Genomic DNA, 55733 nt, shown 5'->3' on the forward strand with positions numbered 1-55733 from the left:
AGTTCCGCCGTAGCGCTGGCTGTGGTTGCCCCGACCACGGGCAGTTATCACATTGCTTTCTCCGAAGGGGCACACCATCCGTTGACGGCCGGCGCCGCTGGCTTAGCTTTGCAGGCTGCAGAGCCACCTTCGGAACACGATTCTGAACAAGTTCTGCACGCCCGGGAACAGGGTTATGCCGAGACTTTTGGTCAGGTGGAACCGAATATGTTTGGTTTGGCCGTTCCATTGCCAGCCCGAGGGCTGACCCCGGCGTCCTGCTTGACCGCGATCACCGTCCGCGAGGAAACCGCCCAGGCCGCCCTCGAACCCTTGCAGCGCATCGCTCGCGCATTGACGGAGGAGCTCGCAGGCTGAAGAACTACCGGAAGCCACACATTTTCTGCCGCCTTTCGTTCCGCTCTACGAAACACCCCTTTGACCTAGATCACATATAGTGGTGTCATAGATATCAAGAAAAGTGCAAATATCGTTCATCAATGTGCGATAAGTACACAAAGCGAGGATTCCATGGCACAGGTAACTACCAGCGAAGTCATTATTGTCGGCGCGGGACCAACTGGTCTGATGCTGGCCAACATTCTGGGTAAGTATGGTCGTTCGGTGACCGTGCTCGAGGCCCGCGAGACACTCATCGATTACCCGCGCGGGGTTGGCCTCGACGACGAATCGCTGCGCACCATCCAAACCGTAGGCTTGGTCGATGAAGTTCGCCCGCACACCACTCCACAACACATCATGCGACTGGTCAACGGTCGCGGCAAGACCATCTTGGTGAACAACCCGCAAACCGATGAGTTCGGCTGGGAACGCAAGCACGGGTTCATTCAACCCGAGGTGGATAAGGTCCTCTATGACGGTCTAGAGCGCTTCGATCACGTCAACGTGTTGTTCGGCCACGAGGTCACCACGGTCGAAGAGGACTCGGACAAGGTCAGCCTCACCGTCACTTTGACCGATGCCGAAGGACAGCAGGTTGAAAAGAATTTTGAGGCCCAGTACTTGGTGGGTTGTGAGGGTGGTAAGTCCCCAACCCGTAAGCGCTTGAACGTTAGCTTCGAAGGCGAATCCCCAGCTACCCGTTGGCTGGTCGTCGACGTCAACAACGACCCACTGGGCACCCCAAACGTCTTCTTGGGCGCAGACCCCAAACGCCCCTATGTCTCCATCGGCTTGCCGCACGCGGTGCGTCGCTGGGAGTTTATGCTGCACGACGATGAAAGCGAAGAAATGGCTACGGATCCAGACTTCGTGGATCAGATGCTGCGCGAGCATGTGCCAAACCCCCGAGACCTGGATTTCATCCGCCGCCGCGTTTTCACCCACCACGCCCGCGTAGCCGGGTCTTTCCGCAAGGGCCGGCAGATCATTGCCGGCGATGCCGCCCACTTGATGCCGGTATGGATGGGTCAGGGCTGGAACTCCGGAATGCGTGATGCCACCAACCTCGGCTGGAAGCTCGCGTCGATCCTCTCCGGCCAGGTATCTGACGACGTTCTGGACACCTACACCTCCGAACGCAAGGATCATTCCAAGGCCATGGTTGATCTTTCGTTGACTATGGGTAAGGTCATCAAGATCACTAACCCCGCTGGTGCGGTGGCCCGTGACGCGATCTCCAGCGCGCTGAACCTCTTCCCCTCGGTGAAGAGCTACTTCTCCGATATGCGTTTCAAGCCAATGCCACGCTACACCCAGGGCGTGTTAGCCGACCCCACCACGCAGGCCTCGGGGAAAGCTGCAGCCAAATTGACCCGCAAGCTAATTCCGGTGACTACCGCCAATACCCGCGTTTCCCCGGTTGGGGTCCAATTCCCCCAGCCAGATGTCACCACCTCCGCCGGGGTGAAAAAGTTCGATGATGCCGTGGGCAACTGGTGGACCGTGATCGTTTGGGGCAATGACCCGAAGGATGTCTTGCCAGTAGCGTCGCTGAAGAAGCTGGAAGCGCTGGGCGCCAAACTGGTAGCAGTGGTTCCACAGACGCAGCGCGAATGGGCTGAACGGGATGCCGATTCAGATGTCTTGGTCCTTGGCGATCACACCGGACGGTTGAAGAAGTGGTTCGATGATCGACCTACCCCGATGATCTTCCTGCGCCCAGACCGTTTTGTGGCCGGCGCCTGCCTGAATCAGGATGGCCCACAAACGCTGGAGGCGATCCTTGAGGCGCTGCATTTCCGTGGCCCGGTGAGCAACCCCGGCACCGTGAGTGTTCCGGATGACGCCAGCTCCTTACTGCCCTAATCGATCCTAGCTCTCACTCCCCGTGGTAGACGCGAATTCGTGTTCACCACGGGGAGTCTGCCATCCCGGACTATTCCGCGCACTGCTGGTTGTAGGGTATTGTGCCAGCCAGTGAGCCCTTAGACGTAGGAGCGTGAACGGTCGATCATGAGTGAGAACAATACCCCCAAGCTGCTGTCCGGTGGGAACCCACAAATCCCCAAGGGTGAAGGCCCAGGCCCGGTGCGCGACTATATTGCTGCGATGCCCGAGTGGAAACAAGCCATCGGTCAACGGCTCGATGAGCTCATCGAACAAGCCATCCCGCAGGTCAAGAAGGCCGTGAAATGGAATCAGCCCATTTACGGCACCGACGGACAAACGTGGCTGCTATCCTTCCGGTGCTTCACCCATTACGTACAGATCGCTTTTTACCGGGGCACCTCACTGGAACCAGTACCAGCGAAATCCTCTAAGCATGAAGAGGTCCGCTACCTGGACATCCACCAACAGGATGAACTCGACGAGGCTCAACTGCTGAGCTGGTTTGAACAGTCCGCCAAACTGCCCGGCATGAAACTCTAAGCTCCCGCCTTCGCCTTAGATTGCTCGGGCCGCTTGGTGCGGGTGCCAGGAGCTGGGACCTAACCTTAATTTCAGCCCGGCACTCGCTCAACGGTTGTCTAATGTTCATGTAACACGAGGTCGCGTAAGCACTTTAGACAACTGCCCGTTACCCCGCGGTGCTAGCGTTAAAGTCGACAGTGGTTGACTTTAAATCATGTGCATTAGCGCTCTCAGCGCTGCCGCACCAGACAGCAGGGAGCACTTCTCTATGGGCGCTATGGGCCTCCAGTTACACCGTCCACCGGTCAGATTCGATATTTCGACCAAGGCTTTCGCGAGCTTTAGCACCGAGGAAATCGACCACCTCCTGGCTTGCACTTACGCCTCCACCAAGAACTTCAAACGCGGCGAAGTTCTTATCACCCAGGGAGAAGATTCAAGCACTCTGGCAATAGTGCTCAAAGGTACGGTGTTATTGAGCGACCAAGAATCCGGATCAGACTCCCCCGTCGCCTTCCTCAACCCCGGAGATCACTTTGGCGAGGATCTAGGCTGGAGCGAGAACCCCACCGCACGTTTCACCGCGATCGCCGCTTCCCCCGGAACCGTGGCCGTTCTGGATCTGCGAACTCTGCAAAATCTCGATGGCCACCAGTGCAAACTGCGCACCCGCTTAGCGGCCAAACTACTGGAATTCAGTGCAGAGAGTGTTGCCCGTGCCAGCGCATTTGAGCAGATGCGGCAGCAAGAAACCCTCCGCGAGCGGCTCGCCGAATTCTTCATCAACCAGCGCGCCGAGCAAGGCACCGAGAAACTGCTCATCACCTTGAACCGCGAGCAGTTTGCCGCTCATCTGGGCACCGAAAAGACCACTCTGGGCAAGGAACTCAAAGCCATGCAGAACGAAGGGCTCATCGAGTTCTACCGCAGCAGTTTCCGAATTCTCAAGGATCTCACCGAGGGCTAAGCACACTAGTCGGTGTCGGGCAATCCGGCATTCCACTGCTCTAGTGAAATCCGCCGAATGCTCAAAATGTCGCCCAAAGTGCCCCATTGGCTGCCACCGAGTCGAGCCAAGGGGTTCAATAGTTGTGCGTCGGGCCTTTGCTGATCGTTGTGGACGTTTTCACTCACTGCTGCCTGAACCACCCGCCCAAGAACCAGGAACGAGTCGCCGACCTCCACAACTCGCTCGAGTTCGCACTCCAGTGCGGCCGGTGAATCGGCGACCCGTGGCGGCGCGACCCGCATGCTGGGCTCCGCGGCGATCCCAAGTTCGGTGAATTCACTCCGCCCGGCCTCGAATTCCGTGGCCGAGGCATTGATCGTCTCGAAGTGGTGACGGGTGGCGAAACAGATGGTGAACTGCCCGTTCTGCTCGATATTCCGTAGCGTATCTTTGCGACCCACCGAGGTGAATTGGACGATCGGCGGATTAGCGCTGGCAACGGTAAAGAATGAATGCGGTGCTAGATTCGTTTGTCCCTGATCATTGATGGTCGAGACCCAGGCGATCGGGCGCGGGATCACCAAGTTGGTCAGTAGCCGGTACAAGTCCGTCGACGATACCTGATCTGGAGTCGTTTCTCTGCGCATAGCTCCAAGCACACCAGATTTACACCACGAATGCCATTGCTGACTCCGGCTGAACCGAGTCGTCAAGCGGTGCGGGGCGCTCAGGCAGCGTGTGGTGGCCCCGGGTCTATTTCGATCCGCCGGTGCGCCCGCTCGGCGATACTCGGCGACAGAACTGCCGCCACTACCACCAGGATTAACGGCAGAATAAGCGCTCCGCGCAAACCGTGGACTTCGGCGATGAAGCCCAGCAAGGGTGGTCCCACGAGAAACGCGACATAGCCCATCGTGGCGACCACCGATACCCGCCCAGCGGCATTCGCCCCGGAATCACCGGCCGCGGAAATTGCCAAGGGGAATGCCAGCGAAGTGCCCAGTCCCCACAATATGGCGGCCGAACCGGCCAGGATGGCGTTCTCGGCGAAGATCACTGTTCCCATCCCCAGCGCGCCCAGCACGGCACAGCTGGCGAAGACTCTAGCCCGCCCAAACCGGAGCACGAACCACCCACCGGCAAAACGTCCAATGGTCATCGCCAGCGCGAATCCGGTAAAGATTAGCGAACCGGAAGTCGCGTCAAAGCCATGCCCGTCCACCATCACCAATGGCAGCCAGTCCGTGGCAGCACCTTCCGATAGCGCCATCGCCAGCACTAAGACTCCGATGAGCAGCAGGGACGGATCAAACCACAAAGACTTAGCACGTTCCACGCCCTGTTGTTTCGAGACATTGTCCTGCCGTCCCGTTGCGGCGGGCAGAGCGCGAATCGCGAAACTGACGCAAGCGATGGCAACCAGACAAATCAGGGCCAAATGCCACGGAACCCCGATGCCCAGAGCGGTAAACGCAATGCCGCTGGAGGCGCCCACCACCGTGCCAAGACTAAAGAAGCCGTGTAGTTGCGAAAGGAAGGGTCTGCCGGTCGAACGTTCAACGTCGGCCCCCTCCACGTTCATGGCAACTTCGGCACTTCCCATGCCAGCCCCAAAGCAGAAGAGACCGGCCGATACCACCACGCCCTGTCCGAGTAGCGCACCGATCGCCACGGTCGGTAATCCGAGAATCAGCAGGCTAGCCCCCGCAGCAATTACCGAGCGCGCCCCGAAACGTGCAACCAGTCGTCCCGAGGCCAGGATTCCGAGCATGGAACCCACCGATAACCCGAAGAGCACCATTCCCATTTGCGCGGGAGATGCTTCGATGAGATCGCGGATATCCGGGGTCCGAGTCACCCACGAAGAGAGCCCCATCCCGGGGAGGAAAAACAATAAACATAGAGCCCGGCGTCGCTGCTGCATTTTCAGGCTCATTTACGCTCCATGTCAGGGATCAGACTCATCAGTACGTATTAAATCTATCCTGCGAAGCATCGCCCGTTGTCCGGGTATGCTCACCGCGTCACAACGACCAGGAACATTGTGAGCCAAGCTTAGACAGCAATAGTAACTAACGGTGTCGGATACGACGCAGAAGCACTAGCAGAACGCTCAAGATCATTGCCCCAGCCAGCGTGATAATGCTGGCTGTAATCCATTGTGGTTCCAATGCATGGGCGCTAAAGACTTCCCAGAGTCGGGTACCGGTCAGCGTCGCATCGACGGTCGCGAGTTGTGCGGATAAAAGATTCAGGAAAACCGGGGCAAGCCACTGGATGACCAAGGCGGCGATCCAGAATGCCAGCGCGACGATCCGTTCAAATCCAAGCACCCCAAGCACGATACCGAGTAGCAAAGGTCCAAGATGCTGGATGGGCAGCTGCCACGGTACCTCATCCCAGAGCTGGTCAAGCCAGAACCCGGGGACGAAACTGAGCAGGGCTAGGCTCAGAGCCACCCAGCACATCTGTAGCCGGGCAATAATCCAGAAGAGGAGCAACAGGCACACCAGACCCAGTCCAAACACCAGCAGATGACGCGGCAGGGTGTCACGGCCCGCAGCGAAGGAGTTCAGCACGGTTAAGGAATGGTATCCCGCCCCGAGCCATCCGCAAGCGCTGCCGATCAGAACCAGCAATAGGAACCGCAGGTTTCTCCCACTGAGCGCGCGAACAAAGAACCCGCCCAGCAGTGCACACATACCTTGGGCAACCCACAGATCGGATGATTGGTATGCCGCGTGCGGTAACAGACTCGGTGTGGGCGAAAGCTCCCCCGCAGCGCCAAGCTGGATCAGGTTGTCACCACTTAGCCACGGTAGAAGTGCGAACAGCGTAAGCGCCAGTCCCAAGGACCATTGCACCCACCACACACCGAATAACGATCGGAACCAAGTGGTCTGCAGGTATGGTTGGGCGCTCACCCTGCCATTCTTGCAAACTATCGAGCCAAGCTAGCCCATCCCCTCGGCCTAAGTCGACTCCGGGTTTTAAAAGAATGCAGGTGGTTCGTAACCCCATCCTCTAAGGGTGAGGTTACGAACCACCTGCATCGTTCTTGACCTGCGCTCGCCTCGTGGGCTTGCGCTGCACCATCCCAACGGTAAGCGTGGCCATTGGGTGGCGGGTACATAAGTCGACTCATGAAGGTAGTCCGAACGACTTGATCTAATGCAAGTAAACCCAGATCTTTCAGTATGCGCAACAGCCACAAACTTGACTGGTCAATCTGATCAATCGAGAACAAACCACAATGCGATTCTTGATCATTCTGAAGATTCAATGAACAAGATGTGATCCACGGCACGAAGTTTGGGTCAGCTCGGTCATCAGCCCACCGCAGCAAAGCCGAATCCCACCCTTGAGTGCCACGCCATGGTCACTACCGGCGAAGCACATACCCCATTCCAGTCAGGGAACTACTTGGTCTCGCGGGCGATATCCTCGCGAGCTTCGGCATAACGGCGTTGAATGTAGTTCTCCAATTCAACGCGTTCGACACGCCACATTCCCCGGCCACCGATCTGGATCGCTGGCAACTCCCCACTTTTGACCAAAGCACGCACTTGGGGCAACTTTACGTTTAATTCCTCGGCAACATCTTCAAGTCGCAGAAACCTCATACCGCAAGCTTAGTCACGCTAGAGTCTATTTGCTGATGTTTGAAGCCAATACGTGGATAACTTTATTGGTGAAATTACTGTGCCCCGTGGCGATAAATTCTCACTCTCTAGTGAAACCCTACCGGTCATACCGTGCAATAAGCTTGGGAGTTGTTGGTCATTTTGACTAGTATTTCACGAAGGCATTCCTTTAGCCTGACCACTTTGACGCCACCGCGCAGGAGAGACACCGATGACTCCCGAGACGTACCAGCTCGACGAAACTGACCGTCGCATCCTGCTAGCCCTAGACAGTGATCCGCGGGTCCCCATTATGATGCTGGCTCAACAGCTCGGTCTGGCTCGCGGAACGGTGCAAACTCGTCTGGAACGATTGGCACATTCCGGGGCACTGCGCCCTAATACCGCGCGAATTCGACCGGCTGCCTTAGGTCGCGGGGTTTCGGCGTATGTCAGCGCCGAGCTCGATCAAGCACGCCTGGATGAGGCCATCGAGGCGCTGCGCAAGATTCCCGAGGTCCTCGAATGTGTGGCACCCGCTGGGGACACCGACCTGTTGATTCGTGTGGCGGCCAAAGATCCGGATGATCTTTACCGCGTCAGTGAAGTCATTCGTTTGTGCCCCGGGATTAACCGGACATCCACGTCTATGATTCTGCGTGATGTGATCCCCTATCGCACCACGTCACTGCTTAAGCACGACACGGCAGCCGAATAGCCCAGCGGCTTTTCATCCGGTGCAGACCGGATCTACCGGGGTCTGCCGTTAGTTGTATCGTACGACCATCGGGACATCGATACGCAAGTCATTAATCCGCCGTCGCAAATGCTCCACTTGGCCTTGGATATTCTCTTCCGTCGGGTGCAGTTGAATCATAAAGTGCATTCCGACGATCAGGGTCAGGAGCTCACCGGCCACGACTTCCGGCCGCGCAGTGCTAGCTATTTCGCCGTTTTGGATTGCTATGCGCAAGTGGTGCTCGGTAAGTCGCCGCCATGGAAGAAGATCCTCACGGAAAGCTGCTCGGAGGGTCTCGTTCCCAATCGCACGGTCCGAGAAAGTAAACAGGACACGTGCCACTGCGATGTTCTCCGGTTTATTGGGCATGGCCGTTTCGAAGATTTCACTAACAGCGTCCAGCCCCTGTAGCCCATTAACCGCTTTTTCGAGTCGTTCAATGAGCTGCTCCGACACGTACTTACTGGTAGCCATCAGGATCTGATCTTTACCTTCGAAATAGCGCTTTAAGGCACCGTTCGCGTACCCGGCAGCGGCAGCTATCTCCCGCATGGTCGCAGCTTCAAAGCCACCGGAAACGATGAGTTTCTCGGTCGCCAAGACGATTTCTAAACGTCGTTGGTCATGATCGATAATCTTAGGCACGCAGACCTCCAGGACAGTGCAGCTACACGGTGCTCGGACACCTGATGAGCACAAGAAAGGAACGTTTGGCTGGTTCTAACGGGGCCATGTTCGACCACCCTAGCCTAGTCAGTGTTCCGCGACTTGGCCAGTGACAATCACGTGATCTTGGCGGTTTTTCAACAAGTGTCGATTCTTCAAGACACATAACAGACTGATCGAGCACAAGAGGAACAACAGCCCGATGAAATATACCGGCTGGAACTGATAGCGCCAGAGTGAGAGAACATTTGGGATCAAAAACCCGATGTAGCAGACCGAGTAGAAGCGTCCGGTGAGTTTTCCAATCTCGGCTGGCCCGGCCAAGGTAAGTACCTGTCCTAATCCACCGAGCAAAAGAATTCCGTTGGCACATCCCGCCAATCCCGAGGCGAGCAATCCCAAGGTGGCAGACCCGGTGAGCGCAACCGGGATCATAACCAGATAGGCACTTAGCGCCACTCCCAGGCCGATCAGGAGGAGTTTGGCGCTGCGTGGACGGTCCCAGCGACGAGCAATGGGTTGAATTAATGCACCGAGCCCCATAGTCAAAGCCACCGTGACGGTAGAGAACAGCAGGCCTGAGCCCTCACCACGTCCGGTGAGCGCGGTGACCACCGCGAACCCGCTGGTAGCCAGCCCAAACACCCACGGTGCCATAGGGAGCACCACACGACGGAAGATCTGAAGATTCTCGGGGGTAGTGGCCCCAGTCTGGCTACTGGTCAACACCCGCCGGGGTGCTTCCGGCTGGAAGAAGATCAGTACCAGCCAGGCCAAGGAAGTAATTGCATGCACGAGATAAGCCAGTTCGGGACTGCTGGTGATCCCGACCAGCGCTCCAGAAATAACCGGGCCGAGCGCGAAACCCACTGATGTGCATACCCCGGCACGCACTGCACCACCGGGACCCGCAAAGATTTCTTTGATCCAACTGGTAGCCGCCACCATAGCAAGCCCCATCCCGATACCGGTCAATACCCGTCCGGCATGTAGCCATAAATGTGCTTCGGCACCGAGGATCAGCATCCCGGATCCACAGATCGAGGCGATCAGGGCGAGGAGGGTAAAGAGCTTACGGCCGAGCTTATCGGCCCAAGAGCCTCCGAAAACCAGCATGGGCAACAGCCCAATGATGTAACTGGTCAGCACAAGAAATGCCGAAAACTCACTAAGTTCACGATTTTGCTGGTACCACCCAATGAGTGAAACGTACTGGTTGGCACACCAACCGGTCAAGACCAGACATATACCAGGAAACCACCATGAGCCTCGGGCTCGGGTCGATGTTGTCTGTGTGGGCGAGGAAATTTTTACTTCTCCAATTCGTAGCTCAGCGCGCGGACTCGTTCAGCGATTTCATCGCGGATCCGTCGCATTCGTTCTAGCCCGGTATGCCCCTCATCGCTCGGCTCACTGATGAGCCACCGTTCGGTGCGCACTGATTCCCCAAAAACGGGGTGGGCTTCACTTCCAAGGATGACCACCCGATCAACCTGTTCGACTATTGCCGGGTCGATTTCTTTGGGATGAGCTTGAGTCATATCGACGCCCGCTTCGGTGATCACTTCCAAGGATTCGGGATTGACCGCTTCTCCTGGTTTGGTTCCCGCTGAATAGCCGATAATTTTCCCTTCGGTCAGATGCGTCATCAGCGCAGCGGCCATCTGGGATTTACCGGAATTTCGAGAACAAATAAAAAGAACTGAGCTACCCATAGGAACATTGAATCACCCTTGGCCCGAGATCGGCAGCGGGTGAAGTGCAGATTGCGTTCCTAGCTACCTGAACCGTCAGCTGATCGTTGAATAGTGATAGGTAACTGGCAGGATGGATCCCATGAAAGAAAACAAGCCTCGTGCCCTTCTCGGCTTCACGGCACGCCAGTGGGCCGCCGTAGCTTTGCTCATTGCCGCGGGAATCTTTATTCTGCAGAATCTTTATCGAGTCCGCGTGCAGATCTTCTTCTTCCACACAGCTGCACCGCTCTGGTCGGTGATCTTGGGAACCTTGATTATCGGCTATCTAGTCGGCAGGTTCTCAGTTCGCCGTTAGCTAGCAGCCAACATCTGAAGGAAGGGGTGGTGGTCATTCGTCGAGAATCGCCCATTCACCCACGGCGTCCATATTCGAATCGAAAATATCTTCTTGCGCTCCGGGCTCCATGGGATAGAGCTGCAGGTTTTTGGCCCAGTGCTGCAAGATCTGTTGCAATTCCTCAAGCGGTTGTGACGCCATGGCCTCGGAGTCAAAATTTACTTCGAAAACGAAACGCATAGGGTTCTCCTCAATGTCCGATTGCAGGACATCCTATGCGGATTACGCGGGAAATACGAGGGTGTGATTCAGGTTTGAGCCGCGTGAGGCAACCTTGAGTTTGGGGAATGAAAAAGGGGCAGAGCATAGATGCTCTGCCCAGCTCACGCCGCCGTATAGGCGCTCGCCTGACCTTACATTGGGTACTGGCTGTAGGCGGTGCTCATGTTTTCTAACAATTCGTTGCCACCGATCCGGTAGGTAATGAGTAGAAGCGCACCAAAGACGACACCGGTGATAGCGCTGAATCCCAAAGAGATTTTCGCCAAAGAGCGAACCTCGGATCGCTTCACTGGTGCGTCATCGTTGAGGTACGATCGCACCCCGCGACTCATCGACGCAGCTGGGCTTAATACTGCAACTTCCAGCTCGTTGGAGGCGGTGTCAGTTGCACCATCTTTCAACAGGGCCACAGTCTGACGGTTCCGGCGATCCTGACGAAGCTTGACGATGTTAGCACCGTGACGGGCTAAAAGAATGTCTTCACCGAGCGGAATCGAACTCATCGTGCTGCTCCTTCATGAAAGTCGGGTGGAATAATTCAAACCTAACAGCCCTTTTCTCCCCCTATTACAAATACCGGAGATAAGTTCACAACCTCACAGCCACATGTGACAGAAACTGCATCATTCCGCGGTCAAGTCAATGATTCAGGACACATGAGATACCCAAGACCCCGCACCTAGAACCAAAAAATCTCGTGAACTTTAAGTGTAAATAAATGCGGATTAGATGAGACTTTGTCATATTTTTTAATTCAGATCGTACGTTCCAATTCACTGTCGATAGATCTTTTTCCGGGGGTTGCTCTTCACTAAACAGCTCACTGTGGATGACTGAGCCCTTGTCTAGCTTGCCAGCAAACGGTAGCGTCCAAGCTAGGGCTACAGTTACTTTCCGGCGCGATCTTGAGATTGCGCCGTTATGGAATATCAGCTGTTGATCTCTTGTTATGCCAGATGGTGTAAACAAACAACAAGGAGGACAGACATGGCCGAAACACGACGCGTTGTGATTGTTGGCGGACATGGAAAGGTCGCTTTGCTTACTGCTCCGCGGCTAGTGCGAGAAGGCTTCGAGGTCCATTCGTTGATTCGCAATCCGGAGCATGCCAAGGAAATTACCGCCGTGGGCGCCACTCCGGTCGAGTTGGACATCGAGCAGGCGGACACCGACGCTTTAGCCGGAGTATTCAGCGGCGCTAGCGCGGTAGTATTCTCGGCCGGCGCAGGCGGCGGTAACCCTGCCCGGACCAACGCCGTAGATTACGAGGCGGCCGTACGAACCATGGAGGCCGCTAAACAAGCCGGCGTGCGCCGCTATGTGATGGTTTCCTACAGCCGCGCTTCAGTAGATGTAAATTCCTTAGACCCCGCGGACTCGTTTTATGCCTATGCCAAGGCGAAGCATGATGCAAACGAACATCTGCGTTCCACAAGCTTGGACTACACCATTTTGGGTCCGGGCATGCTGACATTGGATCCCGCGACCTACAAGCTCACTCTAGTGGATAATCAGGGACGCATTGCCGGTAAACAGCCTTCGGGCAGTGACGCGGACACCGCACGAGAAAACGTGGCTGAGGTGATTGCGCATGTTCTGGCCAATGACAGCGCAATCCGCCAAACCGTGAATTTCTATGATGGGCAGACCCCCATCACCAAGATCTTCTCCTAGCTCGGCCAGATGACTAGCGGCGAATCAGCACTCCCTGACGAATTTACATTCCCCGCTAGTATTCTGCGTTGCCGGTGCTGTGTTCAAAGACCAGCGAGGTTTGCGTTGTGGCGACAGCCGGGTTCGAGGACAAGTAATCCAGCACGAACTGTCGTACATCGGCAGAGTTCCGTACCGCCACGTGAAGCACAAAGTCATCGGCCCCACCGAGAAAGAACAGCTGACGTACCCCGGGTTTTAGTCGCATTTCTTGGGCAAAAGATGACATCAAATGGCGTGCCCCCGGACGGATGCGCACAAAGATCAGCGCTTCGAGTTCACGTCCCAGCACCTGTGGATCGACTTCGATCGTAAAGCGGGAAATCACCCCCGACTCACGGAGCTGATTCATTCTGGCCAAACAGGTAGAAGCCGCAATGCCCAGCTCCTCAGCCAACGAGTTGTTGGTTCGCCGCGAGTTTTGCGACAAAAGCTTCAAAAGCTTACGGTCAAGCTCATCCAGTTGTGCCTTCTTGTTTTCGGATGGTGCCAGCGAATCTGTCATCTGAAAAGTCCTTTCCGACTCTCTTTACGCCCAAGATCAGGTTCGATGCCCCGGGCATTGAGGAGATCTCCCGCGGCCAACCACCTTCGCAACACGCGTCCGATAGCGAACTAAAAACCACAATAGAGTACCAACGATCACCGCTCAGAGAAGTAGTCTGGGCCAATCTAAAGCAATCCACGCATAAAGCACGGTCATCCCCCCAATGGTATAAATTCATGCCCAAACCACGGATCTCACAGCCCCGGCTGGCAGATGCTTAGGGAAGGGCAGCCACGTCATCGCGCCGTGGGCAGTGACCGCAGATTGCACCCCAGCAGTCCTTGAGCGTTGAGGAAAATCGACTTGCGAAGTACTGCTTGATATTTGCTGCGCCCGACCTAAGCCACCATCTTGATCCTGTTGACTAAGAGGCCACCGGCCAAGGCAACCACCGCAGCACAGATGAACAAGGTGGCGTACCCGCCTAACCAAGACACCGAAAGCCAGGCGATCAAGGGGGCAAAGACCTGCGGCAGTGAGTTAGCAACGTTGATGACGCCCAGATCCTTGGCTCGCGAATCGGCATGTGGCAATACTTGGGTGAGCAGCGCGTAGTCCACCGCCAGGAATGCCCCAAAACCGATGCCTAAGAGGACCGCGCCACCGATAGCCACCGCAAAGTTCGGAGCCGCCGCCATCAGCAGGGCAGCTGCGGCGGTGATCACTGCGGAAATCAACACGTAGCGTTTGCGCTTACCGTCCCGGTCCGAAAGCCTTCCGGCCACCACCGAGGACAGGATCACAAACCCGGCATAGACGCTAGAAAGCACCAATACACCGGTTGCCGGTTGTGGATGGTGCAGTTCGTCTTGCAGGAAAAATAAAAGATAGACCAAGAAAAGTTGGCTAGAGAGATACAGCAGGAAGCGGGTGATCCAGGCCCAGCCAAAGTCCGGGTACTGCTTCGGGCTAATCCAGAACCCTTTGAGGAAGCTGACCCAGGCGAAAGGTTCGCGTTCCTGTGCTGGCAACACGACATCTTGGCGCAGCAGGACGAACGGTATCGAGCACAGGGCAATGACTACGGCGACAATGGCATATCCAAAGACTAGGTCACTGGCGGCCACCATACCGATGCCGGCACCAATGAGGATACCAACGGTCTGACCGAGGGCAACGAGCCCACCAACCGTGCCGCGCTGTTCGACCGGGACTTTATCGGGCACCACCGCCAATACCGCGGCGAGCGCGGCGTTACCTGCGGCTTGCATCAAAGCCCACCCCACCACTAGCAGGCTCACCGTATGTGCGGTAGACATGAGAAGTAAAGCCAGCGCTCCACCCAAGGTTCCAGCAACAATCCACGGGATACGCCGACCAAAGCGTGAGGTGGTTCGATCGCTCAACGCGCCAAAGAGCGGGTTTGCAATCATTGATACGGCCGCACCAACACCGGTGACCAGCGAGAGAGTAGCATTTTTCTGCTGCGGAGTAATCGCCTCAGAGTGCAATCCCAGCAGTACTTGAATAGGTGCGAAGAATCCGACGTTGATCCCGATGTGTACGATCAGCACCGCGGCGATCCACCCCGCGGTGACGCGCGCGCGAGGGGTTCGCAACGCTTCAACTGCGTTATGAGAATCCATGTGTTGGCTATCCCTTAACTAACTCTGTCCCAGATCCCGCAGGGAAATCCGCGGATTCTGCAGGTCACTATGATTTGGTGAGCGTCCATGTGCGATCAATTCTCGCATGATGTCACTGTCCTGACCGGGGTCGGCGAGCGCAGCGGCGACCAGTTGGCCTTGATCGTTCAGGCCAAAGGAGATTTGGATTCGCTCCTGCCAGTTCAACCGTTCCACGCTGTACTTGGCTCTGCTAAAGTCCCCTACCACTTCGATATGGCTCTCGTGCCGGTCGGACCAGAACCAAGGGGTTTGACGCTGAACAGTGGGAGTGGCCATGATGGTGCTCGCGGCAATCTGTGCATCTTCGATGGCGTGTTCCCAGTGTCGGTAGGCTCGTTCCCCAGGGTGCCGGGTGACATCCCCAACGGCCAAGACCTGTGGCAGGTTGGTACGTTGGTGTTGATCGACGAGGATTCCGTCGTCGGTTCTCACGCCCAGTTGCTGGGCTACCTGCACATTAGGTGTCACACCGATGGCGCTGACAATAATGTCTGCTTCCAGTTCTTCGTCATTGACCCGCACCGTATGCTCGGTGATGTTCTGCACTTGCCCGGTGATCAGTCGGATTCCTCCGATCCGGTGGTCCTCATGGAGCTGGCGCGCCAGCGCCGGGCCGAAGGCTTTCTGGGCGGGGAGCTCCTGGTTGCTGATCAATGTGACCGTGGCACCGAATTGGCGGGCCGCGGCAGCGAATTCTGCACCGATCAGCCCTGCTCCGATAACCACCGCGTGGGTTCCGAAGGCACCGAAGGACAGCTTTTGCGCCAATTCTTCGGCAACGCTAGCCGTGTGAATCACCTTGGCGTTTTCGGCGCCCGGCACATTCAAGGCCAGCGGTGTGGTGCCGGTAGCCAGCACCAGCCAGTCTTCCTTTGAGGTAGGCAGCGGTGGGGTTTCGATCAGCTCGTCACGTAGCTCAATGGAATGCTGTGCGAACCATTGCGGCGGGGCGAACGGCACGCGTTCCAGACTCTTACTCAGTGGTGGGCGATCATAGGGTAAACCTTGCGGGTCATTGAGCACGATCTGCCCGTCATAGCCCGCCTGAACTAACTCGCGAGCCAGAGCGAATCCGGCCACTCCGGCACCGAGGATCTGTACCGAGGCCATTTAGAAGGTCAGCTCCAGCATCCCGTCAACAACCTCCACGTGATAGGTGCGGGCGTCAACGTAGGCCGGCAGGCATAGCACTTTTCCGGTCTTCAGGTTAAAGCGTGAGGCGTGGATGGGGCATTCGACCTCGCACCCCTCAATCCACCCCTCGGATAGCGAGGCGACTTCGTGGGTGCATTCATCCTGCAAGGCGTAGAAGCTTCCATCTTCCGCGTGAAAGATCGCAATATCTTCGCTGGCACCGCTGTCACTGGCTTCAACTTTAAGCGCTTCGCCCTCAGCAAGATCTGATGCCGGGCCTACGGTGTACTTCACGGACTTCTCCTCAAACTTCATGAATACTTCGGTTTTCATCATGTCATTTTCGGGCACCGTCAAGCTATCTAGCGGCTCACCTGTCCAAGGTTTTAGGATCCGGCACGGAATTTGCAGGACATGCTCAATAGCACCCACGCCAAGAACGGTGCCCCAGCCATCGAGGTCACCAAGCCCACCGGCAACGCGACTGGGAACAGGGTCTTGCCCAGCAGATCCGCCAGCAGCATCAATACTGCACCGGTCAGTGCGGCTGGTGCGGGTTCTGGGTGCGTGTGGCCGAAGAGTCGTTGCGCTAGCTGTGGTGCGACAAAGGCGATAAAACCAACCGGACCGGCAATGGCTACAGCGGCTCCGGCGATGAGCACCGAAATCCCCAATAGACTCAGGCTCGCCCCTTGCACGCGTACCCCGAGGCTACGAGCCAAATCATCACCTAGTTGCAGGACCCCTAGCCAACGGGCACACAGTAGCACGGCAAGTATCCCCCCGAGCAGAATGATGCTCCCGGCCGGAACAATCACCGTCCAGGTGGCCAACGACAAACTTCCGGTCAACCAGACCAGGGCGCTATTCAGATCCGGAAGTTCGGCGCGCAAGAGTAACCAGGAAACCCCGGCGCCGAGCCCGGCGTTCACTCCCAAACCGACCAGTACCAGTCTGAAGGAGCTGAGACTTCCGCGGTAGGAAAAGGCTAAGACTGCCACCCCCGCAATGAGTGCACCGAAGGCTGCAGCGATCGGCAATCGCCAAGCACCAAGTAAGAGGATCGCCGGGATGCTGGAGGCACCGACGATGGAGATCACCGCACCCAGACTAGCCCCGGCCGTCACCCCGATAATGTCGGGGCTGGCCAGCACATTGCGCAGCACCGCTTGGGTAATCGCCCCGGACACACCGAATCCCACACCGACCAGAATCGCCGCGACCGCGCGTGGGCCGCGCAGATCACGGATCAGGAACATGGTTCCGGGATCCGCGCTGCCCTCGAGCACCGCGCACCACACCCGGACATCGACGCCCAGCCCCAGCGCATTAACCGCCAACAGTACCCCGGCTAGTGATAGCAGTAGCCAACACAGAGCCCGACGCCAGTGCTTGTCCGAAAATCGGTTAGGAACCATCACGGGCTCAGCGCTCCCCCTTTGCTCGGGTCTAGAGGCTAAACTCGTGGCCGGATCCTGCACGAGGGTCATACTCTCAATTCTGGGCATGAGCTCGTTCTCGTTTCAGGGAGCGGGCTAGGAAGATAAATATCGGGGCACCAATCACCGAAAGGACGATCCCTACGGAAAGTTCCCCACTGGCCAGCACAAGGCGTCCAACCGTGTCTGCCACCAGTAGCAACGTGGCCCCCAACAGACCAGACACCGCTATCACCGCCGGGAACCCGGGTTCCGAGTCACAGCCAGCCAACGGATCCTGCAGGCGGTTTCGGATCCATTCTTGGGATTCGTGACGCTGGATGACCGAGCCTACTACATCCGCCAGTTCCGCGACCACAACGTGTCCTTCGACCTAGAGTCTCTGGCCTCACAGACATTTTTGGACTACGTGCGCGCCTGTGCTGTGACCTTGGCCAGAGCCCATGCTCAGAGCCCCAACGCCGCATTCATTGCGGGATATTTAGGCTCCGGCGAAAGCTTCGATCATGCCATGGCGCGATGGGCGGTCAGTTACGCACAGCAGTCGCACGCGGACTACAACTTGCTGGTGAATGCAGTAGCTGCGGGTCGTTTCTCTGTTTAGTCCGTTCCGCTGGAGAACAGGACAATACGAAAAGCTCGGGGAGTGTCTCTCCCTGTTGAAGAGACACCTCCGGGAGGGGAAGCGCAACGGAAAGATCATAGGCTCAGCACTAGCCGTTACGCTGCCATAGCGATTCTGTTCGATGGTGGCTGGCCAGCTGGCAACGTTCGCGGAGGTAATGTCCAGATCGTAGTTGTCCTCTAGGCGATGTAGGAACCTCGCGTCACTTTTGTCTTCGGTGAGCCTGAGGTCGCGCAAACCTCCATCCGCTTGCAGGTCAGTATCTTCACTCCGAAGGTAAATCGCGCCCAACACCGACACCCCGCCCCTGCGCGGGCCCGGTCAGCTGCTCGTTTTCCTGATCCGACAAGGACAGGAAAACCCGTTTCGTGAGCGGGTGTTCCACCCTTGGCTGGCTCCCGCACGGATCATAAACCAGACGCAAAGACTCCGCTGTATTAGCCTGCACGGACTGCCTTTCACGCCGCGCAGCTTCCTGCTCCGGCGTCGCAACAAACGGATTCAGCGGACGCACCGGGGCCGAGGGTTTCTTCCGAGAAAACCGCGCCCTAGCAAATGTCCTTCCGTGACGGCGAAGCGGTCGAGAACAGGCTCTCCGCAAGAGCAAGGTGTGACAAACCGGAACGAAAACTGCCAGCGAGGTTCGAGCGGTACGTCAGTTTTCCGCTACGGATAATCACAGGTTCCATATGATTGTGTCCTCGACAGTGAAAGATACTGCCGCGCGCAAACAGGGGGCCAGACACGGGACCGATAACCCCGAGTGCACACGATGAGGGTGGGCCAGCCCATCAACCGCAGCACAACAGGGGTCGCGATTCCCAAGGCATAGTTCCCTGCGTGATGATGTTTCGCTCGTGTTAGTCTTCGACTCAGAAGCCTCGCACCGCGGATTTGGTCCTTACAGACCGACCTAGCCGGAAGGACACCGTGCCATGAGTGAACAGACCGACCCTGTCTCTGGCGATTCACCGGTTTCGCTGCCGGAACCTCCGGAGCCAGCGGCCCCATCCGATCCCCCTTCCGCTGCCCCAGCCTCCCGAGAAACAGCTCAAATCCGTTCCAGCATTTCCCGTCCGTTCAAGCTGGGGCTTTTCATTACCTTGGGTGGTCTCACCGCCCTGGGGTTTGCCTTTGCCTTAGGCCGGATCAGCACGATTCTGATCTATATCGCTTTGGCGCTGTTTATTGCCTTAGGTCTGGATCCGATTGTGCGCTGGTTGCAACGCCACGGCATGAAAAGGCCGCTAGGGATTGGGCTGGTATATGTTGTTTTCCTACTCTTGGTCACCGGTATAACGCTATTGATCGCCCCGGTGGTGGTACAGCAGTTAACAAGTTTCGTCGGTTCAATCCCACAGATCGTCACCGATGTGCAGAGATCCGATATCTTCCTCTGGGTAACCGAGAACTACGGGCAACAAGCCACTGATGCGTTGGCAACCATTGCTGCTTTCGTCAGCAATCCAGCAAACCTGCTGGCCTTAGCCGGCGGTGCTCTGCAAGTGGGCATCGGCATTGGCAACGTACTTTCCGGGACATTGATCGTGTTGGTGCTTAGCCTGTATTTCCTTGCTTCGTTAGAACCAATGAAGCAGGCTATGGTGCGTTTGTTCCCAGCCTACGAACGCGCCCGGACCGCCAACCTGATAGACCAGATCAGCCATTCGGTAGGCGACTATTTAGGTGGCATGACCATCCTGGCGCTAATGAATTCACTCCTTGTCGGTACCTTGTCTCTTATCCTGGGACTCGCCTTCCCACCACTGATGGCCGTCACCGCATTCTTCATCACCTTAATTCCGCTGATCGGTACCGTTTTGTTCTGGGCTATCGGCACGGTAGTGGCACTGTTCCATTCGCCCATGGACGCGCTGCTCTTTGCAGTTATCTACTTCATCTACATGCAGCTCGAGGCCTATCTACTCACCCCACGAATTATGAACCGTAGCGTCGCCGTCCCCGGGGCCCTGGTGGTGATCGGCGCATTGGTCGGCGGCACATTGCTAGGGCTGCTCGGGGCGTTGGTTGCCGTACCGATTACCGCCTCAATTATCCTGATCATCAAGCAGGTGCTGATTCCACTGCAGGACGCTAAAACCACCGCATTATAAGAAACGCTTGCCTTTTGAAAGTCGCAAACTCGTGATCACAGGGCCGAAAAACTAATATGTAGCATATGCACGATGAAGATTTACTTAATGCTTTAGAAGCCGAGTTCACCGCGGTGCTCTTGCATGCCCGGCACACTATCTTGCGGCGCGCTAAAGAAATCCACCCGGATTTGCAAGCCCCGGGATACCGGATCCTGTCGATTCTGATTCGTGATGATGCCCAACAGCAGGGTTATCTCGCTGAGGCTTTGCAACTTGATAAAGCCACCATCTCTCGACTGGTCAAACAACTCGAATCCTTCGGGTTGATCAGCCGAACCACCGACCCGAACGATGGTCGGGCACAATTGGTGTCAATCACCAATAAAGCCAGACAGGCCTGGATCAGTAGCGGTCAATCACTTCGGCAACGCCTGCACGACCGTCTGAACGAGTGGAGCGCCGATGACGTACAACGCTTCACCGAATTACTTCACCGACTGAATGATAACGTCAGTTTCGACGAGACCGAAGCTTCAGCCTAGGCCGCATGTCAGCCCGGCACCGGAACACGCCTGATTGGTTTCCAGCCATGGGTTGGCCCAGGCGCAACTGCGGAATTTTGTAGCGGTTGGGCACCTACTTCCCCGTTCACATGTCCTTGGCACCCCCAGGAACTTCGGGGGCGCATCCTGCAACGTGCTTAAATGACGTGGCGTGAAGCCCACGATTTACCAAGCGATCCACCCTTGGTAGAAAAGAAGCACTGAATCACGAGTTCCAACCACTTGCAGCCCTGGCTGGTTGGACGGCAACCCTATTCGCGTCATTGTGCGGGGTGCCCCAGGTGATGATTCGACATTCCTGAAGGTCAGGGATGTAAGCGATGGCGCCCCTCGCGCCAGAAAGGGGAACGATCCCCATGTCGAACGCACCAACCACGCTTTCCGTAGCAGAAGACCGCGCACAGCGTCTGAAGCAGGCCGGTTCAGCTTGGGCCGACCAATTAGCCAAGGATCCATCCAACGGACGGCTGACTTTTCGAGCCACCGGCGAAGGAATTGGATCGGTGGCCAGTACCATCACGGCAGGCAAGCATACCTTTCAGGTGGATGAACCAGCGCCCTTAGCCGGAGATGACCTTGACGCCAGTCCGGTGGAGTACGCCCTAGGCGCTTTAATTTCCTGCCAAATCGTGGTGTACCGGCTCTATGCCCAGCAGTTGGGGATCCAGGTAGACGATATTTCCATCACCGCCAACGGGGATCTTGACGTTCATGGTCTATTCGGCGCCGATAAATCAGTGCGCCCCGGATTTTCCGATGTCCGGCTCGAGGTGAAGATCAGCGGCCCGGAAACTGCTGAGCGTTATACCGAACTGCAACGGGTAGTGGACGAGCGCTGCCCGGTGCTGGATATCTTCAAGAACCCGGTGCCGGTGCAGACTACCGTCACCGTGACTGCAAAGGCATAAGCACCAAAACCAGCACGGTTTTGGGCCAGATCGTATCTGCCTACTGCGAGAAAACCCGGAAGATCATCTAGGCTAGATGACGATGATGACTCGTAGAGACGCCGCGATTGCGCTGGATATTCCCCTAGAAATGGCCAAACGCCATGGCATTCCTTCACGCCTAAGTGAAAAAGAATTCGCTGCACTGAATGCTAATCCACCGGCTTGGCTGGTTCAGTCCCGGTCCAACCGTAGGGCCGGTGGCCGTCCCGTATGGATGGAACTGACCTGTGCTGTGTGCGGGTTCAGTGAGTATGAACGCCCCAAGAAATGGTGGCCGGACTTCGATTTTGTGCACTGCGCAGAGCATTCGCCAGCGCAGCTACCTAAACTCGAATCCGGGAAGATTCGTGCGGAGTATCAGGGAATTTCGGCACGGATGTTCGGCATTGTCGATGAGTTGCCCTAATCGGTGAAAAGTGTCCTCCTCGGGCCAACCGTGGGTTAAGTCCCTAATGTTGACCCTGTGAGAATTCAAATGATCCCGTTGCTCCGGTGGAAAGGGGCAACGGGATCACCCACTTAAAGCGGCGCTCTGCGTGGCTGGAGACCAGCTAGGTGATATTGCTGTAGTAACTGCTGGGCTCTTAGGCCGCAGCTTCCGTGGCCTAGGTATCCCGTTGGCTTCCCCGGTGGTCTTGGCCGCGATGACTTTGAACAAGCAAAAGTGCTCGGCGAGAACCAGATGCTCCACCGAAGAGATGTCAGCTCTTCACACTCCAGGCAAGATTCACCTGCACGGCTGCGTCAAGCTCCTGTGCGGTTCTTCGGCCGGGTAGGAGCTGAAGTCACCTACCAAAAGCACTTGCTTGGTATTTCGGATCTGCATCGGCCGCGCGGCGAAACGCACCAGCCCTGTCATCCCGATCGGTATTACCCGACCTAGCTTTCGGCGCCGAATCCTTGGACCTGTAGTGGTTCGTCGGCTCCAGGAAGTGAATCGTGGCTTTTCCGCTATGCCGTTAGAACGCCTGAGTCAGTGGCTCAGGGAAATTAAGGCGGCGTCATCCGAAACCTCTGGCTTGGAAATCGATTCCACCGTGGTCGGCGCGGGAGAACTGTGCCAAACAGATACCATCATTCCAGCAGGAACTTGGTTCGAACTTGGCGCATATGCTCCCAGCTTCTTTCCCCGTCCGCGTTCAAGGCTGCTACCCGGGTTTCACCGAGTGGTCACGGTTTATACCGAAATTCGAGGATTTTTCAATTTCCTGCACTGCGTCCGGCTCGGCGTCGAAGTAGTGCAAGGAGGCAACAATCTGGGACTACCGGCACTGGAGGTCTACAGTGTCCGTAGCGCCCGAAGCGGCGCAGCCGCTGAAGTTCTAGGAGTTATCTACGGCTCGCAAATCGCCTCGGCAAAAGTTGTACCAAACGAAGAGTGGGTTGGCTCGCTGACTCGTTTTGGTCAGCGAGCCAACCCCTATCAGCCAGTAGGCACTGTGGCTTACTCGGGCCAGGAGTTTTGTTTAATGATCTCCACGAAGTCCATCCGCTGGAACCCAGGAACGAAGTGCTGCAACACGTCGGCCTTAATATTGCCGAACGTCGTTTCCGGACGATCCTTAATACCCTCGGTGAAGGCAGCCAGGATACCTTCTTTGAAGTTTGGGCGAGGGTGGACACTGGTCACAGCATCCCGCTCTTGTTCCGTGATCGCGTCGTAACCGATTCCTAGAACGTCAAGTTCAACACCGCGGGTAACCAAGGCGATTTCGGGAGCCATGTGCAATGGAATTTCTGGGGTGGTGTGCAATGCAATTGCTGCCCAAACGGTGTCGGCGGCTTCGCCGGTCACTCCATGCGACGCTAGCATCTTTCGGGCTTCATCGGCTCCGTCAATCTCGAACCGTTGATCGGTGCGGCGGTATTTCTCGGTCAATCCAATGTCGTGGAACATTGCCCCAACGTAAAGTAGCTCGGGATCGTATTTCAGTCCCTGCTCCTGTCCGCGTAGTGCACCAAAAAGGTACACCCGACGGGAGTGGTTGAATACCAGGTCACTGGCTGCTTCACGGACCAGTTCAGTTGTTTCTCGTGCCAATGCACTATCTGGAATGGCGATTCCAGCAATTGTTTCGGCCATTACTGACACCCTTTCAGTGGTTCTTCTCCTGATGTATCAATTCTCGGTTGATACGATGGTCATGAGCCATGTCCAAATGGACAAGAAAACCTCAATTTAGGACGTCATGCATCATGTTGGAATCGTTGTTTTCGATGGAGTGACCCTCCTTGATGTCAGCGGTCCAGGAGACGTCTTTGGGCAAGGAACCAAAGATGGACTGCCATACCAAATTTCGCTGATTTCACCGGATGGTGGGCCGGTGACCACATCTTCCGGGTTACAGCTCACCGGAACGGTGGCGGCCACACAGGCGGGAAAAATTGATTCCTTGATGGTGGCCGGAGGTCCGCATTTACCTGTCCAGCCGGTGGATCCGCAACTGTTGAACGCGGTATCCCAGCTGCTGCCGGGAGCCGAGAGAGTCGCCTCGGTCTGCACTGGAGCTTTCGTCTTAGCGGAACTGGGGGTACTCGATGGACGAACCGCAACAACTCACTGGCGCCATACCGATACGTTGGCGCTACGCTACCCCCAGGTGCGCGTCGAGCATGATGTCATTCATTGCCAAGATGAAAATTACTTTACCTCCGCGGGCATTACCGCAGGGATCGATCTAACCTTAGCGCTGATCGAACAAGATCATGGGCCTGCGGCAGCCCGAAATATCGCCCAAGAATTGGTGGTATTCATGAATCGACCCGGCGGCCAAGCACAGTTCGCCAGTGGTTTCGCACTCTCGTCCCCGAAGAGCGAGGTTCTTCGGTCAGTTACCCAATCAGTTATTGCTCAGCCAGCTGCCGAGCACTCACTTAGCACCATGGCGGCCACTGCGCATGTGAGCGAACGTCATCTCACACGGCTATTTCGCACAGAATTGAACTCCACTCCCGCACGTTGGGTAGAACGTATCCGGCTGGATCGTTCACAACGCTTACTTCTTGACGGACATAGCGTTACCGAAACCGCCCAGCGCAGCGGATTCGGCAACGATGAAACCTTGCGCCGGGCATTCGCCCGCCAGCTTGGTATTACACCGAGCGAATATAAAAGGCGCTTTGCCTCCACCATTCGGTAGGGCAAAGCGCCTTCGATGTTGTTCTCTGCGGATGTTTAAAATCTGGTCTGGTTATAGAACCAGGTGATGTGGTCTTCGAGCAGGTGAGCTGCCCGTTCACGATTGCCGCTGGCGAAGGCCCGGTGGATGGCCTTGTGCTGACGTCGCAGCACTTTGGCGATCGGCTGCCAGGTCTCATCATCCGGGATGGCTGCAGCCACATAGTCACTGATCGAGTGACGCAGTGACTCCATCATTGCTTCCACCACCGCGTTACCGGCCATGGATGAGAGCAGCACGTGGAACTCCGCATCGATGCGGTGGAATTCGTCGCGGGAAAGCTGCGGGTCATCCATGCGCATGATCAGCACCGCGGTGCGGTCAATCACGCGTTGGGCGTAGGCAGGATCCCGCGGGTCCATCTGTGCGGCCCAGGTTTCCAAGAGGATTCGGGATTCGACGATCTCACGGACTTGGATTCCCTTGGCTGCCACGTGTAACCGCAGGGCTTGGGAAAGCCCTGCGGCCGGATTCGAGATAATCACGGCCCCGGAATTCGGCCCGGACCCGGTGGAGGTGCGCACTACACCCATCACATCGAGGATGCGGATGGCATCTCGCACCGAAGCCCGGGAAATTCCATGAGCTTCGGCCAGCGCGCGCTCACCAGGCAGTTGGTCCCCCAGCGTCAGTTTGCCGGTGCGCAATTCATTCTCGATTGCTTCAAGAACCACCTGATAGGCGCGCGGCGCTGGATTAGTAGACATCAGAAGCCAGTTTACTCGTTACGGGAGCATCCAGCTAAGCACCGGTGTCGACTGCAAGTAGACCAGGACACAGAGCACCAGAAGCAGGCCTACGGACCAACCGGCCACCTTCTTGAGGATCACCGATTCCTGACCGTCCATCTTCACCGCGGTCGCAGCAATGGCCAGATTCTGTGGGGAGATCAGCTTGCCGACCACACCACCGGAGGTATTGGCGGCAACCAGCAGGGTCGGATCAATCCCTGCATTCACACCTGCGGTCTGCTGCAGCTTAGCGAACAGGGCGTTGGCCGAGGTGTCCGAGCCGGTCACTGCGGTGCCAATCCAGCCCAAGATTGGGGACAGGAAGGCGAAGGCCGCGCCGGTACCGGCAAGCCAAGTACCAATGGTGATGGTCTGACCCGACAGGTTCATGACGTACGCCAAGCCAAGTACCGACAGAATGGTCAGGGCAGCCCAACGCATGTTGTAGATGGTGCGCCCAATTTCCACGATGGCGTTGCCCACGGTGACGGCGTACTTACCACCGTCGTTGTACTTCGAATATACGATCGCCACAATCAAACCGGTGATCAGCAGCAACGTGCCCGGGGTGGAGAGCCAGTTGAAGTTGTAGATAGTCGAAGAGACAGCTTCACCGTTGGCGTCAACCACCACATTGTGTAGCCCTGGCCAGCCGAACTTCACGTCAGTGGCGGCCAGCGCTGCCGGAATGTCCACGCCGAGGCGCCACAGCTTAGCCACACCGAAGATGATGATGACCAAGATGTACGGGAAGAGTGCCATCCAGGTCCGGCCTGGGTGCAGCTTCTTGTTTTCTTCTACCGGAATAGCCAAGGCTTCTGCGGTGAGGATACGCTGACGAGCTTCTTCGACGCCCTTTGGACGCCAGACGCGCAGCAGCAGTACGGCAACACCAAGGCCGACCAATGCGGCGACAATGTCGGTGAGTTCGTAGGAGAAATAGGTCGCGCACAGCCACTGAGCTATGGCGAAGGAGATACCAATGGTCAAGGTAGCCGGCAAGGTCTGACGCATACCACGCCATCCGTCAATGACCAGCACCAGAATCGATGGAACGAACAGTGCCAGAACTGGGGACTGATGTCCGACAACAGCACCGATCTCGGTTGCTGGAATACCGGTCAGTGCACCAGCGGTGGTGATGGGGATAGCCACCGCACCAAAGGCTACCGGCGCAGTGTTGGCAATCAACACGGCACAAGCCGCGCGCAAGGGTGAGAGACCCAGTGCTAGCAACATGGTGGCGGTAATGGCTACCGGGGCACCAAATCCAGCCAGCGCTTCAAGCAAACCGCCGAAGCAGAAGGCGATCAGTACGGCCTGGATACGCACATCGCCGCCGCCGATCACGTCAAAGACGCGACGCAGGTCTTCGAAGCGTCCGGAGATCACAGTGACCTGGTAAAGCCAGATCGCCATAACCACGATCCAGACAATCGGGAAAGCTCCGAAAACTAGACCCATGGCTCCGGAGTTCAGAGCAAGGCCGACAGGCATCTGCCAACCAAAGATCGCGACGATAATCGCAACAGCCAACGAGGTCAGACCGGCCCAGTGGGCCTTGACCTTAACGATGGCAAGCATGACAAAGAAGGTGAGCAAAGGAATGAGTGCAACCAGCGCGGAGATAGCCACGCTTCCCGCAATCGGCTCAGTTGATGGTGTAAACACGTGTGGGCGTCCTTATGTATGATGGTCAGACCACATATGGTCAGACCTCCCATGCTACAAGGTGAGTGCGATCACAACAAGTCTTGACGGAATGCAATTTTTCGCACTAGTATGGTCAGACCACACAGCGAGAGAGTTAACCTAATGCGAATTGCACTCTTTGCCACCTGCATCGTGGATGCCATGTACCCGGAAACCGCCAAGTCAACGGTTAAAATCCTGGAACGTTTGGGGCATGAAGTGATCTTCCCGGCCGATCAGGCCTGCTGCGGGCAGATGCACATCAACTCCGGATACATGCCAGAAGCACTACCGGTGGTCGAAAATCACGTCAAGGCCTTTGAGCGTAGCGACTATGACGTGGCAGTGGCTCCGTCGGGCTCGTGCGTTTCCTCGGTGAAGCACCAGCATCCGATGCTGGCCAAGAGATTGGGTAAGCCAGAGCTGAAAGAGCGCGCCGAAGCAGTAGGCGCCAAAACTTACGAGCTCTCCCAGCTGTTGACTGATGTTTTGGGTATCACCAATGCCGCCGAACAATTGGGTAGCTACTTCCCCCACACCATCACTTACCATCCCTCATGCCACGGTATGCGCACCCTCGGGCTGGAGGACCGTCAGCTAAACCTGCTGAAGTCCGTTGGCGGAATCACCGTTGAGGAGCTACCCGAAGCGGATCAGTGCTGCGGCTTTGGTGGCACATTCTCGCTGAAGAACTCCGAGGTTTCCTCGGCCATGCTCGAAGACAAGGTGAAAAACATCTGCTCCACCGGCGCCTCAATGTGCGCCGGCGGTGACGTCTCCTGCCTGATGCACATTGGTGGTGGCCTCTCACGCAGCGGGCAGCGCCCAGGCACCATTCACTTGGCCGATATTCTGGCCAGCACCATGGACGCGGAGGTTGCACTGTGAGTCAGGTATTTCTAGGCATGCCAGCCCCCGGGGCTGGCAACCTCTTCGCTGAGGAACAATTCCCAAGCGCAGCACGCCGCGAACTAGGTAACACCCAGCTGCGCGCCAACCTGCGCCACGCCACCCACACCATCCGCGATAAGCGTCTGCGTGTGGTCGACGAGCTTCCGGACTGGGAGGCCTTGCGTACCGCTGGCTCTGCCATCAAGGACAACGCCATGGCCAACTTGGAAGAGCGTCTGGAAGAATTCGAGAAGAACTTCACCGCTCGCGGCGGTATCATCCACTGGGCTCGTGACGCGGCGGAGGCCAATGCGATAGTCACCCAACTGGTTCAGGAGACCGACAGTGATGAGGTCGTCAAGGTCAAGTCCATGGCCACCCAGGAAATCGGTTTAAACGAGCACTTGGAAACCCAAGGCATCGCAGCATACGAGACCGACCTCGCCGAATTGATCGTCCAGCTGGGCCATGACAAGCCGAGCCACATTCTCGTTCCGGCCATTCACAAAAACCGCACCGAAGTTCGGGATATCTTCCTGAAGGAAATGCCGGTGGTGGATCCGAACCTGACCGATGAGCCAGCCAAGCTGGCCGAAGCGGCACGGCTACACCTGCGCAAGAAGTTCCTCTCGGCTAAGGTGGCGATCTCCGGGGCAAACTTTGCCCTGGCTGACACTGGCACCTTGGGTGTTGTCGAGTCCGAGGGTAACGGCCGCATGTGCCTGACCCTTCCCGAAACTCTGATCACTGTCATGGGTATCGAGAAAGTGCTACCAAACTGGGAAGACATCGAGGTCTTCATGCAGTTGTTGCCGCGCTCGTCCACCGGCGAGCGGATGAACCCGTACACCTCCCTGTGGACCGGCGTAACTGAAAACGACGGCCCGCAGAATGTGCATCTAGTGTTGCTAGATAACGGCCGCACCCGGGCGCTTGCCGATAAGTTTGGTCGTAGCGCACTGAACTGCATCCGTTGCTCGGCGTGTATGAACGTCTGCCCAGTGTACGAGCGCACCGGTGGTCACGCCTACGGTTCGACCTACCCGGGTCCGATCGGCGCGATTCTCTCTCCACTGCTGACCGGCATTGAGGCCGAAGATAATAACTCCTTGCCTTATGCCTCCTCGCTGTGCGGTGCTTGCTATGACGCCTGCCCGGTTAAGATCAACATTCCAGAAATCCTCGTGCATTTACGTGGCGAGGATGTGGATTCCAAGCGTGGCAAGAAGAAGCTGCCAACGCAGATGGATCTGTTGATGAAGGGCGGCTCTTGGGCACTGGGCAAGGGAAGCAACCTGGGTCTGCTGGAGAAGGCGTTGCCACTGGGCCGCCTGATGGCCGGCAAGGACAAGAAGATCAAGAAACTGCCGGGTATCGCTGCCGGCTGGACCGCCAGCCGCGACCTCCCAGCACCACCGAGCAAATCCTTCCGCGACTGGTGGAAGAGTGAGAAGGAGAGCAAATGAGCGCCAAGGACGAAATCCTCGGACGGATCCGTTCGGCCTTAGCCGATGCTCCCCAGGTGGCAGAGGTACCTCGCGAATACCGCAAGACCTCCACCCTCTCCGAGGCGGAACTGATCGAGTTACTGGTTGATCGGCTGGTTGACTACAAGGCCGGAGTGGATGTCATTCAGGCCTCCGAGGTTCCGAAGTTTGTGGCGGCCAAACTACAGGCTGCCACCAGTGTGGTTTACCCGCACGGGTTAGACACCAACTGGCTTGCGGATCTGGATGAGTCCGTTGAACGCCGACTCGATGCTCCGGCTGCGGTGCTCACGGTTCCGGAATTGGATGCGACCAGTGCCGTGGTGACCTCCTCGGCCATTTCGGTGGCCGAATCCGGCACCATCATCCTAGATGGCGAACCGGATCAGGGCCGTCGTGCGATCTCGCTGGTCCCAGATCACCACGTCTGTATCGTTCCGGTATCAACAATCGTGCAGTTGTTGCCCGAGGCCATGCCACGATTGGAAGTGACTCGGCCACAGACTTGGATCTCAGGTCCCAGTGCCACCAGTGACATCGAGTTGGAGCGTGTGGAAGGTGTCCACGGCCCGCGTGTACTCGACGTACTGATTGTGCACGGCCTCTAGGCCCCCACTGATCTTGTGGCCGGTTTCCCTGTTCCAAAACCTCTAAAGGGAAACCGGCCACAGTCGTCTCGGTGTCTACTCCACGAGCTTGCCCGCGACCGAAACTTCGCGAATCAACTCACGAATCTCCTGCGGAATTTCCGGAATTGGTTCTCGAGTAATTCCGTTGGTGGGTGACCAGACGAGGTTCACCTGAAGCTCAGGATCCAGCTGCGGATAGTCACTCCGGTTGTGGCAGCCGCGGGTCTCGCGGCGCTCCAGTGCCGCTTCTAAGGTGGCCCGAGCGGATAGTGCCGAGGAGAGCAGATCGAAGGCATGAGCTAGATCTTGATAACCGGCGATATCTGGGTGAATCCCCACATTCTGGATCCGCGCTTCAATCACCGCTAGTTTCTCCAACCCGGCGCGTAGTCCTTGTTCATCACGCACCACCCCGGCATGCTCGGTCATCAGATCGCGTATCGCTCGTTGCAGGGCGCGCACGTTCTCGGTACCGTCGGCTGCTAAGAGGCCGTCGACATTGCCGCGTGCTTCGGCCACGGCTGGCGCCGAACGCACCTGGGCACCCAATGATGCGGAGTAATTCGCCGCTTCCTGCCCAACAATCCGGCCAAAAACCAGCAGTTCAATCAGTGAGTTGCCGCCCAAGCGGTTCGCTCCGTGCAAACCGCTGGAGGCCTCGCCGATGGCATAGAGTCCTGCCACATCGGTGGCGTGATCCGTAGGGTTTACCCAGACACCACCCATGGAGTAGTGCGCCGTCGGAGCAATCTCGATTTTTTCTTGCGTAATGTCCAGCATCTGTACCTCGAGCATGGTCTGGTAAACGCGCGGCAACCGTTCCATAATCTGTTCGCGCGGCAAATGCGAGACATCCAGCCATACCCCTCCGTTGGCGGTGCCACGCCCCTCCTTAATCTCGGTATACGCGGCCAATGCCACCCGGTCTCGGGTGGATAATTCCATGCGTTCGGGATCATAGCGAGCCATGAACCGCTCCCCCAGTGCGTTGGTCAGAATCCCGCCCTCGCCGCGAGCGGCCTCGGAAATCAGGGTGCCAGCGGCACTTTCCGGTTCGATAATGCCCGAAGGGTGGAATTGCACCAGTTCCGGATCTCGTAGCCGAGCCCCCGCTTCCACCGCGAGGCGGAAGGAGTCTCCGGTATTCTCATCACGCCGCGAGCTGGTTCGGCGCCAAATACGGTTATGCCCGCCGGCGGCCAAGATCACCGCATCGGCATGGATGAGGTAACGCGTACCGTTGTTGAGGTCGAACCCGTAGGCTCCGAACACCTTATTCTCACTGACCAACAGGTTGGTGATGTAGACGGTGTCGAGAATGGGGATCTCCAGTTGATGGCTACGTGCCACCAGACTGCGCTGGATTTCTAAACCAGTGTAATCCCCGGCAAACGCGGTGCGGCGGAAGGTATGTGCTCCGAAGAAACGCTGAGAGATGCGACCATCCTCTTCACGGGCAAAGCCCATCCCGTAACGCTCCAAATCGGCAATGCCCGCGGCGGCCCCTCGGGCCACAATTTCCACGGTGCGCGGATCGGCCAGGAAATAGCTCTCCTTGATGGTGTCCGCCGCGTGTTGCTGCCAGCTATCTTCTTGATCCATGGTGCCAAGGGCTGCGTTGATCCCTCCGGCGGCCAGAGAGGTGTGGGCGTCGTGACGTGGGCGCTTGCCCACAGCCAGCACATCGGTGCCCAATTCGGCCAATTCGATTGCGGCGCGAAGACCCGAACCGCCGGTACCGATCACCAGTACGCTCGTGGAGATTTGCTTTTCTTTGGTGGTTTTCTGCATGTCTACAACGCTAAGAAGCAATACGTCGATACGTCCAATGAATTATCTGAGTTGTCACGATTCATTTATGCTATGGTCATGAATCTCGAACAGCTACGCAGCTTCCTCATGGTGGCCCAAACCGGGCATTTCACCAAGGCAGCCACGCAATTGCATGTCGCCCAACCCACCTTGAGTCGGCAGATTTCCACCCTCGAATCCGAGCTCGGTTCCGAGCTTTTTCATCGTGCCCGGGGGAACATCACATTGACCGCGGCAGGGGAAACTCTTTTGCCCAGCGCCAAACGGATGCTCGCCGATGCCGAACACATTCGGCAACAGATGCACGAGTTATCCGGTCTCCGGGCAGGCCGAGTTCGGCTCGGTGCCCCACCCAGCCTCTGTATCTCCCTGGTCGCGCAGATGCTGGTCGGCTACCACCGAGCGTATCCGGGAATCGAACTTCACCTGTATGAGGCTGGCTCCCTAGATTTATTGCAAGAGCTGGCCGGCGGCGGACTGGATCTGGCGTTAGTCGTCGCTTCGGAGCATGAACCGAATAGTTTCGACTCACTAACGCATCTTCCACTGCTCGGCGAAGAGCTGGTCGTTGTTTCCGCGCCGGGAACCCATTTGGCGCCGGGAATCCAGGAGCTCTCACTCACCGAACTGGCCGCGCTACCGCAGATCGCTTTTTCCACCAGCTATGACCTGCGCGCAGCAACCATGGCCGCATATCGGCAGTTAGATCTGCAACCCCACATCGTTTTACAAGGCGCCCAGATGGACGCGGCACTGCGTTTCGTCGAAAGCGGTTTAGGGGTGGCTTTGGTTCCCGCAATGGTCTTGTTAGACCGTCCGGAATTGCAGATTTGCCGATTGTCCAGCCCCGTACTGACCCGAACGATTGCTTTGGCGCATCGCCGAGATGTTGCCCTCTCCCGCGCTGCGGCGGCGATGCAGGAGCTGATCACTGACACCGCGAAGCAACTCGCTTCGCAAAACCACGCCTTGCGTGCCCTGCAGTCTAGTGAATAGCGCGCTGGCCTGAGAGCTGCCTCAGTTGTGGCCGCTGAGCTGACTCGGATACTTGGTGGTCGTCAGCTAAATCTGCGGGGCTTGCACATGGGAGAACATCGTCAATCGCATGGCCTTGGCAGTTTTCATATGCTGCTGAACCACGTCGCGTGCGCCTGACGCGTCCCGATCACGAATGCAGTCGCAGATCCGCTGATGCTCGTTCAGGGATTCTTCCCAGCGGTTACCCACTGAGAGAGTGGAACTCGGGATGTGGACATGATGACTAGCCAAACGGTCCAAAATATCTTCGAGGACCGGGTTGCGTGCGGCTTTCCAGAGCGTTCGGTGGAACTCGATGTTGGTCACCAATCTGGTGACATCATCGGGGTTTTCTAGCGCCCGATCACGGTCGATGAGCCCCTGTAATTTCGCTAGATCCGTTTCCGAACGCATCTCGGCCGCTTCACTGGCGGCCTGGCCCTCCAACATGATCCGTAGATCGTAAACCTGCATGATCTGTTCCGGCTCGATCTCCCGGACGAACAGGCCGCGGGCTCGGCGTTCCAGCATTCCCTCATGTAAGAGGCGGGTCAGCGCTTCACGCACCGGAGTACGCGAGACCCCGAATTCCTCGGCTAAGGCCACCTCACGCAGCGGATCGCCAGGCATAAAGTGTCCGCGTAACAGTTGTTGGCGCAGTTGCGCATGGATTGCCTGCGCGTCGAGCTTTGCCATGAACCCTTTCCTCAAATAAACAATTGCCGGTTTCGCCATCAATGATGCTGACGAAACCGGCAAAGTGATGCTTATGCCAGATTACCGGCTCGACGTCCAAATACGACACCGGCCGCTAGACCGGAACCGCCGGGGTAGTTTGCCGAGAACAGCCCGCCGAACATTTCACCGCAGACGTACAAGCCGTCGATAACCTCGCCGTCTTCGTTCAACACCTGACCATTGATATTGCCCTTCAGACCACCGAAGGTAAAGGTGATACCGCAGGTAACCGGGTAGGCGTAGAACGGACCGGTTTCTAGCGGGTTGGCCCAGTTGCTCTTGGGAGGATTGACCTTTGCGGCGCGACCATCCAGCACATTCGGGTCGTAGCTGATCGAGGTGTCGATCGAAGCGTTGAACTCGGACACCGTCTTGGACAATGCGGCCGTGTCTACCCCAATCTTCTCGGCTAGCTCCTCAATGCTGTCGGCGACGACCTCTGAGATACCCGGCATTTCGTACTCTTCGCTGCGCAGCATTGGACGCAAGGAGGCGTCAAAGATCTGATAGGCGATGGAATCTGGCTGCTGCAGGATGACCTTGCCGTACTTGGCGTAGGTCAGGTTGCGGAAGTCCGCCCCCTCGTCCAAGAAGCGCTCGCCACGGTTGTTCACAATGATGCCCAAGGGGTAGGACTGACGGGTTAGTCGGTTGGTCAGCTCACGGTTGGACTCGTTGTTTTCGGTCAGCGCATCCCACTGCACCGAGTGGCAGGTGCCCCAGTCTCCGCCCTTGGCGGCGCCGATTTCCAGACCTGCTGCCAGCATGTCACCGTTGTTGAATGGGGTGCCGCGCACCTTCGCATTCTGCCATCCCTCACCCAAGTGTTCTTGACGCCACTGTGGGCTGGACTCAAAGCCTCCGGCAGCTAGGATGACCGACTCGGCGCGTAGCTCCTGCTCTTCGCCGTTGACGCGCAGCTTCACGCCAACAACCTTGCCATCTTCGACGATCAGGCCATAGACATCCTGCTCGAAACGAACCTCGGTACCTAGCTTCTCGGCAACCGCGAGGTGGTCGTGCATCAGACCCTCGCCGCCGTCCACGTTTCCGACATGCAGACCGCCCCAGAACAAGTAACCACCTTCGGCGGTTTCGTAGGCTTGGCGTTCGTACATCAGGCGGTATTTCAGACCCAGAGACTTCAGCCAACGAAGGCCAGGTGCGGCTTCCTTGACGAGAACTTCGGTCATTTCCTTGTTATTACGGCCTTCAGTTACCTTGGCAATGTCGCCGGCGTAATCAGCTTCGGAATATGGCGGAACTTCGGAAACCGGGTGGCGCTCATCAAATTCCACTAGGTCCTGCAGGTCTTCTAGACCGTTATGAGCAATGCGGGTGGCACCTGCCGTGTAGTAGCTGTTGCCACCGAACTGGTCACGAGGCGCCTTTTCCAACAGCAGGACCTTACGACCCCGGGTGGCAGCGGCATGGGCTGCGGTGAAGGCGGCGTTGCCACCACCAACGACGATCACTTCGGCGTCAAGGGTTTTGGCGGTGGTTGGGGATGCGTCACTCATGGCATGGGACCTTTCGGGTTGCGAACCTGCGGCCACGCGTTCGGGCAAGCTAAGGATTCGGAGCTAATAATCATGGATCCGAAATTAGTGTATACACAAAAGTGCGCTAGAAAACCTTAAGATACAGTTTTTTTAGTTTTTTAAACTCTCCACCGGTAGCGATGCTCTGGTCTTCCGGTGGCGCCATAGCGTGGTTTGAGTTCAGCCAATTGCCGCGACACCAGAAAGTCGAGGTACCGGCGAGCGCTCACCCGCGAGATGCCACAGGTCTCGGACAGCTCCTTCGCAGAGAGCGTTGGATCGGAGTTGGTGGCCGCATCCTTCAGGCTTTCGGACACCATGGCCAGCGTCGGGGCAGTGAACCCCTTGGGTAATTGCGGAGTGTCGGCGCTGGAGACCGTTGTCTTCTCCAGCCACGGCACGTTGGTATGGTCCGTCTCGCGCCCACTGGCCACGGCCATCAGCTGATCGATTTCGTCCTGCGCCAAGGCAGCGGCATCCACGTGGCGCACGAGTTGTTCGCGCCGATCCCGGTACCCCGAAAGCCTCAGATTGAAGTCTTCAATGCCAAAAGGTTTGACCAAATAGTCTTGCACCCCATGCCCTACCGCAAGCCGTACCGATTCGCGTTCGTTATCAGCGGTAATCATAATGACATCTACGCCCAGTCCCTTCGAGCGCAATTCGGAGAGCACCGCCAAACCGTCTTGGTCGGGCAGGTGGACATCTAACAGGATGAGGTCAGTGGCGGTCTCTTGGACGAAGGGTGCTACCGCACGCCCCCGCTCCAAGACTCCGACAACCTCAAATCCGCCCAATTGTTCGAGGAAGCGCCGATGCAACCTTGCCACGGCGAAATCGTCATCGACTACCAGTACCCTGATCATCCGTCTTCATTCCCTGCGCTCTCGTAGTCCGTCCTCGGTGCGCCACTACTGACCTGCAGTGGCCAGGCCGCGACGATACTCGCCCCACCCAATTCGGAACTCCCTGCTTTTAATTGTCCACCCCGGCGGGTGATGATGCGGTCCACTAGTGTTAGCCCAATCCCCCGGGCGTGCAGTGGCTGACCTGGCCCGCGTTTGCTGCTGTACCCCAACTCCACTAAGTGCGAAAACTCTTCGGAAGGGATCCCGGGCCCGGAATCCCCTACCGCGATACGCACCCCGGCCGAATTCGCGTTGATGCGAAAGACGACTTTTCCGCCGTCCCCGGCTGCTTCGATGGCGTTTGTCAGTAGATTAGCGGCCACCGTGACCGCGTCCTCATCCGACCGCCAGTCGGCGCCGGTCTTGGAGTTTTCATCCACCCAGAATTCCACGCCGGCTTCCCGTGCCACGGCCAGCTGCGCGTTGCACAGGGCTGCCATCATCGGGTCATCGACCAGTCGGTCGGTGCCGGGCCCGGCCATCCCGGTATACCGTTTGATGTGATCATGAGCTTCCTCAACCTCGCCCAGGGACAATAACCCCGAAACCAGATGTAGCCGGTTAGTGAATTCATGAGCCTGCGCCCGCAAGGTGTCGGTCAAGCTCTTCTGGCCACGCAATTCGCGCAAGTTGTTTTCCAGCTCGGTGCGGTCTTTCAACGTTAGGGTTCGTCCGTAGCTTCTCGCCCCAAGTTGGGCCTCGCGACGCGTGGCAATCAGGACACGTTCACCAGCGAGCACCGTTTGGACCCCTTCGGCACTCGGGTCTGCGCTTTCTAGTAGCCGTGCGACGCTTTCTTCCAAGACCTCGGATGCCGGCTTACCCACCTCTTGCGGGCTCAGCCCCAGGAGGCGTTGGGCTTCCTTATTAATTAGCGTCAAGGTTCCCTCCGGATCCACCCCCAGCACCCCTTCGTCGATGCTGTAGAGTACCGCCTCGTTGGCCTGCAATAGGCCGCCGATCTGTTCCGGAGCAACACCGTAGATGCGGTACACCAACCGTGAGGCAAGACCTGCACCGACGGTACCGATGGCAGCGGCCAGCAGGATCCATGGCGCAAAACCCCAAACCACACTGGTCAGATTGGCACGCACGGTACTTTGCAAAATGCCCACGGATACCGTGCCCACGACCTCACCCGCGTAATAGATCGGCTCCTTGGCCCGAAGGGTCAAACCCAGTGGGCCTTCCTCCACCCCCAGGAAGCTCTCCCCCTGCCGGACTAACTCGTGTTCGGATGATACGGGCAGACCAATCAGGTTCGGGTCGAGGTGCGCCACCCGAATGCCGTCCATGTCGGCCACGGTGATGTAGTAGACCCCCGAGACAGCGGTTGATAGCTCGGCAACCGGCGCAATAACTGCCGTGGGATCCACCGATGCCATCCCTGCTTGGATCACCGGAAGGTCCGCCAACTCGCGAGCTACCGACTGGGTGCGGTCAAAAGCCGTACGCTCGACCCGTTCGACTTCCACGCTCATCACCACGGCAGAAACCAGCACCACCACCCCGAGCACGATACCCAGCTGTAGGAACAGGATTCGTGTGCGCAGCCGCCGCGGGGCACGTACTTTGCGCATCGGAGCCACCCTTCATTTACTTAAGTTTTTTAAGTTTCCGATATGACCACAACCACATTTTCGCTGTGCCGCCGATCACTTTTCTGCCATCGTTGATTCCCGTGCACCGGAAGTCGGTGAGGCGAATCACTAACATTGAGGTTACGGAATATGGTGAACAAACGCATAGTCGGCAAGACGATATACGCCGTTGCGGTAGTGGCCATCACTGGCTTAGCACTAACCAACGCGGCATCGTCCGGTGGCGAATCCTCCGCACGCAATAAATTGGTACTCATGGCTCCTGCCTCCCCCGGCGGCGGTTGGGACGGATTCGCACGCGAATCCCAGCAGGCCATGAAATCCATTGGTGCGGTCAACAATGTTCAGGTCACCAACGTTCCCGGGGCTGGCGGCACCATCGGCCTGAGCCAGTTCGTCCAGATGACCGGCCGACACGACATGATGATGGTGACCGGCGGGGTGATGGTTGGCGCAATCGAGCTAGCCAATTCCGAGTCCACCCTAGACGACGTGGAGTTGGTGGCGCGCCTCGCCGACGACTACGCAGCACTGGTAGTTCCGGCTTCCTCGGAGATTCAAACCCTGGATGACTTCATCGAAGTCTGGCAAGAAGATCCCGGAGGCACCTCCATTGCCGGTGGTTCGCTAGGCTCCATCGATCACTTGTTGACCGGCTTGGTAGCCCAAAAAATTGGCATCGATCCAGCAGACACCAACTACATCGCCTACTCCGGCGGCGGTGAGGCGCTGACCTCGATGCTCGCCGGAACTACCGTTGGCGGCATGTCCGGCTACAACGAGGTGGCCGACCAGATCGAGGTAGGCACCCTACGAGCGCTAGCAATCTCTTCAGAGGAGCGTCTGCCCGGGGTGGATGTCCCCACCTTTGCGGAGCTCGGCGTGGACGCGGTGATGGCCAACTGGCGTGGTTTTGTTGCCGCTCCGGGCATCACAGACAGCGAGAAGCAAGAATTCGTGGACATCGTCACCGAATTCCGTGACTCGGAGCAATGGCGAGATGCTTTGGAACGCAATAACTGGACCGACAGCTTCATGATCGGCGAAGAGTTCGCCGATTTCGTTGAAGCCGAAATCGAAACAACCGCAGGAATTATTGAAGGACTGGGACTATGAGCAGCAACGTTTCTCCAGAGCACTCGGTGAACCCGCCGACTGCCGTTGACGCGCCGGCGAACTGGAATGGACGCAGCGAACTGATTGTTCCAGCACTGGTGCTGGCCCTGGCCGTTTTCCTGACCTTCCAGACCGCCACCATGGAGGTTCTAGGTTCCTCGGTTCCCGGTCCACAGTTCTTTCCCACGATCGTCTGTGTCCTGATGTACTCGGTCGCGGTCATTCACATCATCCAGATTCTGCGTAACCCGCATGCCCCGGACCCCACCTCGGATTCCAAGAACCCGGACTTCTCTAGCGACATGCTCGGGGACATGGCCGCGGCCACCGAACGCGGCCGCAGCAAAATTCAGCGCCGCACCCCGCAGGCTTCCATACCGGCTACCTGGAAAACCTACTCAGACTGGAAGACCGTGGGCATGGTCGTCGCCGGGGTGGCAGGCTTTGCGCTGCTACTGCCATATGTGGGATGGATCCTGAGTGCTGCCGCCCTGTTCTGGGTGGTTGCCCGCGCGCTAGGTAGCAAGCGCGCCCTCTTCGATATCAGCATTTCCATACTCTTTGCCTCGATTATCCAGCTGGCCTTCAACGCCGGGCTGGGGCTGAACCTGCCATCGGGCTTCCTGGAAGGACTGCTCTAAATGGAACAGATCAACCTCTTACTGGAGGGCTTCTCACAAGCCCTCACCCCGATGAATCTGTTGTGGGTTCTGCTCGGGGCCCTGCTGGGAACCGCCGTCGGGGTTTTGCCCGGCCTCGGTTCGGCCATGGCGGTCGCACTGTTGTTGCCGATTACCTTTTCGCTGGACCCCACTGCGGCGTTCATCATGTTCGCCGGCGTCTATTACGGCGGTTTGTTTGGTGACTCCACCTCAGGGATTTTGCTGAACACCCCGGGGAACTCATCGGCGATCGCCTCAACCTTCGAAGGTCACCGCATGGCCCGCAACGGGTTAGCGGCCAAGGCCTTAGCCACCGCAGCCATGGGCGCTTTCATTGGCGGTCTGCTCGCCACCACCGTGGTGGTTTTCTTTGCCCCGACACTGGTAAAGATGGCAACCGCCTTCGGCCCAGCCGAGTACTTCGCGCTAGCAGTCTTCGCCTTCCTCGCAATTTCCTCGGTCGTTTCCGATTCGATCGTCAAGGGTCTGATTTCGCTGTCCATTGGTCTGGTCTTGGCCATGGTCGGTGTCGATGGCCCTTCCGGCACCGTGCGATACACTCTGGGTCTTCCCCAGCTCTTTGACGGGATCTCGATCGTAGTGATCACCGTGGGTCTGCTGGCCTTGGGTGAGGTGCTACATATCGCGGCGCGGATCCACCGTGACCCAGAGGCTCTGAAGATCAAACCCAGTGGTCGTCCACGGCTCTCCCGCCACGATCTGCGCAAAGCCTTGCCGGCCTGGTTGCGTGGAACCGCTTTCGGTTTGCCCTTCGGTATTATTCCGGCCGGTGGTTCGGAAGTTCCGACCTTCTTGGCCTATGGCACCGAAAAGAAGCTCGCGAAGCGTCGCGGTGATATCGAATTCGGTCAGATGGGTTCGATTCGTGGTGTGGCGGCACCAGAAGCTGCGGGCAACGCTACCGCCGGTACCGCCATGGGTGCACTGCTAGCTCTGGGTCTGCCGACCAGTGCCACCGCTGCGATCATGATCGCCGCTTTCCAGCAATATGGAATGCAGCCGGGACCACTACTCTTCGAGCGCAGCGGAGACATGGTCTGGACCCTCTTGGCCTCGCTGTTCATCGGTTTGGTGATTCTGTTGGTGATGAACATGCAGTTCGCGGTGCTGTGGGCAAAGCTGCTGTTGGTACCGCGCCACTACTTGTACGCCGGAATCACGGTCCTCTCGGTGCTCGGTGTTTACGCCATCAGCGCCTCAACCTTGGACCTGTGGGTATTGCTCGGGGTGGGTGTCGTCGGTTTCATCATGCGGCGTTACCAACTGCCGTTGGCGCCGGTACTGATCGCGGTGATCCTCGGTCCGTTGGCTGAAACGGAACTCCGTCGTGCCCTGACCGTGTCCGAGGGCGATCTGACCATCCTCGTCTCCAGCCCGGTCACGATCATCCTCTACATCATTCTGGCGATCACTTTGGTCATCAGCGGCAGCCAGCACCTGCGACATCGTCGCAAGGAACGCGAAGAGCAGACTACCGCCGTTGAAACCACCGAGGTGAGCTCGCGCTAGCTCGCGCCACATCGCACGGGGCTTCACCGACCACATTGGTCGGTGAAGCCCCGTTGTTCTTGCCAACAGAATTCTGCGCCGCGGCGACGACATATCTTCATAGTTCGGTGAACACTTCTGCTTACATTGGCTAGTGAAGTACGAGCAAAGGCACGCTAATCAATGAACGTTTCCGCAACAGGCAGCGACCGCCCCAAAGATCGCTCAGTGGTGCCCGATTCCGCCCTGCGTTTCATCGGTTTTCTCGCCTTCTTTGACCGCTACGGAACCCCGCCCATGCTGTTGATTTTGGCTGCGGTCACCCAGCTCTCGCTGACTCAGGCGGTACAACTGGTCGCCGGGTACTCTTTGCTCTACGCGGTGGGGCAGCCCTTGTGGGGGTTGCTCAGCGACCGTTTCGGGCGGCTGAGCGTACTTCGGCTGGCGTTGTTGGGTGCCGTGCTCGGTTCCCTAGCGAGCACCCTCTTTGTCGCCTATACTCCCTTACTAATAACGCGGTGCTTTACCGGGCTGATGTTCGGTGCACTCTACCCAACCTTACTTACCCTACTGGGTGACACACGTACCGGGATTCATCGGGCGCGGGGGCTCTCAGATCTGCAAATCTATTCCTCGCTGGGCACCACGCTAGCCACCCTGAGCGCTGGTACGTTGGCCGCCGTGATCGATTGGCGTTTGGTCTTTGCGCTACCGGCTCTCGGAGCCCTCGCCGCCTTATACAGTTTGCGCAAGGTTCGTGATGTGACACCGGAACGTCGCCGGTTCTCCCTGCGCCTGGCCTTCACCAACTCCACCCTCGTGTTGTACCTGGTGGTGTTCATCGAAGGTGCCTTATTAATGGGGCTGCTAACCTACATTGTCCCGGCCTTGCAGGACGAGCAGATCGACATCACGCTCGCAGGTTTTCTTGGCTGTGGATTCGCCCTCGGGGTGATTCTGGGTGCCCGACTCATGCGCCGGCTGGTGGCACATTTTTCACGCAGCATGTTGATATTCATTGGTTCGCTGGTGCTGGCCGTCGGGTTCGCGCTCTCGGCATTCTGGTATTCGGTCACGGCTTTGACGCTCACCGCGGTACTGATGGGAGCCACCAATGCGATCATGCATTCCTCGATGCAGGGTTGGGCCACGGATGTTGCTCCCACCGCGCGAGCGACCACCGTGTCGTTCTTCGTCTTTAGCCTGTTCTTTGGGGCTTCGGTAGGCACTTGGGTGACCGCCGGGCTCGCCGAATCCGGTCAGTACGCACAAATCTTCCACTACGGTTTCTACGCCGCACTGGTACTGAGCTTGCTTGCTACTTTCGCCCATGAACTGTGGCATCGGCGAAACTTGAAAGACGCTGTGTAACTGGGGCAAAGCATGTCATCGCGGCCGAATTGTTGGTTCAATTAAGGATCCTGTTAAGGAGGTTTCTAGAATCATGTCGACCCCTACGAATGAACCTCATAACCCATATTCCCAAGGTGGCCCCTCCTACGATGGCGGATCGTTCAATCAGCCTCCGGAATTTCACGGGAAAACTCCCGCCAGCAATCGATCCGCGCACCAGCGGAATTCAGCGGCGCGGTTCGAAGGTGAAAAACTGGCGCAAACGGCCCTTGTCCTTGGCATTCTCGGGATTGTCTTGAGCCCGCTGGGCTGGATTTTTGGTCCGCTGGCGATCAGCAAGGCCAATCGTTCCCAGCGTGAATTCCTTACCGCGGCGGTCCTAGGCAAGGTCACCGGATGGATCGCCACTATCGTGGGTCTGCTGTGGATACTCATCCTAGGATTCGCCTTGATCACTCGCATGCTTCCCTAAGAATTTTTCGGCGATTCCCGGCTGAGCAGCTTCACAGAGTTACTCAGATCTTCGCGCACGCGCTAGCGTAAAAATCAGGAACACTGTTCGAGCCAATAAGAAGGACATTTGATGAGCGCAAAGATTCGGATCGGTATTGCTGGGTACGGGAATCTAGGCCGCGGAGTGCAGGCAGCCGTGGCAAAGAATCAAGATATGGAATTGGTGGGGGTATTCACCCGCCGCGATCCACAGTCCTTGGAGTTGGCTGCCCCCGCACCGAAATTCTCGATGGACGATCTCGGCTCGCAGACCGAGAACATCGACGTGTTGATCTTGTGCGGCGGGTCGAAATCCGATCTTCCCGAGCAGGGCCCACAGCTGGCGGCACTGTTCAACACCGTGGACAGCTTTGACACGCACGCCCGCATCCCCGAGCACTTTGCCAATGTGGATCAGCCTGCCAAGGCTGCAGGGAAAACCGCACTGATCTCCGCCGGGTGGGATCCCGGGATGTTCTCGATTAACCGAGTAATGGGCGAGGCCCTTCTGCCCGATGGGGTGACCTACACCTTCTGGGGTCGCGGTTTGAGCCAGGGGCATTCGGATGCGGTCCGCCGTGTTCCAGGTGTGGCCGGAGGTGTGCAATACACCATCCCAAGCCCCGAAGCGATTGAAGCTGTTCGAGCGGGGCAACGTCCGGAACTAAGCACCCGCAAAAAGCATCAGCGCGAATGCTTCGTGGTCTTGGAAGAAGGTGCCGACGCCGATAAGGTGCGTGATGCCATCGTCACCATGGAGCACTATTTCGACCAGTACGACACCACGGTACATTTCATTGACGCGCAGACTTTGGCCACCGAACACCAAGATATGCCGCACGGTGGTTTTGTCTTCCGCTCGGGCAATACCAGTGCCGAGCAGGCTCAGGTCATTGAGTATTCGTTGACCTTGGGATCGAACCCCGAATTCACCTCCAGTGTTTTGGTGGCCTATGCGCGCGCCGTTTACCGGATGAATCAGGCCGGAATCACCGGCGCGCAGACCGTCTTCGATGTGGCACCGGGGCTCCTATCACCAAAGTCTGCCGCCGAGCTACGCGCAGAACTGCTCTAAGCCGAGTTTTAGCTTCGGCCAGCGAGGAGATCTTTAGCGAAAATCTATCGATTCCTCGCTGACCGATGACTAGACTAACGCCATGAAACCTCAATTTCGCGCCCTGTTAGCGGCGCCAGCCCTGCTGCTCGCCCTGTCTGCCTGCGCCGGCGGGAGCTCGGGGTCAGACCAAGAATATGCACTGGAGGGCACCTTCGGTGGAGCCACGTCCTCCGATCCTTTTCTCACCTTCGCCGCAGATGGTTCCCTGACCGGATCGGATGGGTGCAATAACTTTACCGGCCAGTGGACTCGGGACGGCAACGAGGTAACGATCGAAATGGGAGCCATGACCTTGAAAGCTTGTGAGGATGTGGACACCTGGCTCAGTGCCGCCGCATCCGCCTCCGTAGCAGAATCCCTACTGACCGTGCACGACCACGAGGCACACGATGCGTGGCCCACCAGCTCCTCTGGATCTTCGATGCCCGGCGTATTGACCAAGTACTCCAAGTCGATAATGTCTTTCTCGCGCCCCGCGGGATTTTATCAACCACGTTGGAGACCCGCTCCACCTAGAAGATGCTCGAACTCGCCGAAGAGCTGCGCGAACGCAGTATTGAGCTTCGGGTCTCGAACCTCGCCGGTGGCGACGCGGGCGCAATAAGCGCCAAGGTGAGTTATGGCCTTCACCGACCTGACAGCGCTCACGCAGCTGGGTTTGCAGATTAAACAACAAACGACCCCGACTGGGGTCGTTTGTTGTTGCGGTGAGTGCCCCCCTAGAGGGCAGATTTACTCTGCGGTTGGCAGAACGAAGGCTGCGTCGATCTCGATCTTGACCTTGTCGCTAACCAGTACGCCGCCGGCTTCCAGAGCAGCGTTCCAGGTGATGCCAAATTCCTTGCGGGAAATGGTGGTGCTGGCCGAGAAGCCTGCGCGGGTTGCGCCGAATGGATCCACGGTCTGGCCACCGAACTCTGCATCCAGTTCAACCTGCTTGGTGACACCCTTGATGGTTAGCTCACCGAGCAAGGTGAAAGCACCTGGCTCGCCCTGCAGGCCGGTGGAGCGGAAGCTCATCACTGGGAAGGTTTCCACGTCGAAGAAGTCTGCGCTCTTCAGGTGGCCATCGCGGTTCTCATCCTTGGTGCTGACCGAGGCCAACTGGATGTCTGCGGTCACGGTGGACTCGGTCAGGGTTTCGCCGACCACCAAGGTGGCGTCGAATTCACCGAAGGTGCCGCGGACCTTGGAGATGCCTGCGTGGCGGACGGTGAAGCCAACCTCGCTGTGCGAAGCGTCCAGGTTCCAGGTACCTGCGGTCAAGTTAGCGGTTGCTGCTGCGGTCATGATGACTCCTTCAGAATTCGGTTCCACGCCATATGGTTGACGCTTCAATTTGTTGTTGAATCCAGTATGGCACGGAATAAGTTGAAGCGTCAACAACATTGGGCAAAATTTTTTGAAACTTTTCCCTACGCGCCTTCCCGAGGTCGCACCTGTATTTATATCCACTAGTCAAGTGGCACAAGAAAGGTGAGTGTCGAGGAAGTACTTTTTCCTCGACACCCACCTTTTTAGTTATGGTTCGGTGACCAGGCCTTGTTCAACCATCCATTCGAAGGCAACATCGGCGGGCTCGCGTCCCTCCACATCGACTTCGGCGTTAAGTGTCTGCAAGACCTCATCGGTGAGCAATGGTGCGATGGTTCCCATGATTTCGGCAACCTGCGGCCATTGCGCATGGAATTCCGCATTGATCATGGGTGCCATGTTGTAGCTCGGAAAGTACTGGATGTCATCTTCCAGCACCGTCAGATTCAGCGCTTTGATCCGTCCATCGGTCGTGAAGACCTCACCAAAGTTACAGGCCCCGGCCGCGGTGGCCGAATAAATTGCACCCACGTCATAGAGGCCAATATTCGATTCAGGTACATCACTGCCACGGGTCAACCCGATAGCCTCCAGCATGGGAGTCAGCCCATCGCGACGTGAATTGAACTCCGGATCAACACAGAAGGTCAGATCAGCAGCATCCAAATCTCGCAATTCGGAGAGTTTGGTAATCCCTAGCTTTTCGGTGACTTCTTCGTTCATGGCCATGGCATAGGTATTGTTCATCGGAGCCGGGCGGCCCCAATAGATCCCGTTGCCCGCATCCTCATCATGCACGGCCTGCCACTGCTCCTCGGATCCGACTACCGGCTCCTCATGGCCCAGATAGGTCAACCAGGCGGTACCGGTATATTCCCAGACCATATTCGCCGAGTTACTCAACACCAGCTCCCGGGCTGGCTGCGAACCGGGGACGTTGGTCATGTCCGTAACATTAAATCCGGCGGTCTGTAGGGCGATCACCGCAATCTTGCCCACCAGCAACTGTTCGGTGAAGGACTTTGAGGTTACCGTGGCGGTCGCATTATCCGGCAGATCCGCAATCGGTTGAATCGATCCGGGCGCCGACGCGGGAACCACACCCGTAGACGGTGACAACCCGCAGCCGGTCAGCGCCAGCAGGGCCACCGAGGCAAGCGCAATTTTTTTCAGTGTCTTTTTCACGTCAGTCCCTTCGGTCGTGCCACGGCTTCCACCAGTCGTCCGACCCAGTCAATGCTCACGGCCAACAGTGCCACCAGAATGGATCCGGCAATCAAGACTACATTCAGGTTCAGGTTCACCCCGGTGGTGATCAAAATGCCCAGCCCACCACCATCGATAAAGGTTGCCAGGGTGGCGGTGCCGACCAAGAGCACCAGTGCCGTACGAATCCCGGAGAGCATCACCGGCACCGCCAGTGGTAGTTCTACCTTGAACAGGACCGCCAGTTGACTCATCCCAATCCCCCGGCCGGCTTCGATCAAACGTTCATCGACCTGTTGTAGCCCGATCATGGTGTTGGAAAGTACCGGAAGAATCGCGTACAGCACCAAGGAAACGATGGCGGTGCGTGGCCCGAAGCCCAGCCAAAAGGCCAAAAGCACCACCAAACCGATAGCCGGTGCGGCCTGACCGATGTTGGCAATAGCGCGCACATAAGGTGCCGCATGACGAATGCCCGGACGGGTGAGAATCACTCCCAGCGGAACCGCGATCGCCAACACAATCAGCGCCGACCATAAAGTGATTTCTAAGTGTTCTCTGGTGTACCCCCAAATTGTTGCAGGATCCAGGGTTTGACGTTCGGTGTCGGTCAAATCCGCGTTGAGTAGCCACAGCAATAAGATGCCAAAGGCCACAAGGATCCCCAGTAATTGATAAATCAGTCCGCGTCGTTCCGCGTTCATGACCTGGCCCCACCATCCTCGATGGCCACCTGATTGATCGCTCCCGAGTTCAGGCCCACCGGTGCTTCACCGTCGCCGCCTGCGGCTGCGTTAGCCGCGGCAATGGCTTCCATGACCGTTTGTACGGTGATGACCCCTTCAAAGATGTCGCGTCGTCCAGTGACGATCGCGGACTCGGTGCTGGCCACCAGCATGGTGTCCAACGCGTCGTTCAGGGTCGCTTGCAAACTCACCGACGGGAGGTTTGGATCCATCGTGCCTTCCACGATCTGCGCGCGCGAAAGCTGGCGCCGGGTCAGCCGGCGCAGCGGGCGTTGCCGCGAATCAAGTACCACCGCATAGTTCGCCCCGACGCTTTGCAACTGCGATAAGACATCCGAGGCGTTTGCGCCCGCGGTGGTGGTCACCGCATCGGTCAGCTCCACGTCCTGTACCCGGCTAAGGGTCAGCTGTTTGAGCCCGGCACCGGAGCCAATGAAATTCTCCACAAACTCATTGGCCGGGTTGGCCAAAATACGCTCTGGAGAATCGTATTGCTCTAACTGCGCGCCCTCGTTGAAGATCGCGATCCAGTCTCCGAGCTTCACCGCTTCGTCAAAGTCGTGCGTGACACAGACAATGGTTTTTTGTACCTCTGACTGGATATTGAGCAGCTCATCTTGCAAGCGCTGCCGGGTAATCGGATCCACTGCACCGAAGGGCTCGTCCATGAGTAGCACTGGCGGATCGGCGGCCAAGGCGCGGGCCACACCCACACGCTGCTGCTGCCCACCGGAGAGTTCCTTCGGGAACCGGTCGCGGTAGATCTCTGGATCCAGCGACACCAGTTCCAGCAATTCATCAACCCGTGCGGCGATTTTTTCCTTGGACCAGCCCAACATTTTCGGGACCATCCCAATATTGGTGGACACGGTCATGTGCGGGAACAGGCCACCGGCCTGAATCACGTAGCCGATCCGCCGGCGAAGCTCATCGCCATTCATTTTGGTGACATCATCACCATTAATGACGATTTTTCCGGTGGTCGGTTCGATCAGCCGGTTGATCATTTTCAGCGTCGTGGTTTTACCGCAACCGGAGGGGCCAACAAACATCACGATCGATCCGGCCGGGATTTCCAGTGTCAGACCACCAACAGCGGATTTCTTTTGCCCCTGGTAGGTCTTGGTGACCTCTTCGAGCATGATGGATGCGCCGGTGACATTATTTTCAATACTGGTATTTTCAGACACGGATACCTCGCGGTGTTGTCAGTCGGCCAAGGCCGATCAAGAGCAAGTCAAGAATGAGGGCTAGGATCACAATTCCCACGACGCCAACAATGACGGATTCAAGAGAATTGGCTCCACCCAACCGGGACAGTCCGGAAAAAATCATGCCGCCCAAACCTGGTCCGAGCGAGTAGGCCGCGATGGCAGCCACACCCATGACCATCTGGGCGGCAATGCGAATGCCGGTGAGGATGACCGGCCAAGCCATCGGTATTTCCACTTTGAACAAGGTGAGCAGCCGGCCCATGCCGATCCCCCGGGCCGATTCGACCAGAGTCGGTTCAATGTTGTGCAGTCCCACGATCGCATTGCGCAAAATCGGCAATGCGGCAAAGAATGTCACCACGATCACGGCCGGAGTCACGCCAAAACCTACGGGAACAATCAACAGACCGATCAGGGCAAAGGACGGGATTGTCAGACCTATCGCACTTACGCCATTGGCCAGACCATAGAGGGTTTTACTGCGATAAACCAGCACCGCGAGGAATACCGCGATGATTGTTGCCAGAATCAGACACTGGACAACCAATGAAAAGTGTTGCCAAGAGGCAAATAATATTTGGCGATATCGTTCGCCAACGAATTCTCCCACATCAAGACCTACTTCACTTTAGTTACGAGTCACAAGTTAGTAGGGGTTCAAAACCCTACTTACAACCCCGTAGCTTATCGAGGTTCACCGCACCATTCCAGTCTAGAGAGCGATATTTAGGGTTTGACTTGGGATTAATTAATCTAATTCGGCGAAAACGGCCGCAAGACATCAACTAGCGTGCGACCGGTCACTTGTAGTGTGATGGAGCTATGAAATTTGCAACGCTACGCACGCCGAATAACTCCACTATAACCACTGCGGCGGTGATCACTGAGGCTGGTGCCTACCTTTTAGATCAGCTCAGTGATGTCCAGCAACTACTACTGCTGGACGAAGCCACACGCCACGAACGGATCACCCAGGCCCAAACCGGTAGCCCACTGGCGTTAGACACCTTGGATTACGCCACACTGATCCCAGCCCCGGCCAAGGTACTGTGCATCGGGTTGAACTACCGCAATCACATTGCCGAGGTGAATGCGGAGGAACCAAAGTTCCCCACCATCTTCGCCAAGTTTGCCTCCTCACTCACCGGAGCCAACGACAGCGTGGAAATTCCTGCCGAAGATCACCGGATCGACTACGAAGGTGAGCTTGCCGTGATCATCGGTACCGCCGGGCGACGGATTGACGAGGCTGATGCCGCGAAGCACATCGCTGGCTACGCGGTCTCCAACGACATCTCCATGCGTGGTTACCAGGGCCGCACCCCCGAATGGCTACAGGGTAAAGCTTGGGATGCTTCCACCCCGGTAGGCCCCTGGCTGACCACCAGCGACGAATTCACCGAAGGCGCGCGCATCACCACCCGCGTCAACGGTGAGGTGGTTCAGGACGATTCGACCAATGACTTGGTTTTCCCAGTGACTAAACTCGTCTCCTACATCTCTGCCATGACCGAGCTGCAACCCGGTGACATCATCCTGACCGGAACCCCGGCGGGTGTGGCACTCTCCCGCAAGGATGCTCAGGGCCGGCGCCCCTGGCTACGTGAGGGTGATGTGCTAGAAACCAGCATCGAAGGACTGGGCACAAGTCGGGTGACTTTCCACCAGCAGTAAAGCAAGCTCAGCGGCGGTGCCGCACCGACGTCGTAGTCGCTGGTAGGCCCCCCTGCCCGAAATGTCCTTCTCAGAAGTAGGTACATACCCTAGGGAAACCTCAAACCTTCCGGTGGAAAATACATAAATATTAACTGGCATGGACTAATGTGTGATGCGTGACATAAACATTGTCACGCATCATCATTTTCTGCACACTCGGAGGATCTCATCACATGAATTCCCTTTCGACGTTCTTTGGGGACATATCGTCCGTCATCTGGGGGCCGTTCGTTCTGATCCCGTTGCTCTTGGGCACCGGAATGTATCTGACCATTCGTTTGGGTCTGATCCAGCTTGTCAAGCTTGGCCCGTCGCTGAAGCTCGGCCTGATCAAACGAAAGGACGCCGATAGTGAAGGCGACGTCTCACAGTTTCAGGCACTGACCACCGCGCTAGCCGCCACCGTGGGCGTGGGTAACATCGTCGGTGTCGCAACCGCGATCGGCATTGGTGGTCCCGGCGCTCTCTTCTGGATGTGGGTCACCGGTATCTTCGGTATGGCTTCAAAGTACACCGAGGCCTACTTGGGTGTGCGGTTCCGTGGCACCGATGCCGCCGGCGAAAAATCCGGCGGTCCACAGTATTACCTAGAGCGTGGCATTAAGGGTCCAATAGGTAAGTTCCTGGCCCTGTTCTTCTCCATCGCCGCGGTTCTGGCCTGCTTCGGAATTGGCAACATGACCCAGGCCAACGCGATCTCGGCGAATATGGAAAACTCCTTCAGCGTGCCGGTGTGGCTCACCGGTGGCGTGTTAGTTGTGCTCTCGCTGGCTGTGCTGGTCGGTGGCATCAAGTCCATCGGTAAGGTCACCGCAGCTTTCGTTCCTGTGATGATCGCTTTCTACGTGCTGGCCGCGCTGTACATCCTGCTGGTGAACGTGGTGGACATCCCTGCCGCCTTTGCACTGATCTTCACCGATGCGTTCACCGGTACCGCTGCCGTCGGTGGTTTCGCCGGCTCGGTTCTGATTATCGCCATCCAGTACGGTGTGGCTCGCGGTATCTTCTCTAACGAGTCCGGCATGGGTTCGGCTGCTATCGCCGCGGCCGCTGCCCAGACCTCCCACCCGGTCCGTCAGGGCCTGGTCTCGATGACCCAGACCTTTATCGACACCATCATCGTGGTCACCTGCACCGGTTTGGTCATTATCACCACCGGAACGTGGAACTTGATTGGCGATGACGGCGAACAGATTTCCGCCGCGTTGATGACCGGTGAGGCCTTCACGAACGGCCTGCCGGGCGAGTGGGGACACTGGATGGTGACCATCGCACTGGTGATGTTCGCTTACTCCACCATTCTGGGTTGGTGCTACTACGGTGAACGCAACGTGGAACGTCTCTTCGGCCGCAAGCTGGTGATGCCATTCCGCATTGTGTTCTCGCTGGTCATCTACGTGGGCGCCACCACTGAGCTGGAAGCCGTGTGGAACTTCTCGGATATGATGAACGGCCTGATGGCACTGCCGAACCTGATCGGGCTGATCATCCTAGCTGGCATGGTGGCTAAGGAAACCAAGTGGTACCTCAAGCATGATCCGAAGCTGGAAGCCTCCAAGGCTCAGATTGAGGACTTCATGAAGGACCGCCCGGGCTGGGCGGAGTGGAAGGCCGGAGACGTTATCGGTTCCACCCACAAGAAGTAAAGCCAAAGACTGCTGGCCGACTCCTACAGGAGCCGGCCAGCAGTCTTTAACACTTCATCCCAAAGAGGGTCTTAGGCGTTCCACAACCCATAGGAGTCGGCCAAGTCCGCGATCTTCTGAGCACGGGCCAGGCGTGGCAGGTAGGATCCGTCGCCCACGCTCGCTCCGGCGGCGTGTGCTTCCAGGAGTTCCATCGCCCAGGACATCTCGTCGCTGCTCGGTGCCAGTGCCGCGTTGATGCCATCCACATGATCACTACTCAGCGAGAGCTTTCCGGTCATCCCCATCGATGCAGTCACCTTGGTCTCGTTGGTCACGATCTCGGCAGTGGAGCCGGCCGGCGGCGGACCATCAATGGCACCGGGTAGCTTTCCTACACGCGAGGCCACCACGAGTTTGCCTCGGGCATAGGCCAAGGCCAGCGGGTCATCGGACACACCGGTGTCCTTCCGGAAATCATTCACTCCGAAAGCCAGACGGAAGGTGCCCGGCGCTGAAGCAATCGCGGTAGCGTTCTCAATGCCCAAGGCCGACTCGATCAATGCCAAAACTGGAGTACCGGCGCGCAAACGCATGGCGCTGAGGGTAACCTGTTCGGGTTTCTCGGTCATCGCCAACATAATGCCCCGCAAGCCCGGGGCCTCGGATAGTGCAGCAAGGTCATCGGCCCAGTATTCGGTGTCGATGCCGTTTACGCGCACCCACGCGGTCATACCGGTGGACAGTGCGTTGACCACCGCGTCACGGGCTTGGCTCTTTTGATCATCAGGAACGGCCGCTTCCATATCGAAAATCACCGAGTCAGCTTCCGAAGCCAACGAAGGGGCGAAAAGTTCCGGATTTGCCGCGTTGACCAACAACCACGAACGGGACAATTTTGCGGGAAGCGCGGCGGCGCGACGATTACGAAAAGCCATACTCCTACCCTACTCACTTCGAGGGATTGACTGCTAGCTGCACTCAGTGCGCGTCGCCTATTGACCCTAGATTCACACGCGGCTCATCCCTGAAACCCAAGACTGAAACGGCCGCCTAGCCTCGGCTGGTCGCTGGGACCGGTGTCAGCAGTCGTTCAACGAAACGCGCCGGAGCGACCGCGTTCACCACATACTCCCCGACCGCTTGTTTGCGATATTCTGCCGGGTTGTGTGAGGAAATCGTGCGCGCATTGCGCCAGTGCCGATCTAAGGCATGGGCGCTGGATACCGCGGAGGCGCCACCGACTTCAAAGAGTTGACTGGTGAGTCGGAGTACCGATTCGATGATGTGCGGTTGGATCGCGAAAACATGCCCATCGGCGGCAGCCACCAGGGACGCTGTAGGTCTCCCGGATTCGATCGCTCGACTGGCTGTGTCCAGAGCCTCCGCGGCGGCCAGAACGGTGGAGCGCACGGCCAGGACACTTCCCTGACCTTCCCCGATGATCTGCAAGGCGACCGGGTCACCGGTGGCCGGAACCTGCGGGTTGAATAAATTCCGGGTACGCTGCCGCACGAAATCTACGGTGTCACTCAGCGCGGCCACTGCGATCCCGGCGAGCGCGGCTAAATGCACCAGCTGATAGGTCGCGTGCAGAATCGAACCGTTGGGTGCCGCCGCCTCACGGTGGGTGATTTGGGCGAAGTCGACCGGAACGTCAGTGAAGGTTGTGGTTCCCGAACCGGTGAGTCGCTGCCCAAAGCCATCCCAGTCATCACTAATCACTACTCCTGGATCGGAGCTTGGCACCTGCACGGTGACTAGCTTGTCCCCGAGGTCATCGCTCAGTACCGCACTGACGTGAATCCAGTCGGCGAAAATCGAGCCGGTGGTGTAGTACTTGGTTCCGGTCAGCGAATACCCCTCGGTGGTTTTCTGAATGCGGGTAGCTTGCTCCGCAAAGGTGCCGGTGCGTTCGCTTTCCGCGTTCCCGACCAGCGCTCCGGCGGCCAGCCGCGCAAACCACTGCTCACGAAACAGCGGGTCGGGGTGAGTGCGCACGAACTCCACAAAACCGATATGCCCGCGGAGGGCTTGAACAATGTTGGAATCCGCGGCACCGAGCTCGATCAGCAGGTCAAAGAACTCACGCAGTTCTAGCCCGAAACCGCCATGGCTCACCGGTACCCGGAGTCGGCCAAAACCCGCTTCGCTTAACCAGTTGATTTCCTCTCTCGGAAGCTGGCGCAATGTTTCACGTTCGATGGCCCCGGCCCGGATTCGTTCGAAGATCGGGCTAAAGATGGCGCGTGGTTGCTCACTCATTAGCGAATTCCTTCGTTCGGTTAGCTGCCAACCCGGCTTCGAGGTTTGGCAGTGCGGATAGTAGTTGGCGGGTATAGGGATGTGCCGGGTTGGTGAAGATCTGCTCGGCCTCGCCCTGTTCGAGAGCTACACCGTCCTTCATTACCAACACCTGATCGCTCATGTGGCGGATCACGCCCAGATCGTGGGAGATAAATAGATAGCTCAGACCTAGCCGCTGCTGAAGTTCGCTGAGCAGGTCCAGTACTTGGGCCTGGACCGAGACATCCAACGCCGACACCGCTTCGTCGAGTACCACGACTCGCGGTTCGGGTGCCAAGGCTCGGGCTATGGCTAGTCGTTGCCGTTGACCTCCGGAGAGCTGTAAGGGATGTTTTTCAAGGTGCTCGCTGGACAATCCGACCTGGCTTGCCAGTTCCACAGCACGATTCTGTCGTGTCTCGGCGTGAGGATAACGGTTCCGGTCGAGGGCATCTGTAAGAATCCGCACCCCGTTCCAGCGTGGGTCAAAGGAACTCAGTGGATCTTGGTACACCACGGTGACCTCGCGGCGGCGTGGCCGGCGGGCAGCGGTGCTCAGCTGGGACCAAGGCTGCCCGTTGAGCAGGACCGTGCCAGAGTCCGCGGTGAGCGTGGCTAAAGCTAAAGCTGCGGTGGTGCTTTTTCCGGAACCGGATTCGCCCACGATCCCCAGAGTTTGTCCGGGGTATAGGTTAAAAGACACGTCCTTGACCACCGTAGTGGGTTTTCCTTCCGGGCCGGGATAGCTCTTCGACAGGCCATGAGCCTCTAACACCGGTAAGTACCAGGACTTCGGTTCCTGAACCGGTTCCAGCTGGTTGGACAGCTGCTGGCCGTGCACGGTAAGCGCCTGCCCCTTGGTATGGGCCGACGGGATCGCTTGGAGCAGTGCCTTGGTGTATTCGTGGCGCGGGTTTTTCAAGATCTCGTGCACCGCACCGGATTCCACGATTTCACCTCCGCGCATGACTGCCACCTCATCGGCTAGTTGGGCAACCACGGACAGGTCGTGGCTGATCAGGATAATCCCGGTGCCCTGGTCCTTCATCTCCGCCAGTAGTTCCAACACTTGGGCCTGCACGGTGACGTCAAGGGCCGTGGTGGGCTCATCGGCGATGACTAGTTGTGGCTGCAACGCAATGGCGGAGGCGATCAGGGCGCGTTGCCGTAATCCGCCGGAGAGTTGGTCCGGGCGCTGCTGCGCCCGGACCCGAGGCTCCGGGACGCCCACCGCTGCTAAGAGCTCGATCACTCGTTCGCGGCGGGTGGCCGGGTTCCCCCACCGGTGCAGGGCAAGGCTCTCTTCGATTTCCTTACCCACTGGCCGCAGCGGATCCAAGGAGACCAGTGCGTCTTGCAGGATGAAACCA

General features: G+C 57.6%; 57 protein-coding genes and 1 riboswitch (2 of these 58 only partly in view). Of the genes, 26 read left to right on the top strand and 31 right to left on the bottom strand.

All coding sequences use genetic code 11. The features are described 5' to 3' along the window. From ACQQZ8_RS13255 to ACQQZ8_RS13270, 4 genes are all read left to right on the top strand, one after another. Window positions 1-357, top strand: the 3' portion of a protein-coding gene (locus ACQQZ8_RS13255) for a helix-turn-helix domain-containing protein (RefSeq protein ID WP_431710272.1). It extends 351 nt beyond the left edge of the window; only the last 357 of its 708 coding nucleotides appear in the window; its start codon lies off the left edge, out of view; it ends in the stop codon at window positions 355-357. 153 nt (window positions 358-510) lie between these two features. Beyond that, entirely contained in the window at window positions 511-2247 is a 1737-nt protein-coding gene (locus ACQQZ8_RS13260) for a bifunctional 3-(3-hydroxy-phenyl)propionate/3-hydroxycinnamic acid hydroxylase (RefSeq protein ID WP_431710273.1), read from the top strand. A gap of 147 nt (window positions 2248-2394) precedes the next feature. Further along, window positions 2395-2811 carry a DUF1801 domain-containing protein gene (locus ACQQZ8_RS13265; protein WP_431710274.1) on the top strand — a complete coding sequence of 139 codons (417 nt, stop codon included), beginning with the start codon at window positions 2395-2397 and terminating at the stop codon, window positions 2809-2811. A 196-nt stretch (window positions 2812-3007) separates the two neighbouring features. Beyond that, window positions 3008-3760, top strand: a complete 753-nt coding sequence (locus ACQQZ8_RS13270) for a Crp/Fnr family transcriptional regulator (RefSeq protein ID WP_431710275.1) — start codon at window positions 3008-3010, stop codon at window positions 3758-3760. Between the two features lie 5 nt (window positions 3761-3765). Here the strand turns inward: ACQQZ8_RS13270 and ACQQZ8_RS13275 are convergent, their stop codons facing one another. The 4 genes from ACQQZ8_RS13275 to ACQQZ8_RS13290 all read right to left on the bottom strand — a co-directional run bounded on the left by ACQQZ8_RS13275 (window position 3766) and on the right by ACQQZ8_RS13290 (window position 7365). Continuing rightward, complete coding sequence (locus ACQQZ8_RS13275) at window positions 3766-4389, bottom strand: flavin reductase family protein (RefSeq protein WP_431710276.1); 624 nt, start codon at window positions 4387-4389, stop codon at window positions 3766-3768. 80 nt (window positions 4390-4469) lie between these two features. Further along, window positions 4470-5678: an MFS transporter gene (locus ACQQZ8_RS13280; RefSeq protein ID WP_431710277.1), complete on the bottom strand. Its 1209-nt coding sequence runs from the start codon at window positions 5676-5678 to the stop codon at window positions 4470-4472. Between the two features lie 136 nt (window positions 5679-5814). Beyond that, the gene (locus ACQQZ8_RS13285; RefSeq protein WP_431710278.1) at window positions 5815-6666 is read right to left on the bottom strand and encodes a hypothetical protein; all 852 of its coding nucleotides are present in this window, start codon (window positions 6664-6666) and stop codon (window positions 5815-5817) included. A gap of 495 nt (window positions 6667-7161) precedes the next feature. Further along, window positions 7162-7365, bottom strand: a complete 204-nt coding sequence (locus ACQQZ8_RS13290) for a helix-turn-helix domain-containing protein (RefSeq protein ID WP_054821201.1) — start codon at window positions 7363-7365, stop codon at window positions 7162-7164. 232 nt (window positions 7366-7597) lie between these two features. On the opposite strand from ACQQZ8_RS13290, the gene ACQQZ8_RS13295 reads away from it, so the two are divergent. Then, window positions 7598-8083, top strand: coding sequence for an Lrp/AsnC family transcriptional regulator (locus tag ACQQZ8_RS13295; protein ID WP_431710279.1), 486 nt, complete (start codon window positions 7598-7600; stop codon window positions 8081-8083). A 48-nt stretch (window positions 8084-8131) separates the two neighbouring features. Here ACQQZ8_RS13295 and ACQQZ8_RS13300 read toward each other — a convergent pair whose 3' ends face one another. From ACQQZ8_RS13300 to ACQQZ8_RS13310, 3 genes are all read right to left on the bottom strand, one after another. Further along, window positions 8132-8749, bottom strand: a complete 618-nt coding sequence (locus ACQQZ8_RS13300) for a TetR/AcrR family transcriptional regulator (protein ID WP_431710280.1) — start codon at window positions 8747-8749, stop codon at window positions 8132-8134. Window positions 8750-8857: 108 nt separating this feature from the next. Beyond that, window positions 8858-10006 carry an MFS transporter gene (locus tag ACQQZ8_RS13305; protein WP_431710281.1) on the bottom strand — a complete coding sequence of 383 codons (1149 nt, stop codon included), beginning with the start codon at window positions 10004-10006 and terminating at the stop codon, window positions 8858-8860. A gap of 74 nt (window positions 10007-10080) precedes the next feature. Beyond that, entirely contained in the window at window positions 10081-10485 is a 405-nt protein-coding gene (locus ACQQZ8_RS13310) for a low molecular weight phosphatase family protein (RefSeq protein ID WP_431710282.1), read from the bottom strand. A gap of 121 nt (window positions 10486-10606) precedes the next feature. Between ACQQZ8_RS13310 and ACQQZ8_RS13315 the strand changes: the two genes are divergently transcribed. Further along, a complete protein-coding gene (locus ACQQZ8_RS13315; protein ID WP_431710283.1) occupies window positions 10607-10822 on the top strand; it encodes a hypothetical protein in 216 nt (71 codons plus the stop codon). Between the two features lie 33 nt (window positions 10823-10855). On the opposite strand, the gene ACQQZ8_RS13320 is transcribed toward ACQQZ8_RS13315, so the two are convergent. Both ACQQZ8_RS13320 and ACQQZ8_RS13325 read right to left on the bottom strand, forming a co-directional pair. Beyond that, window positions 10856-11044: a hypothetical protein gene (locus ACQQZ8_RS13320; RefSeq protein ID WP_431710284.1), complete on the bottom strand. Its 189-nt coding sequence runs from the start codon at window positions 11042-11044 to the stop codon at window positions 10856-10858. A 173-nt stretch (window positions 11045-11217) separates the two neighbouring features. Then, on the bottom strand, window positions 11218-11589 hold the full coding sequence (locus ACQQZ8_RS13325) for a hypothetical protein (RefSeq protein ID WP_431710285.1): 372 nt from the start codon (window positions 11587-11589) through the stop codon (window positions 11218-11220). A 484-nt stretch (window positions 11590-12073) separates the two neighbouring features. Here ACQQZ8_RS13325 and ACQQZ8_RS13330 point away from each other — a divergent pair, with 484 nt between their 5' ends. Next, entirely contained in the window at window positions 12074-12760 is a 687-nt protein-coding gene (locus ACQQZ8_RS13330) for an SDR family oxidoreductase (protein ID WP_431710286.1), read from the top strand. 55 nt (window positions 12761-12815) lie between these two features. Here the strand turns inward: ACQQZ8_RS13330 and ACQQZ8_RS13335 are convergent, their stop codons facing one another. The 6 genes from ACQQZ8_RS13335 to ACQQZ8_RS13360 all read right to left on the bottom strand — a co-directional run bounded on the left by ACQQZ8_RS13335 (window position 12816) and on the right by ACQQZ8_RS13360 (window position 17773). After that, a complete protein-coding gene (locus tag ACQQZ8_RS13335) occupies window positions 12816-13304 on the bottom strand; it encodes an Lrp/AsnC family transcriptional regulator (protein ID WP_431710287.1) in 489 nt (162 codons plus the stop codon). A gap of 380 nt (window positions 13305-13684) precedes the next feature. Then, window positions 13685-14932, bottom strand: a complete 1248-nt coding sequence (locus tag ACQQZ8_RS13340) for an MFS transporter (RefSeq protein WP_431710288.1) — start codon at window positions 14930-14932, stop codon at window positions 13685-13687. An 18-nt stretch (window positions 14933-14950) separates the two neighbouring features. After that, the gene (locus ACQQZ8_RS13345; RefSeq protein ID WP_431710289.1) at window positions 14951-16084 is read right to left on the bottom strand and encodes an NAD(P)/FAD-dependent oxidoreductase; all 1134 of its coding nucleotides are present in this window, start codon (window positions 16082-16084) and stop codon (window positions 14951-14953) included. After that, on the bottom strand, window positions 16085-16459 hold the full coding sequence (locus ACQQZ8_RS13350; RefSeq protein WP_431710290.1) for a non-heme iron oxygenase ferredoxin subunit: 375 nt from the start codon (window positions 16457-16459) through the stop codon (window positions 16085-16087). Between the two features lie 35 nt (window positions 16460-16494). Further along, a complete protein-coding gene (locus ACQQZ8_RS13355) occupies window positions 16495-17526 on the bottom strand; it encodes a FecCD family ABC transporter permease (protein ID WP_431710291.1) in 1032 nt (343 codons plus the stop codon). 76 nt (window positions 17527-17602) lie between these two features. Next, window positions 17603-17773 carry an iron chelate uptake ABC transporter family permease subunit gene (locus ACQQZ8_RS13360; RefSeq protein WP_431710292.1) on the bottom strand — a complete coding sequence of 57 codons (171 nt, stop codon included), beginning with the start codon at window positions 17771-17773 and terminating at the stop codon, window positions 17603-17605. A gap of 51 nt (window positions 17774-17824) precedes the next feature. Between ACQQZ8_RS13360 and ACQQZ8_RS13365 the strand changes: the two genes are divergently transcribed. The 5 genes from ACQQZ8_RS13365 (at window position 17825) to ACQQZ8_RS13385 (ending at window position 22187) form a co-directional block, all read left to right on the top strand. After that, window positions 17825-18151: a DUF2252 family protein gene (locus ACQQZ8_RS13365; RefSeq protein WP_431712199.1), complete on the top strand. Its 327-nt coding sequence runs from the start codon at window positions 17825-17827 to the stop codon at window positions 18149-18151. A gap of 956 nt (window positions 18152-19107) precedes the next feature. Further along, on the top strand, window positions 19108-20286 hold the full coding sequence (locus ACQQZ8_RS13370; protein ID WP_431710293.1) for an AI-2E family transporter: 1179 nt from the start codon (window positions 19108-19110) through the stop codon (window positions 20284-20286). 65 nt (window positions 20287-20351) lie between these two features. Then, complete coding sequence (locus ACQQZ8_RS13375) at window positions 20352-20810, top strand: MarR family winged helix-turn-helix transcriptional regulator (protein WP_431710294.1); 459 nt, start codon at window positions 20352-20354, stop codon at window positions 20808-20810. 224 nt (window positions 20811-21034) lie between these two features. Further along, window positions 21035-21157, top strand: a riboswitch (SAM riboswitch). 30 nt (window positions 21158-21187) lie between these two features. After that, window positions 21188-21739 (top strand): OsmC family protein, encoded by a 552-nt coding sequence (locus ACQQZ8_RS13380; protein ID WP_431710295.1) that lies wholly within the window; start codon window positions 21188-21190, stop codon window positions 21737-21739. An 82-nt stretch (window positions 21740-21821) separates the two neighbouring features. After that, window positions 21822-22187: a hypothetical protein gene (locus ACQQZ8_RS13385; protein WP_431710296.1), complete on the top strand. Its 366-nt coding sequence runs from the start codon at window positions 21822-21824 to the stop codon at window positions 22185-22187. Between the two features lie 1038 nt (window positions 22188-23225). On the opposite strand, the gene ACQQZ8_RS13390 is transcribed toward ACQQZ8_RS13385, so the two are convergent. After that, the gene (locus tag ACQQZ8_RS13390) at window positions 23226-23864 is read right to left on the bottom strand and encodes an HD domain-containing protein (RefSeq protein ID WP_431710297.1); all 639 of its coding nucleotides are present in this window, start codon (window positions 23862-23864) and stop codon (window positions 23226-23228) included. Window positions 23865-23970: 106 nt separating this feature from the next. Between ACQQZ8_RS13390 and ACQQZ8_RS13395 the strand changes: the two genes are divergently transcribed. After that, complete coding sequence (locus ACQQZ8_RS13395; RefSeq protein ID WP_431710298.1) at window positions 23971-24921, top strand: GlxA family transcriptional regulator; 951 nt, start codon at window positions 23971-23973, stop codon at window positions 24919-24921. A 35-nt stretch (window positions 24922-24956) separates the two neighbouring features. On the opposite strand, the gene ACQQZ8_RS13400 is transcribed toward ACQQZ8_RS13395, so the two are convergent. Both ACQQZ8_RS13400 and ACQQZ8_RS13405 read right to left on the bottom strand, forming a co-directional pair. Beyond that, window positions 24957-25667 (bottom strand): FadR/GntR family transcriptional regulator, encoded by a 711-nt coding sequence (locus ACQQZ8_RS13400; RefSeq protein ID WP_431710299.1) that lies wholly within the window; start codon window positions 25665-25667, stop codon window positions 24957-24959. An 18-nt stretch (window positions 25668-25685) separates the two neighbouring features. After that, window positions 25686-27362 carry an L-lactate permease gene (locus ACQQZ8_RS13405; protein ID WP_431710300.1) on the bottom strand — a complete coding sequence of 559 codons (1677 nt, stop codon included), beginning with the start codon at window positions 27360-27362 and terminating at the stop codon, window positions 25686-25688. Window positions 27363-27506: 144 nt separating this feature from the next. Between ACQQZ8_RS13405 and ACQQZ8_RS13410 the strand changes: the two genes are divergently transcribed. The 3 genes from ACQQZ8_RS13410 to ACQQZ8_RS13420 are packed head-to-tail and all read left to right on the top strand — an operon-like array spanning window position 27507 to window position 30369. Continuing rightward, window positions 27507-28271: a (Fe-S)-binding protein gene (locus ACQQZ8_RS13410; RefSeq protein ID WP_431710301.1), complete on the top strand. Its 765-nt coding sequence runs from the start codon at window positions 27507-27509 to the stop codon at window positions 28269-28271. Next, entirely contained in the window at window positions 28268-29740 is a 1473-nt protein-coding gene (locus tag ACQQZ8_RS13415) for a LutB/LldF family L-lactate oxidation iron-sulfur protein (RefSeq protein WP_431710302.1), read from the top strand. The genes ACQQZ8_RS13410 and ACQQZ8_RS13415 overlap by 4 nt, the downstream gene beginning before the upstream one ends. Then, a complete protein-coding gene (locus ACQQZ8_RS13420; protein WP_431710303.1) occupies window positions 29737-30369 on the top strand; it encodes a LutC/YkgG family protein in 633 nt (210 codons plus the stop codon). The genes ACQQZ8_RS13415 and ACQQZ8_RS13420 overlap by 4 nt, the downstream gene beginning before the upstream one ends. Window positions 30370-30444: 75 nt before the next feature. Here the strand turns inward: ACQQZ8_RS13420 and ACQQZ8_RS13425 are convergent, their stop codons facing one another. Continuing rightward, window positions 30445-32181 (bottom strand): FAD-binding protein, encoded by a 1737-nt coding sequence (locus tag ACQQZ8_RS13425; RefSeq protein WP_431710304.1) that lies wholly within the window; start codon window positions 32179-32181, stop codon window positions 30445-30447. A 78-nt stretch (window positions 32182-32259) separates the two neighbouring features. Here ACQQZ8_RS13425 and ACQQZ8_RS13430 point away from each other — a divergent pair, with 78 nt between their 5' ends. Then, on the top strand, window positions 32260-33198 hold the full coding sequence (locus ACQQZ8_RS13430; RefSeq protein ID WP_431710305.1) for a LysR family transcriptional regulator: 939 nt from the start codon (window positions 32260-32262) through the stop codon (window positions 33196-33198). Window positions 33199-33264: 66 nt separating this feature from the next. Here ACQQZ8_RS13430 and ACQQZ8_RS13435 read toward each other — a convergent pair whose 3' ends face one another. The 4 genes from ACQQZ8_RS13435 to ACQQZ8_RS13450 all read right to left on the bottom strand — a co-directional run bounded on the left by ACQQZ8_RS13435 (window position 33265) and on the right by ACQQZ8_RS13450 (window position 37986). Next, window positions 33265-33915, bottom strand: a complete 651-nt coding sequence (locus ACQQZ8_RS13435) for a GntR family transcriptional regulator (protein WP_431710306.1) — start codon at window positions 33913-33915, stop codon at window positions 33265-33267. Between the two features lie 71 nt (window positions 33916-33986). Continuing rightward, window positions 33987-35477, bottom strand: a complete 1491-nt coding sequence (gene tcuA, locus ACQQZ8_RS13440; protein WP_431710307.1) for an FAD-dependent tricarballylate dehydrogenase TcuA — start codon at window positions 35475-35477, stop codon at window positions 33987-33989. A 140-nt stretch (window positions 35478-35617) separates the two neighbouring features. Further along, window positions 35618-36364, bottom strand: a complete 747-nt coding sequence (locus tag ACQQZ8_RS13445) for a response regulator (RefSeq protein ID WP_431710308.1) — start codon at window positions 36362-36364, stop codon at window positions 35618-35620. Then, window positions 36361-37986 carry an ATP-binding protein gene (locus tag ACQQZ8_RS13450; protein WP_431710309.1) on the bottom strand — a complete coding sequence of 542 codons (1626 nt, stop codon included), beginning with the start codon at window positions 37984-37986 and terminating at the stop codon, window positions 36361-36363. The genes ACQQZ8_RS13445 and ACQQZ8_RS13450 overlap by 4 nt, the downstream gene beginning before the upstream one ends. Before the next feature lie 150 nt (window positions 37987-38136). Here ACQQZ8_RS13450 and ACQQZ8_RS13455 point away from each other — a divergent pair, with 150 nt between their 5' ends. The 7 genes from ACQQZ8_RS13455 to ACQQZ8_RS13485 all read left to right on the top strand — a co-directional run bounded on the left by ACQQZ8_RS13455 (window position 38137) and on the right by ACQQZ8_RS13485 (window position 44860). Continuing rightward, window positions 38137-39123 (top strand): Bug family tripartite tricarboxylate transporter substrate binding protein, encoded by a 987-nt coding sequence (locus ACQQZ8_RS13455; protein ID WP_431710310.1) that lies wholly within the window; start codon window positions 38137-38139, stop codon window positions 39121-39123. Beyond that, window positions 39120-39764: a tripartite tricarboxylate transporter TctB family protein gene (locus ACQQZ8_RS13460; RefSeq protein WP_431710311.1), complete on the top strand. Its 645-nt coding sequence runs from the start codon at window positions 39120-39122 to the stop codon at window positions 39762-39764. Before ACQQZ8_RS13455 ends, ACQQZ8_RS13460 begins: the two co-directional genes overlap by 4 nt. After that, a complete protein-coding gene (locus ACQQZ8_RS13465) occupies window positions 39765-41315 on the top strand; it encodes a tripartite tricarboxylate transporter permease (RefSeq protein ID WP_431710312.1) in 1551 nt (516 codons plus the stop codon). A gap of 162 nt (window positions 41316-41477) precedes the next feature. Further along, window positions 41478-42665: an MFS transporter gene (locus tag ACQQZ8_RS13470; protein ID WP_431710313.1), complete on the top strand. Its 1188-nt coding sequence runs from the start codon at window positions 41478-41480 to the stop codon at window positions 42663-42665. A 73-nt stretch (window positions 42666-42738) separates the two neighbouring features. Continuing rightward, window positions 42739-43119: a hypothetical protein gene (locus ACQQZ8_RS13475; RefSeq protein ID WP_431710314.1), complete on the top strand. Its 381-nt coding sequence runs from the start codon at window positions 42739-42741 to the stop codon at window positions 43117-43119. A gap of 111 nt (window positions 43120-43230) precedes the next feature. Further along, complete coding sequence (locus ACQQZ8_RS13480) at window positions 43231-44214, top strand: diaminopimelate dehydrogenase (protein ID WP_431710315.1); 984 nt, start codon at window positions 43231-43233, stop codon at window positions 44212-44214. Window positions 44215-44296: 82 nt separating this feature from the next. Then, window positions 44297-44860: an META domain-containing protein gene (locus ACQQZ8_RS13485; RefSeq protein WP_431710316.1), complete on the top strand. Its 564-nt coding sequence runs from the start codon at window positions 44297-44299 to the stop codon at window positions 44858-44860. A 128-nt stretch (window positions 44861-44988) separates the two neighbouring features. Here the strand turns inward: ACQQZ8_RS13485 and ACQQZ8_RS13490 are convergent, their stop codons facing one another. The 5 genes from ACQQZ8_RS13490 to ACQQZ8_RS13510 form a co-directional block, all read right to left on the bottom strand. Beyond that, complete coding sequence (locus ACQQZ8_RS13490; RefSeq protein ID WP_431710317.1) at window positions 44989-45546, bottom strand: YceI family protein; 558 nt, start codon at window positions 45544-45546, stop codon at window positions 44989-44991. A gap of 231 nt (window positions 45547-45777) precedes the next feature. Further along, complete coding sequence (locus ACQQZ8_RS13495) at window positions 45778-46755, bottom strand: glycine betaine ABC transporter substrate-binding protein (protein WP_431710318.1); 978 nt, start codon at window positions 46753-46755, stop codon at window positions 45778-45780. Further along, window positions 46752-47480, bottom strand: a complete 729-nt coding sequence (locus ACQQZ8_RS13500; protein WP_431710319.1) for an ABC transporter permease — start codon at window positions 47478-47480, stop codon at window positions 46752-46754. Before ACQQZ8_RS13500 ends, ACQQZ8_RS13495 begins: the two co-directional genes overlap by 4 nt. Then, a complete protein-coding gene (locus ACQQZ8_RS13505) occupies window positions 47477-48664 on the bottom strand; it encodes an ABC transporter ATP-binding protein (protein ID WP_431712200.1) in 1188 nt (395 codons plus the stop codon). Before ACQQZ8_RS13505 ends, ACQQZ8_RS13500 begins: the two co-directional genes overlap by 4 nt. A gap of 40 nt (window positions 48665-48704) precedes the next feature. Next, a complete protein-coding gene (locus tag ACQQZ8_RS13510; protein WP_431710320.1) occupies window positions 48705-49346 on the bottom strand; it encodes an ABC transporter permease in 642 nt (213 codons plus the stop codon). A gap of 212 nt (window positions 49347-49558) precedes the next feature. Here ACQQZ8_RS13510 and ACQQZ8_RS13515 point away from each other — a divergent pair, with 212 nt between their 5' ends. Then, window positions 49559-50410, top strand: coding sequence for a fumarylacetoacetate hydrolase family protein (locus ACQQZ8_RS13515; RefSeq protein ID WP_431710321.1), 852 nt, complete (start codon window positions 49559-49561; stop codon window positions 50408-50410). A gap of 215 nt (window positions 50411-50625) precedes the next feature. Continuing rightward, complete coding sequence (locus ACQQZ8_RS13520; RefSeq protein ID WP_431710322.1) at window positions 50626-52098, top strand: alanine/glycine:cation symporter family protein; 1473 nt, start codon at window positions 50626-50628, stop codon at window positions 52096-52098. A 71-nt stretch (window positions 52099-52169) separates the two neighbouring features. Here the strand turns inward: ACQQZ8_RS13520 and ACQQZ8_RS13525 are convergent, their stop codons facing one another. From ACQQZ8_RS13525 to ACQQZ8_RS13535, 3 genes are all read right to left on the bottom strand, one after another. Beyond that, on the bottom strand, window positions 52170-53015 hold the full coding sequence (locus ACQQZ8_RS13525) for an HpcH/HpaI aldolase/citrate lyase family protein (protein ID WP_431710323.1): 846 nt from the start codon (window positions 53013-53015) through the stop codon (window positions 52170-52172). 115 nt (window positions 53016-53130) lie between these two features. Continuing rightward, complete coding sequence (locus ACQQZ8_RS13530) at window positions 53131-54342, bottom strand: acyl-CoA dehydrogenase family protein (protein ID WP_431710324.1); 1212 nt, start codon at window positions 54340-54342, stop codon at window positions 53131-53133. After that, window positions 54335-55733, bottom strand: partial view of a dipeptide ABC transporter ATP-binding protein gene (locus ACQQZ8_RS13535; protein ID WP_431710325.1) — the 3' portion only. Its footprint extends 332 nt past the window's final position; only the last 1399 of its 1731 coding nucleotides appear in the window; its start codon lies beyond the right edge, outside the window; it ends in the stop codon at window positions 54335-54337. The genes ACQQZ8_RS13530 and ACQQZ8_RS13535 overlap by 8 nt, the downstream gene beginning before the upstream one ends.

It is taken from the genome of Glutamicibacter uratoxydans, from assembly GCF_050753455.1.
GTDB classification, from domain to species: Bacteria; Actinomycetota; Actinomycetes; order Actinomycetales; family Micrococcaceae; genus Glutamicibacter; species Glutamicibacter uratoxydans_A.

Excerpts from the sequence above, each read along its gene's own strand:
- ACQQZ8_RS13420 (WP_431710303.1), top strand. The coding sequence starts at position 29,737 with ATGAGCGCCAAGGACGAAATCCTCGGACGGATCCGTTCGGCCTTAGCC.
- ACQQZ8_RS13410 (WP_431710301.1), top strand. The coding sequence starts at position 27,507 with ATGCGAATTGCACTCTTTGCCACCTGCATCGTGGATGCCATGTACCCG.
- ACQQZ8_RS13385 (WP_431710296.1), top strand. The coding sequence starts at position 21,822 with ATGATGACTCGTAGAGACGCCGCGATTGCGCTGGATATTCCCCTAGAA.
- ACQQZ8_RS13525 (WP_431710323.1), bottom strand. The coding sequence starts at position 53,015 with ATGGCTTTTCGTAATCGTCGCGCCGCCGCGCTTCCCGCAAAATTGTCC.
- ACQQZ8_RS13460 (WP_431710311.1), top strand. The coding sequence starts at position 39,120 with ATGAGCAGCAACGTTTCTCCAGAGCACTCGGTGAACCCGCCGACTGCC.
- ACQQZ8_RS13355 (WP_431710291.1), bottom strand. The coding sequence starts at position 17,526 with ATGGTTCCTAACCGATTTTCGGACAAGCACTGGCGTCGGGCTCTGTGT.
- ACQQZ8_RS13475 (WP_431710314.1), top strand. The coding sequence starts at position 42,739 with ATGTCGACCCCTACGAATGAACCTCATAACCCATATTCCCAAGGTGGC.
- ACQQZ8_RS13490 (WP_431710317.1), bottom strand. The coding sequence starts at position 45,546 with ATGACCGCAGCAGCAACCGCTAACTTGACCGCAGGTACCTGGAACCTG.
- ACQQZ8_RS13340 (WP_431710288.1), bottom strand. The coding sequence starts at position 14,932 with ATGGATTCTCATAACGCAGTTGAAGCGTTGCGAACCCCTCGCGCGCGC.
- ACQQZ8_RS13295 (WP_431710279.1), top strand. The coding sequence starts at position 7,598 with ATGACTCCCGAGACGTACCAGCTCGACGAAACTGACCGTCGCATCCTG.
- ACQQZ8_RS13470 (WP_431710313.1), top strand. The coding sequence starts at position 41,478 with ATGAACGTTTCCGCAACAGGCAGCGACCGCCCCAAAGATCGCTCAGTG.
- ACQQZ8_RS13500 (WP_431710319.1), bottom strand. The coding sequence starts at position 47,480 with ATGAACGCGGAACGACGCGGACTGATTTATCAATTACTGGGGATCCTT.
- ACQQZ8_RS13260 (WP_431710273.1), top strand. The coding sequence starts at position 511 with ATGGCACAGGTAACTACCAGCGAAGTCATTATTGTCGGCGCGGGACCA.
- ACQQZ8_RS13335 (WP_431710287.1), bottom strand. The coding sequence starts at position 13,304 with ATGACAGATTCGCTGGCACCATCCGAAAACAAGAAGGCACAACTGGAT.
- ACQQZ8_RS13330 (WP_431710286.1), top strand. The coding sequence starts at position 12,074 with ATGGCCGAAACACGACGCGTTGTGATTGTTGGCGGACATGGAAAGGTC.
- tcuA (WP_431710307.1), bottom strand. The coding sequence starts at position 35,477 with ATGAGTGACGCATCCCCAACCACCGCCAAAACCCTTGACGCCGAAGTG.
- ACQQZ8_RS13280 (WP_431710277.1), bottom strand. The coding sequence starts at position 5,678 with ATGAGCCTGAAAATGCAGCAGCGACGCCGGGCTCTATGTTTATTGTTT.
- ACQQZ8_RS13435 (WP_431710306.1), bottom strand. The coding sequence starts at position 33,915 with ATGGCAAAGCTCGACGCGCAGGCAATCCATGCGCAACTGCGCCAACAA.
- ACQQZ8_RS13275 (WP_431710276.1), bottom strand. The coding sequence starts at position 4,389 with ATGCGCAGAGAAACGACTCCAGATCAGGTATCGTCGACGGACTTGTAC.
- ACQQZ8_RS13390 (WP_431710297.1), bottom strand. The coding sequence starts at position 23,864 with ATGGCCGAAACAATTGCTGGAATCGCCATTCCAGATAGTGCATTGGCA.
- ACQQZ8_RS13315 (WP_431710283.1), top strand. The coding sequence starts at position 10,607 with ATGAAAGAAAACAAGCCTCGTGCCCTTCTCGGCTTCACGGCACGCCAG.
- ACQQZ8_RS13270 (WP_431710275.1), top strand. The coding sequence starts at position 3,008 with ATGTGCATTAGCGCTCTCAGCGCTGCCGCACCAGACAGCAGGGAGCAC.
- ACQQZ8_RS13375 (WP_431710294.1), top strand. The coding sequence starts at position 20,352 with ATGCACGATGAAGATTTACTTAATGCTTTAGAAGCCGAGTTCACCGCG.
- ACQQZ8_RS13400 (WP_431710299.1), bottom strand. The coding sequence starts at position 25,667 with ATGTCTACTAATCCAGCGCCGCGCGCCTATCAGGTGGTTCTTGAAGCA.
- ACQQZ8_RS13395 (WP_431710298.1), top strand. The coding sequence starts at position 23,971 with ATGCATCATGTTGGAATCGTTGTTTTCGATGGAGTGACCCTCCTTGAT.
- ACQQZ8_RS13345 (WP_431710289.1), bottom strand. The coding sequence starts at position 16,084 with ATGGCCTCGGTACAGATCCTCGGTGCCGGAGTGGCCGGATTCGCTCTG.
- ACQQZ8_RS13265 (WP_431710274.1), top strand. The coding sequence starts at position 2,395 with ATGAGTGAGAACAATACCCCCAAGCTGCTGTCCGGTGGGAACCCACAA.
- ACQQZ8_RS13520 (WP_431710322.1), top strand. The coding sequence starts at position 50,626 with ATGAATTCCCTTTCGACGTTCTTTGGGGACATATCGTCCGTCATCTGG.
- ACQQZ8_RS13370 (WP_431710293.1), top strand. The coding sequence starts at position 19,108 with ATGAGTGAACAGACCGACCCTGTCTCTGGCGATTCACCGGTTTCGCTG.
- ACQQZ8_RS13380 (WP_431710295.1), top strand. The coding sequence starts at position 21,188 with ATGTCGAACGCACCAACCACGCTTTCCGTAGCAGAAGACCGCGCACAG.
- ACQQZ8_RS13445 (WP_431710308.1), bottom strand. The coding sequence starts at position 36,364 with ATGATCAGGGTACTGGTAGTCGATGACGATTTCGCCGTGGCAAGGTTG.
- ACQQZ8_RS13530 (WP_431710324.1), bottom strand. The coding sequence starts at position 54,342 with ATGAGTGAGCAACCACGCGCCATCTTTAGCCCGATCTTCGAACGAATC.
- ACQQZ8_RS13290 (WP_054821201.1), bottom strand. The coding sequence starts at position 7,365 with ATGAGGTTTCTGCGACTTGAAGATGTTGCCGAGGAATTAAACGTAAAG.
- ACQQZ8_RS13430 (WP_431710305.1), top strand. The coding sequence starts at position 32,260 with ATGAATCTCGAACAGCTACGCAGCTTCCTCATGGTGGCCCAAACCGGG.
- ACQQZ8_RS13450 (WP_431710309.1), bottom strand. The coding sequence starts at position 37,986 with ATGCGCAAAGTACGTGCCCCGCGGCGGCTGCGCACACGAATCCTGTTC.
- ACQQZ8_RS13505 (WP_431712200.1), bottom strand. The coding sequence starts at position 48,664 with ATGCTCGAAGAGGTCACCAAGACCTACCAGGGGCAAAAGAAATCCGCT.
- ACQQZ8_RS13515 (WP_431710321.1), top strand. The coding sequence starts at position 49,559 with ATGAAATTTGCAACGCTACGCACGCCGAATAACTCCACTATAACCACT.
- ACQQZ8_RS13310 (WP_431710282.1), bottom strand. The coding sequence starts at position 10,485 with ATGGGTAGCTCAGTTCTTTTTATTTGTTCTCGAAATTCCGGTAAATCC.
- ACQQZ8_RS13455 (WP_431710310.1), top strand. The coding sequence starts at position 38,137 with ATGGTGAACAAACGCATAGTCGGCAAGACGATATACGCCGTTGCGGTA.
- ACQQZ8_RS13465 (WP_431710312.1), top strand. The coding sequence starts at position 39,765 with ATGGAACAGATCAACCTCTTACTGGAGGGCTTCTCACAAGCCCTCACC.
- ACQQZ8_RS13425 (WP_431710304.1), bottom strand. The coding sequence starts at position 32,181 with ATGCAGAAAACCACCAAAGAAAAGCAAATCTCCACGAGCGTACTGGTG.
- ACQQZ8_RS13485 (WP_431710316.1), top strand. The coding sequence starts at position 44,297 with ATGAAACCTCAATTTCGCGCCCTGTTAGCGGCGCCAGCCCTGCTGCTC.
- ACQQZ8_RS13325 (WP_431710285.1), bottom strand. The coding sequence starts at position 11,589 with ATGAGTTCGATTCCGCTCGGTGAAGACATTCTTTTAGCCCGTCACGGT.
- ACQQZ8_RS13320 (WP_431710284.1), bottom strand. The coding sequence starts at position 11,044 with ATGCGTTTCGTTTTCGAAGTAAATTTTGACTCCGAGGCCATGGCGTCA.
- ACQQZ8_RS13480 (WP_431710315.1), top strand. The coding sequence starts at position 43,231 with ATGAGCGCAAAGATTCGGATCGGTATTGCTGGGTACGGGAATCTAGGC.